The following is a 57,671-nucleotide window of genomic DNA, read 5'->3' as shown; positions in this document are numbered from 1 at the left end:
GCCGCGTAATCGGCACGCGCGGCCGACGAGAAGCGCCCGTTTTGCGCCGCACCCAGCACGACGCCATGCTCGAGCACGGGCGCCAGGTGTTCCGTATGGTTTTCCAGGTACCAGCCGTTGCGCAGGAAACTGTACGGCAGGCCCGATGCGCGGATGGCCGCTTCCGTGACGACGTGCTCGGCAGCCAGGCCCAGCGGCGACGTGTCGGCACGCAAGACGCTGGTGTAGGCCAGCAGGGCCACGCCGGCGCGCTTGGCCGCATCGATGACGTTCTGGTGCTGCTGCGCGCGCTGCCCCACTTCGCTGGACGAGATCAGCAAGATCTTCGTTGCACCCTTGAACGCCGCGTCGAGGCTGGCGCCATCGTTGTAATCGGCCCGGCGCACTTGCACGCCCAGTGCGGCCAGGCTGGCGGCCTTGGCCGGATTGCGCACGGCGGCAATGATGTTCGCTGCGGGTACGGATTTGAGCAGGCTGGCGATGACGTGCTGGCCCAGGTTGCCTGTGGCGCCGGTGATGACGATCATGATTTCTCCTTGGAGGGTGGATGGTAAGATTCTATAATAGGACTATTGCTTACTTATTGTAAGTACGTACCTTTTGGTAAGTATGAATTCAACTCAAATTGAAGGCCGACTATCATGTCCACAGACACTCCCGGCGCCAGCCTGCGCGCCGTCCTCGCCCGCCAGAACCAGGGCGCGCACCTGCTGGCGGCTGCCTGCCCGTCGCGCGCCGTACTCAGCCACCTGACCAGCCGCTGGGCCGTGCTGGTGCTGGTATTGCTGCTGGGCGGCACGCGGCGCTTCAGCGAACTGCGCCGTGAGGTGGGCGGGGTCAGCGAAAAAATGCTGGCGCAAACCCTGGAAGCGCTGGCGGGCGACGGCTTCGTGCTGCGCCAGGCGTATCTGGTGATACCGCCCAAGGTGGAATACAGCCTCACGCCGCTGGGGCGCGAAGCGGCCGAACGCCTGGCCGTGCTGGTCGACTGGATCGAGGATAATTACCCGCGCATCGAACAGGCGCGCGCGGAGCTGGCAACGGCGCCCGAAGCGCAAAACGCCGCCTGAACGGGCGCGGCAACCCTTGCTTTTGGTCATCAAGAATTATCGTTTACTCCTACTTGCCTTGATGTAATACTAGGCCCATGAACCGCGTAAGGGCGCGATACCATGAATCAGTTGATTTCTTCCATCGCCGACCGGGCCAAAGTGCTACTGGTCAGCAATTCGCCGAACGATGTGCGCGAACTGCTGTATGTGCTGGACCGGCATAACCTGGGCACGGGACTGGCGGGCGATGTCGACGAAGGCGTGGAACTGGCGGCCGGCGGCACGGACCTGATACTGCTCGATGCAGCCCTGGCCGGCTCGAATATCGGCGCCACCTGCATGCGCCTGCGCAATGCGGGCGGACGCCACGGCGTGCCCCTGCTGCTGATGTCGGCCACCCCCAGCGCCGAGGAACAGGGCCGCAGCGTGGGCGCCGGCGCGTCCGACTACATCAAGATGCCCTTCAATGCGCGCGACGTGGCGGAAAAAATCCTCATGGAACTGGCCCTGCACAAGGCCGAGACATCCGCGCCGCATGCCGCCGCGCCGCCGCGCCCCCTGCATCCGCAAACGCTGGAAGTCAACTACCACTCCATCCTGGCCGGCTCGCCCGACGCCGTGCTGCTGTTCGATATCGACAACCGCCTGCTGATCGACGCCAACCACCTGGCCGAAGACCTGTTCGGCATGCCGCTGGCGGAACTGCTGCAAGGCGGCATGGAACCCCTGTTTCCCAAGCTCCAGGACGATGGCCGCGCCTCGCCGCAACTGCTGGAAGAAAAGATCCGCGATACCTTGCAAGGCAAGATCGTCGTCTTCCGCGCCAGCTGCTGCCACCGCGACAGCCATCCGATCGCCTGCGAAATCCGCTTGATGCGCTTGTCCGTGCCGGGCCGCCAGCTCGTGCATGCGCGCATCATCGACTTGACCGAGCGCAACCTCGCCGAAGCGATGCGCTCGGGCCAGAGCACCCTGCTGGAAATGGTCGCCAAGGGCGCGCCCCTGACGCCCACCCTGAACCAGCTGCTGCTCCTGATCGAAGGCCAGTCGCGCGGCGTGCTTTGTTCCATCATGCTGCTCGACGATGACGGCATCCACATGCACAGCGCGGCCGGCCCCAGCCTGCCGCCCGAATACATGGCCCTGCTCGAAGGCGTGGCCATCGGCCCCGGCGTGGGTTCCTGCGGCACGGCCATGTTCCTGCGCGAGCCGGTGGTGGTCAGCGACATCATGCGCGATCCGCTGTGGGCGCCCTACCGCGAGCTGGCCGCGCCATTCGGCTTGCGCGCCTGCTGGTCGCGTCCCATCTTCGGCCAGGATGGCGCCGTGCTCGGTTCATTCGCCATGTACTACCACGAAGTGCGCCAGCCCGATGCGCGCGACCTGGAACTGATCGATACGGCCACCGACCTGGCCGGCATCGCCATCGGCCGCATGCGCCACGAACGCGAACTGCAGCGCCACCGGGCCCACCTGGAAGAGCTGGTGGCCGAACGCACGGCGGCCCTGACGCAGGCCAAGGAACACTCGGAACAGACCAACTGCGAACTGGCCGCCGCGCTGGAAAACCTGTCCATCACGCAGGAAGAACTGGTGCGCCGCGACAAGCTGGCCGCGCTGGGTGCGCTGGTGGCCGGCATTGCGCATGAACTCAATACGCCGATCGGCAACGGCCTGGTGGTCGCCACCACGATGGCCGAGCGCACGCGCGAAATCCAGGCCAGCTTCCTCGACGGCCTGCGCCGCTCCGAGCTGGGCGCCTACCTGACCCAGGCCAGCGAGGCGGACGCCATCATGCTGCGCAACCTGCAGCGCGCCGCCGACCTCGTGTCGAGCTTCAAGCAGATCGCCGTCGACCGCGCCAGCTCGCAACGCCGGCACTTCCTGCTGCGCCAGTTCATCGCCGAACTGATGCTGCCCCTGTCCACGCCGCTCAAGGCCGCCGGCCTGAGCCTGACGCAGGACGTGCCGGACGACCTGGCCATGGACAGCTATCCCGGTCCGCTGGGCCAGGTGCTGAGCAACCTGCTGGAAAACTGCCTGCGCCATGCCTTCGAGGGCCGCAGCGGCGGCAGCATCGCCATTGCCGCCCGCGGCAGCGACGACGGGCAGACGATCACCCTGTCCATCGCCGACACGGGCGTGGGCATCGCCGCCGATGCCCTGGCGCATGTCTACGACCCCTTCTTCACGACCAAGCTCGGCTCCGGCGGCTCGGGCCTGGGCCTGCACGTGGCGCACAACATCGTCACGGGCGTGCTGGGCGGCCATATCGATGCCATCAGCAGCACGGGCGCCGACAGCGGCACCACCTTCACCCTGCAGCTGCCCGCCGCGGCGCCGCAATCGCCCGCCCCCTGAGCGGCAAGCGCGCTACAATGCCGGCAGGCTTTTCTTTCGGAGCACCTATGAAATACCTGATCGCCACGGCCCTGCTGGCCGTTTGCGCTTGCGCCTCGGCCGGACCGGCCCCCTGGTACAAATGGCGCAGCAAGGTCGACGGCACCCTGTCGTGCGCCCAATCCACCCTGGGATTTGGCTGGGAACTGGCCTCGGGCCCGTACAAAGATAGCCGTTGCGAAAAACCTGCGCTTGTTAAATAATGGGGCCATGACCACACGGGGCACCGGCTTGAGATCAAGCGATGGCATTGCGGCGTCGAAAGAGTATGGAACGATAAGAACGTATCTATTCAAACCGAGGAGACCACATGTTTACGAATCCCGAACAATTTGCATCGGCCACCAAGGCCTTGTTTGAATTCCAGCTGATGACCTTCAATACCCTCACCTCCAAGGCCGTGCAAGGCGTGGAGCAGGTGCTGGCGCTGAACATGGCCACCGCCAAATCCGGCATCGAGGACAGCCTTGCCGCCGGCAAGGAAATCAGCCAGGCCAAGGACCCGAAGGCCGCCATGGCCGCCGCCGCTGCCCAGCTGCAGCCGGGCGTGGCCGGTGCGAAAGCGTATAAACAGCAACTCGACGACATCATCAAGGAAATCCACACGGAATTCACCACGGCCGCGGAAGCCCATGTGGCGGAAGCGAAAAGCAATCTGAGCGCCCTGATCTACGACGTCACGAAAAACGTGCCGCCAGGTTCGGAAAACGCCGTGGCCATCGTCAAGGCCGCCATCGACAACGCCTTCCTCGGCTACGAGCAAGTCACCAAGGCCACGAAGCAGGCAGTGAAAACGGTGGAAGAGCAGATCGCCAAGGCCAGCGCGCAAGTGGCGCAGGCAGCGGAAAAGGCGACGAGCGGCGCCACCGCCGCGGCTGACAAGGCGGCACCTGCCGCCAAGCCCAAGGCGACTAAAAAGTAAGCAGCCCCAAGAGCAAGTACCGGGGTCGTACCCGCAGGTTACGACCCCAGCCTTTACTTGGGGTCGACAAGTTTGGCCCTCACCCCACCGGCACGATCCGGTACACGCAGCGCCTGCCCCCCTCCAGCAGATATTCGCTGCGCTCCACCGTGCAATCGTCCCCCAGTACCCGCTGAAAGATGGCCAGCTCCGAGCGGCAGAAATTCTGGCATGCCGTGGCTGCTGCACAGATGGGGCAATGGTTTTCCACCAGTAAGACACTGCCATCGTCCCGCGGCTCCGCATGGGCCATGTAGCCCTCGCCGTCGCGCGCCCGCGCCAGGCTGTTCACTCTTTGCGCCAGGTCAAGCTGCGGGTCGACCAGCTGGCTGTAGGCCAGCTCGCTGCTGCGCTCGCGCGCACCGATCAGCTTCTCCAGGCCCGCGTCGCCGAACAGGGTTTTCACTTGCGCTATCAGTTCCAGGGTCAGGTCCGCATGGCGTTCGGGATAGCGCGCGTGGCCCTCCCGCGTCAACGCCCAGCGCCGCGAAGGGCGCCCCACCTTGTCGGCCACGTCCTCGAAAGCCACCAGCCCCCTGTCCTGCGCCGCTTCCAGCTGGCGCCGCGCGCCCATGGAAGTGATATCGAGCAAAGCCGCCAGTTGCTGCGCCGTCTGCGGCCCCCGCATTTTCAGCAGGAACAGGGTCTGTTCCGACGTGCTCATGCTGGCGCTCACGCCACGGCCTTCGCGTCGACGGCGCCATCGAGCTGGCGGCGCCAGGCCGCCATGCGCCAGGCGGCCCAGGCGGCGGACATGGCGCCCGCGACGAGGATCAGCCGCGTGTCGATCAGGGTCAGCACGGAGCCGCTCAAGGCGACGACGATGTTGGCGATGCAAAACGTGGTGGCCAGCAAGCCCATCACGGCGCCCTGCCCGTGCGCGCTGAAGCGCTCCGCGCACCAGCCCTGGATCACCGTGTTGTACAGGGCATTCGGAATGCCGAACAGCACGATGGCGGCGATGCCCACCCAGATATTGCCCAGCGCCAGTATCCCCACGGCCAGCGCCACGCCGCACGCATACCAGCTGGCCCGCAACAGCGGCGCATGGCGGCTGGGACCGCCCGCCAGCAGCGAAGTGAGCGTCATCGTGCCGCACAGGCCCACATTCACCCAGGCAATCTCCTGTGCATGGTAATTGGCCGTCTCGACCAGCCACAGCGGATAGAACTCGTAGAAGCTGGCCACGCCGCACGTGAGCGCCAGCTGCACGATGAACAGGGTGCGCAGCTCCTCATGGCGCAGCAGATTCAGCGAATGGCGGTCGCGCGCCACCTGCCACCACGACGTCGTCAGCAGGGACGGCGTTTCGCGCGGCAAGCCCACGGCCACCAGCACGGCCACCAGCATCAGGGCGGCAGCGGCAATCCAGAACGGCACCGTCACGCCCCACTGCAGGGTGGCGCCCGCCAGGATGGGGCCCACCAGCCAGCCCAGGTAAAACGCGCCATTCAGCCAGGACATGGCGCGCAGGCGCAACGATCCCGTCAGCTGGTCGGCCAGCATGGCGCGCGCCACGGCGCCATTTCCTTCCAGCAAACCCGTGATGAAACGGGCGACGATGAACAGCGGATAGGACTGGATCACCAGCGCCCAGGCCGTGATCGCATGGCCGATGGCGGCGCCCACGGCCGTGCGCATCAGCAAGGGGCGGCGGCCGTAGCGGTCCGACAAGGGGCCCAGCACGGCCGAACCGATCAGCAAGCCCAGCGGGTTGATGGTCAGCGCCAGGCCGAACAGCAATTTCGACGGCAGGCCCAGGAAATTGTTGAAGGCATTCGGCGCCTCGGCCGCAAACAGGGGCGGCAGGATCGGGTATGGCAGGGAGGCGCCGATGGTCGACAGCAGCGCCAGCAGGCAGGCGGCGGAAATCAGGATGATATTTTTCATGCGGGCTCGATGTATAGGGTCTGGCCAGAATACGTGGCCAGGCCACATAAGTAAACTAAAATGCTTATTAATTATGGCTGGCGTTGCCACGGTGAAGCGTGCGCGCCGTCGCCTCGGCTATCATGGTCCCACGAATCACGGCGAACAGGACAAACATGACACTGTCAGAAATTGAACACCAACACGGCTACACCTATCCCGCGCTGTACCGGCAGCTGGAGCGCGACGGCATGCTCGACGTGGGCGAATACGGACCCGACTGGTACAAACGGGTGTTTCCCACATTAAAGGATCATCCCACCTTGCTGCTGCACGCAGACGATTTCGAATTGCTCAATATCAAATCCGTGGCCGAAGAAGCGGCAAGCTTGCTCGACGAGGACGATTACCGGCGCATCGCCCCCCCGTTTCCAGTTCATCCCGTTCGCGCAAACGGGCGCAGGCGATCACTACTGTTTTTTCGCGTCCGGCCAGCACGATGGCGAGATGCCCGTCGTGCTGCTGTGGCACGACCAGGATGAAGCCCGATACCTGGCGAAAAACCTGCAGGACTTCATCTTTCACATGCTGTTGAACAGCATGGCGGACCAGGATACCTACAATGAGGTCAGCGACGGGGAATTCCGCGAACAGCTGGAAAAGACCATGCTCACGCATGCGCGCTACCTGACGCCGGAACAGGCGCAGGTCCTGCAGACGCTGCTGTCGCGCGACATCATCGACTACGAAGTGGCGCTGCCGAAGGGACGCAGGGAAGCGCACCGGGGATTGCTGACCGATACGGAACTGGCCAGCCTGCGCGACGAACTGATTCCCTACGACAAGTTCGACCACTGTTTTGCCTACAGCACGGCCAGCTGAGCATAAAATCGCTGGGCAAGCGGCGGATGAAGGTTTAAACTGTATATAAACACAGTAAAACCGATCACCTTGCATCTTGCCCCATTTCCCCCATGCTGAGAGTCCTGGAAAATCCCCTGTACTATCTGGACAATTTCCAGGATGTGCTGAGCTGGATAGCCGCCCGTTACGCCGACCTGCTGAGCGTTGAAGAAACGCAGTTCATCGCCGACTTCGGCGCCCTGCCGCTGCCGTCGCGCGCCCTGTTCGTGCGCCTCGTCATGCGCAAGGGCTGCCTGTTTCGCGCCAGCAAGCTCAATTACCAGGAAATCGGCGACACGCGCGCGGCCGCCCTGCCCTTGCAGGCCCTAAAATGGGTGGAGGCCGATCCCGCCATCTCGCTCGATGAACTGTTCGAACAACTGCTGAAAGCGGAAATCGCCCAGGCCTTTCAGCTCGCCGCGCCCCTGAAGGCGGCGCGCAAGGCCGCGCAGCTGGACGCCTTGCGCGAGCGGCATGGGGACAACAAGCCGTTTTCCGCCTGGCATCCGGCTTGCGGAGACGTGCTGTACCGCATCGGCCTGCAGCCCCTGTGCGACCGATTGCGCCTGATTTATTTTGGCAACTATCACCAGGACTGGTCGGAATTCGTGCTGTCCGACCTGGGCGTGTATCAATACGAAAAAGTGGAATTCTCGCCGCAGTCGCGGGGCTTTCGCACGCGCCAGGATATCGAACACTATGAAGTGCTGCACCAGTGCCGCGAACGCTACAACGACAGCGCGCCCGCGGACGAAGTGCTGCAGGCACTGGCGGCGCTGCCCTTGTCGCAGGACAATACCTGGCTGGCCAGCCGGCGCGACAAGCTGCGTTTCCAGATCGCCCAGCACTTGGAAAAGAGCCAGGACTGGCCCGCCGCCTACCGCGCCTACGCCGATTGCCGCTACCCGGGCGCGCGGGGCCGCGCCATCCGCGTGCTGGAAAAAGACGAGCAGCCGCAAGCGGCCTACGAACGCCTGACGATCGCGCTGGCCGCGCCGGAAAGCGAGGCGGAACAGCAATTGCTGCTGCGCATGGCGCCCCGTTTGCGGCGCAAGCTGGGCCACGCAAAACAGGTGGCCAGCGTGCCCGCCGCCGTCGACCGCATCGACCTGCTGCTGCCGTATCCAGACGCCGCGTGCTACGTGGAAGGGGTGGTACAGCAACACCTGACGCAGGACGACGCGCCCGTGTACTACGTGGAAAACACCCTGATCAACTCGCTGTTCGGCCTGCTGTGCTGGCCCGCCATCTTCAAGGCCATGCCGGGCGCCTTCTTCCACCCGTTTCACCGTGGCCCGGCCGACTTGCACAGCGCCGATTTTTATCAGCGCCGCAGCACGGACTTTGCCGCCTGCCTGGCGCAGCTGGACGACGGCAGCTACCACGCCGCCATCCGCGCCACCTTGGCCGCCAAGCACGGCATCGTCTCGCCCTTCGTCAGCTGGGACGTGCTGGACGGCGGCTTGCTGGACCTGGCGCTGGCCTGCATCCCCGCCTTTCATCTGCAGAAGGCGTTCGAGCGCATCTTGCTCGATATCAAAAGCAACCGCAGCGGCTTGCCCGATTTAATCCAGTTCTGGCCGGAAGAACGGCGCTACCGCATGATCGAAGTCAAGGGTCCGGGCGACCGCCTGCAGGATAATCAGCTGCGCTGGATCGCCTACTGCGCCGAGCACGCCATGCCCGTCAGCGTGTGCTACCTGCAATGGCAGGCGGCCGCATGAGCAACAGCACGTACACGATCGCCGTGCGCGCCCTGTGCGAATTCACGGCCAAGGTGGGCGACCTGGACTTGCGCTTTACCCCCTCGCCCACGGCGCAGGAAGGCATGGCGGGCCACGCCACCGTCACCAGCCGGCGCGACGACGATTACCAGCGCGAAATCAGCCTGTCCGGTGACTTCGGGCCTTTGCACGTGCGGGGACGCGCCGATGGCTACGACCCGGCGCGGCGCCAGCTGGAAGAGATCAAGACGTACCGGGGCGAGCTCGACGCCATGCCCGCCAACCACCGCCAGCTGCACTGGGCGCAGGCGCGCATCTATGGCCACTTGCTGTGCCAGCAGCTGAACCTGCCCGTGCTGCGCGTGGCGCTCGTGTATTTCGACATAGGGAGCCAGCAGGAAACGCTCATGCATGAGGAATGCACGGCCGAGGCCCTGCGCCGGTTCTTCGAACAGCATTGCGCGCTGTTCCTCGACTGGGCCGAGCAGGAGCTGGCGCACCGGGCCGGCCGCGACGCGCAGCTGGCCGGCATGGCGTTTCCCCATGCGGACTTCCGCCCGGGCCAGCGCCAGCTGGCCGAAGCCATGTACAAGGCCAGCAGCCGCGGCTGCGGCTTGCTGGCGCAGGCGCCGACCGGCATCGGCAAGACGGTGGGCAGCCTGTTTCCCATGTTGAAAGCGACGGCCGCGCATGGCCTCGATAAGCTGTTTTTCCTGGCCGCCAAGGTGCCGGGACGGCAGATGGCGCTCGACGCCTGCGCCATCCTCAAGGAGAGCGCGCCCCTGCTGCCCCTGCGCGTGCTGGAACTGAGCGCCAAGAGCAGCGCCTGCCAACATCCGGACAAAGCCTGTCACGGCGAATCGTGTCCGCTGGCCAAGGGCTTTTACGACCGCCTGCCGCTGGCGCGCGAGGTGGCGCTGGCCAGCGGCTTGATCCTGGACAAGGAAGCCGTGCGCGCCATCGCCTTGCAGCAGGGTATTTGCCCGTATTACCTGGGCATGGAACTGGCACGCTGGAGCGATGTCGTCATCGGCGACTACAATTATTATTTCGACCTCAGCGCCATGCTGTACGGCATGACCCTGGCCCACGACTGGAAAGTTAACGTGCTGGTGGACGAAGCGCACAATATGGTGTCGCGCGCGCGCAGCATGTATAGCGCCGAACTGGCGCAGACCGACCTGAAAATGCTGCGCAAGTTCGCGCCCGAAGGATTGAAAAAGCCGCTGGACCGCCTCGCGCGCCAGTGGACGGCGCTGTTAAAAGAACAGGATGGCGACTACCACGTGCATGCGGACCTGCCCGACAAATTCTTTGGCGCGCTGCAAGGCGTGGCCACGGCCATCGGCGACCACATGGCCGAACACGCTGCCGCGCTGGACGAGGACTTGCAGCGCTTTTATTTCGACGTGCTGCTGATCAACCGCCTGGCGGAAAGCTTTGGCGCACATTCGCTGTTCGACGTCAGCAAGACGAATACGGGAGTCAATGCCGGCTCCACCGTCTGCATCCGCAACATCGTCCCCGCCCCTTTCCTCAAGGAGCGCTTCGCGGCCAGCCACAGCACGGCCCTGTTTTCCGCCACTCTCAGTCCGTGGAATTACTACAGCGACACCCTGGGCATGCCGGCCGACACGGCCTGGGTCGACGTGGAATCGCCCTTCCAGGCACAGCAGCTGTCCGTGCGCGTGGCCGACAGCATTTCCACGCGCTACCAGCACCGCGCCGCCTCGCTGCTGCCCATCGCCCAGCTGATGGCGAAGCAATACGCGGAAACGCCGGGCAACTACCTGGCCTTTTTCAGCAGTTTCGACTACATGGAAAAGACGGCCCACTTGTTTGCCCAGCACTATCCGGACGTACCCATCTGGCAGCAGCCGCGCCGCATGGACGATAGTGCCCGCGCGCACTTCCTGGGGCGCTTCGGCCTGGACACGCGCGGCATCGGCTTTGCCGTGCTCGGCGGCGCATTTGGCGAAGGCATCGACTTGCCGGGCGCGCGCCTGATCGGCGCCTTCATCGCCACCCTGGGCTTGCCGCAGATCAATCCTGTCAACGAGCAGATCCGCCAACGCATGGGCGAGCTCTTCGGCGCCGGCTACGACTACACATATCTGTATCCGGGCATGCAAAAAGTGGTGCAGGCGGCCGGCCGGGTCATCCGCACGCAGTCGGACAAGGGCGTCGTCTACCTGATCGACGACCGCTTTTCCCGGCCGGAAATCCGCCAGCTGTTGCCCACGTGGTGGGATGTGCAGCTGGCTGGCGAATAGTCTCTTCAGGTGTTGCCAGCACGCTTGCGCGACACGCCGGGCTTCCGCCGTCCTGGGGGCTTGGCTGGCGCAGCAAGCGCGCTGTCACGAGAATCGGCATCAACTTCCTTGCTGCGCAGAAAATTCTGCAGTTCGATGCGCACGCCATTTTGCGCAACGACCGACAGCTCCAATGTCATGCCCAGCGATTGCAGAAACCGGCGCAAGGTCGAGACATAGGTATCAGTACGCTTTTCCAGTTGGGAAACGGCATGCTGTTGAATCCCGAGTTCCCTGGCAACCTCCGCCTGGGTCTTGCCGACAGCCTTGCGAAAATCCGTCAGCGTGGCGGCGTGCGCAATCATTTCCAGCATTTTTTTCTCGGACAGGGCGGCAATTTTTGCCTGCCGCTCAGTCGGCAAGCTGTGAATAACGTCCTGCAGATTTCTTCCCATGGCAAACTCCTGCTCCTAAAATCATCGATTGCCTTTGTCCGGCTTTGCTTTCGCCGCAGCCAGATTCTTGAGGTGTTGCTCGTAACGGGCATTTGCCTTGAATAACAAATCCCTGTAAAACCTGTCCTCATCGACACCTTGCTTGGCTGCCGCAACCAGGATCACCGCCTCTCGCCTTGTATCGAAGGCAAAGACCGCACGCCACACCTCTGCCCCGTTGTTGGCCTTGAAACGCAGCTCTTTCATGTTCGGGTGTTTGGGATTCTTCAACGTCCCCACATGAGGACGCCCGGCAGCCGGGCCCAGCTTTGAAAGCGCATCGGCACTCGCCAGCAATTCATCCTGGACGTCTATCGGCAAAGCATCGAATTCCACATCGAAGGCATCGTGAAACGTGACCGCCCATGTCCTCGGCGCACTCAATTATCACCTCCAGATGATATCACGCCTAGATGATTAAATATCTACGCCACAAAAAATGCTAGCCCACCAATAATCTGAGTTTTTGATACCCCGCCTTGCTCACGGGTATGCGCGTGTCATCGCGCAAGATGGCCACGTGGCTGTCCCTGGTGGCTGCCTCGATGCGGCGGATGCCGTCGATGTTGAGCAGATACGACCTGTGCACGCGCAGGAACTTGGCGGGATCGAGCTGGGCTTCCAGTTCCGCCAAGGTCTGGCTTTTCAAGTAGGACTTGCCCTCGGAACGGATGCTGATGTAATCGTCCTGCGCCTCGATGTAGTCGATGCGCGCGCAGGCGATCACGTGGACCTTGGCGCCGTCGCGTATCAGCACGCGGTCCAGGGGCGCGGCGCGCGTGGCCGCTTCGCGCGCCACCGTTTGCACGGCAGCCTGGGCGGCTGGCGTGCTGCGCTGCGCGCGCGCATGGGCCAGCGCCTGGTCGAAACGCTGTTCGCTGAACGGCTTCAGCAGATAGTCCAGGGCATGGCATTCGAACGCCTTCAAGGCGTACTGGTCGTAGGCCGTGACAAAGATCAAACGCGTCTTCGCGCCGATCAGCTCGGCCACCTCGAAACCGTCCAGGCGCGGCATCTGGATGTCGAGAAACACCAGTTCCGGTTCCAGTTCCGCGATGGCCTTGACGGCATCGAAGCCGTTGGCGCACTCGGCCACGATGTCGATATCGTCATGGCGCGCCAGGTATTCGCGCAACACGCTGCGCGCCAGCAATTCATCGTCGACGATGGCCACCCGCATTCTTGTCTGCATCATGCTTCCTCCGTGTCGCCGGTCTGCGCCGGCATCGATAAGGTCACTTCAAACGCCGCGCCGCGGCGCGCCCAGTGCACGCCCGCTTCGTGGCCGTAGGCGCTGGCCAGGCGCTGGCGCACATTCTCCAGCCCCACGCCATTGCCGCGGGCCGGTCCTTGATCCGCATCAACGGGGTTGCGCACGGCAATCTGCAGCAGGCTGCCCGCGCGCCGCACGTCGATGGCGATCAGGCCGCCCTCCGTCAAGCCGCAGATACCATACTTGACGGCATTTTCCACCAGCGGCTGTATCAGCATGGGCGGCAGCAGGCAGGCCAGCGCGGCATCATCAATGGCTTCCGCCACTTGCAGGCGGGCGCCGAAACGCACTTGTTCGATGGCCAGGAAATGGCGGATCAGCACCAGTTCCTGTTCCACGGTGATGTGCTTGTGCGCTTCCAGGCTCAGGCTCTGGCGAAAGAAACTGGCCAGCTGCACCGTCATCTGGCGCGCGCCTGCCGCATCGATAGACGTCAGGGCGCTGATGGAGTTCAGGCTGTTGAACAGGAAATGCGGATCGATCTGCGTGCGCAGCATGCGCAGCTGCGCTTCCTGCGCCATCAGCTGCGCTTCCAGGCCCCGCTGCTCGGCCATCCTGGCGCGCACGAATTCCAGCAACAGATAATGCACGGCGGCAGCCAGGCAATACAGCAGCACGCCCAGGCCGAAAAACAGGGCCAGCAGCGATTGCGTCAGGTTCACGCCCAGCCAGGGCACTTCCAGCAGCAGGCTGACGCTGTTCAGAAATTGCAGCAGGGTCGCCCACAGCAAGCCCGCGAACAGGGCCGCCACGCCCATCACGCCGGCAATGGCCAGCGGATGGCGCGCGTGCAAGGGATAGGCGCGGCACAGGTAAAACGCGGAAAAGCCCGAACCGATGGCATACACGAGCGTGGCGGGCACCACCAGCAGGACGGCGTTGAGCCTGGGCGCATGGGCCACCCTGGCCAGCACGAACGCCAGCGCCAGGCCCAGCGCCAGGCACACCACCATCACGGCCACGGCGCCGCGCCGCTTCGACAAGGGTCCGGACATGCGCGCCTAGTTGCGGATTTCCAGGCCGCCCATGATGGCGTAGCCCGTCACGTACAAACGCTTGTCCTGGTTCGGCGGCACGATGGTCTTTTCCTCGAAGCCGCCGAGGATGGGCGTGCCCTGCAGCACCACGCTCCAGTCGGGCGGAATCTTGATGGTGACGCCGCCGCACAGGGCGAATACATTGAGCACGGCCTCGCCCTGGATCGACGCCTGGCGCAAGTCGATTTCGCAGCCGGCCATGATGACATTGATATCGCCGCCCTTGAAGCGCTGCGACGACACGCGCCGCACATAGCCGCCCAGGATGGCCGTCACTTCGATGATGCTGTCATCGTCCGCCTGCCCGCCGGCGCCAGGCGCTGCCGTCGCGGCGTCCTTGTCCAGCGACACGGCGCCATTCCTGGGCTGGCCGAACGAATCAGGCGCCGGCGTGCCGTCCTGCTGCGCGGCAAAGCGCCGGCGCCGCTGGCGCTGTTGCGCGCCGGGCAAGGATTTCGACACCACGGCCACGCCCAGGCCGATGATCAGCAAGGGCCACAGCAAGTCCCAGTTCAGGTAGAAGATGCCCATGTGCTTGAGGCTCCAGACCACGCCCAGCAGCACCAGCATGCCGCCCAGTAAATAACCGTTCGCGCTGCGGCTTTGCGACAGTTTCAGCAAGCCAAACACGATCAGCGCCGTGGGCCAGAAGCGGAAGGTATAGCGCACATTGATGAAACCGAGGTTATCGAGCAGGAACAGCAGCCCCAGGCCGATGACGATAACACCCAGCACGATCTGCGATGGCGAATGCAGCGGCGGCTTATTTTTCATGCTCGGACTCCCGGTAGGCAATAAAATGTTTGTTCAACAGCGGTTCCAGCACGAGGCCCGCGCCCCAGGCAATCAGCAAGGCGGGCCAGCTGTTGTAGAAACTCAAACTCCACAGTTCTTCATACGATACATACCACCAGGCGGCGAAAAAGATCAGCCACAGGCCGCTCAGTACCTGCTTGGCGGACATGGGCGTGAGCAGCTTGTTGAGGCCGAAGACGACCAGTATCAGCGGCCAATAATGCCATAGTGCATAGTAATCGTGCAGATAGATCACATCGAGCCGGTCCAGCAGGATGATGGCGCCGATGGCGATGAGCAGCACGCCCCACAGCAGCTGGGTACGGCGGCAATAGGCTGGTTCAGGTTTCACGATCGCCCCTTGAAGTTGGTTGATCGTAAAGATACGCGGATTTCGGACGGGGGAAAACACCGCTTCGGCGAATGGCGGACAGGCAGCGGTGAATGGCGCAGCGGAAGAAACGGGAGGCAAAAAAAAGACCGGCTAGCGCCGGCCTTGAAGGGGTTCGTAGCACAACACCACGACCTGGAGTTGCAGTGTACAGCCGCGTGGCGCACCTGCGCCCGCAGCGGAAATCTGGTGCCGATCCTTGAGGCGACCGGCTGACCTGCTGGAAGATCGAACATGCCGCCAACTTCACGGCAGTGCGTCTCAACCAAGCAAAGCCATCATACTCCCGATCGCCAGAAAGCACCGTTCGCTTGCGCACACAGATGCGCTTGTACTGAGCTGCATCAAACGGCGGTGGCGTGCGGCGGCTGCAGCATGTCATTGGCGATCCATGCCAGCACGGACGGTCCCTGCGGCTGCCAGCCCAGCAGCGTGCGTGCCCGCGCGCCGCGCACGCGGCTGTTGGAGCCGAGGCCGTAGGAGGCCATCTCATAGCCCCATTCGGCAATGGCTTCCGGCAACGGCCAGTCCTGCGCGGGCCCCAGGTCCAGTGCCTGGGCGATGGCGGCCGTCATGTCGCGGAACGCCGCTTCGCCCGACTCGACAAAGTAAAACGTGCCAGCGGGCGACTTTTCCAGCGCCAGCAAATACAGGCTGACGACATCGTCGATATGCACGTTGGACCAGATGTTGCGGCCCGGCCCCACGTGGCGCACGATGCCGCTCTTGCGCGCCTGTTTCAGCAGGCGCGGCAGCTGCACGCTGTCACGCGGCAAGGCGCCGTGGCCGTAGATCAAGGTGTTGCACAGCACGCTGGCGCGCACGCCCTTGGCTGCGCTGGCCAGCACCAGGTCGTCGATGGCGACCCGGGCCGCCTTGTCGGCCGTGGGTGGCGGCAGCTTGTCTTCGTAATAAATCTGCTGCGTACCCTCGCCGCCCGAGGCGTCGCCCACGATGGACGAGCCGCTCGTGTGCAGGAACGGTTTATTTGTACCGGCCAGCGCCTCGATGATGGCTTCCACGGCGCCCCGGTGGTCGCTGCTGGCCACATTGATGACGGCATCGGCCGCCTTCGCCTGCTCGATCAGCAATGCGCGGTCGTTCAGCTCGCCCTGCACGCCCTGCACACCGATTCGGGCCAGCTCGGCCACCTGCTCCGGTTTGCGCACGAGGCCCGTGACCTGATGGCCGGCGCGCACGAGGCCCGCCGCGATGGAACTGCCGATGAAACCCGCCGCCCCCGTCAAAAACACGTTCATATCTTGCTCCCTGTCTGGTTAGATTGCTGTGAATCACACCAGGCCAGTATGCCCGCTTTCGTCTTTCGCAAAAAGCAGGTATTCAGCAAATGATCTATGACTTGGACGCAACAATCTTCTGTTTGAGCTGCAGGGCAGCGATATAGCGGCTCTGGCAGGCAGGGTCTTCCGGCGTCAGCAGGGTCAGCCTGTCGCGCGCGCGCGTGGCGGCCACATAAAAGCGGTTTTCCTCTTCCAGCGGGTCGGTCTTGCTGCGCGGGAATTCGTCGACCGCCAGGTAGGGCAGGATCACGTGGTGGTATTCGAGGCCCTTGATCTGGTCGATGCAGGCGATCAGCAGTTTGGCCTTGCCGGTCGAAACCGTCACGGCTTCTTCCATCTCGCCCAGCCAGCCGGCAAAGCCGCCCAGCGCCACGCCCGCTTCGCGGCACACGGCAATGAAGCCGTGCAGGGAACGGGCCACCACCCTCGCCTGGGCCGGGTCCACATAGATGCGGCGCGCCGTCTGTTCCAGCTGCATCAGGCCAAAGATGTGCTGCAGCGCGTCGCCGGCCAGCGCATCGGGAGGCAGCGCGCGCAGGTAGTCGACGGCGGCCAGGGTCAGCGCCGCCTTGTCCTGGTTGTGCGACTTGGCCAGCTGGTTGGTCAGGAAGCCTTCCAGCAAGTCCGGATAATTGGCCACGTCGGCCTTGGCTTGCTGCAGCTCCGTGCGCGTAAACGGGATTTCCGCGAACGCTACCAGGGCTTCGAGGATCTCGCCCCGGCGCGGGCCGCTCTTGATCGCGTGCAAGTCCTTGCGGGCGATGGCGACCATGCCGCGCAGCATCAGCACTTCCAGGCTCAGCAGATAACTGTTCATGTCCACCAGGCCATACGCGATGCCGCTCTGGAACAGTGCCGTTTCCACGCGGATCGCCTGGTCGCGGTCGCGCAGCAAAATGGCCGTCGTGCCCGCATGCGCGTGTTCGAGCGCCGCGATCAGCTGGGCGCTGCACGCCTGCGGCTGCGCATGCTCGTACTGCAGCACTTCGATGTGCGTGGCGCGCGACAGGGCCGACACGCTGGCCTTGTTCTTCAGCACGCCCACGGCGTGCGCCAGTTGCGGGCCATAGCGGTACGACGCCGTCAGCGGCAAGCGCTGCAAGGCGGGGAACTCCTGCTCGAAGCGCTGGCGCAGGAAGCGGTGGTCGGCGCCCGACCACGTGTAGATGACCTGGTCCTTGTCGCCCGCGCCGCAGAAAAACGCGTTGCCGCGGCGTATCAGCATGGTCAGCAGCCGGAACGACGCTTCGTTCAAATCGTGCAATTCATCGGCCACGATGATCTGGAAGGCCGGCAATTGCTGGCGCAGCGGCTCGTCGCCGTCGAGCATGCGCACCAGGTCGTAGGTGGCGTCGAACGGGGCGCGGAACTGGATATCGCCCGTGTCGGCGCCGCGCAAGCCTTCGTATTCGCGCAGCCACAGATAGTGCGTGCGCGACATGCCCAGCAGCTCCAGCTGGTCTTCCAGGGAATTGCTCTCGAAGTCGGGATTCTGGAAATCCAGGCGCGCCTTGGTACGCAATTGCAACTTCAGGAATTCGGCAATCGCCCCGTTCGTCGTATTGATTTCCAGCGGATAACGGTGGGCGTATTTCTCGGATACCACTTCCAGCGCTTCCCAGGCAATCGGGCGCAGCTCTTCATCGCTGCGCATGAACGCCACCTGCATGTTTTCCAGCTGCGACAGCACCTTGGCGGCAAAAGCGTCGAAGGTATCGATGCTCAGGCGCTTGACGACGCCCAGCGGCACGCCCACTTCCAGCAGGCGCTGGCGCAGGGCCACGCGCGCCGCTTCCGTGAAGACCAGCGCCAGCATGCGTTCGGGCGCGCGGCCCCGGTGCAGCGCCTCGGCCAGGCGCAGGGCCAAGGTCGTCGTCTTGGCCGCGCCCGCATTGGCGTCGATCAGCACGACTTTCTTTTGCGCCGTCTGGATGGCCACTTGCTCCGGCGTGGGCGTGATGCGTTTGGGAATGAACTGCGGGGCGTTATCTGTACTCAAAAGAATTCCTGAAATGGTTACTACGCTTTGCGTGCTTACCAGGCGCAGGTGCGCAGGCCGGCAAAGATGTCGCCCCGCTCGGGCGCGTGGAAGGCCCGCATGCGGACCGAATGCAGGCGTGGCGGCGTGGCGAAGGCGGCGCCGCGCAGCACCTGGTGCTGCATGAAATACGGCGCGGAATACTCGCGCCAGGCATCGGGCGCAAAACCCGGATACGGTTCGAACGGCGTCGCCGTCCATTCCCATACCTGGCCCCAGTGAAAGCGCGGATGGGCGGACAGCGCAGCATACTCCCATTCCGCCTCCGTCGCCAGGCGGCGCCCCGCCCAGGCGCAGTACGCCTGCGCTTCATACAGGTTGATGTGGCGCACGGCTTCATTCGGCGGCAAGGTCGTGCGCTGGCCGAACCGCATGGTGCGCCACTGCGTCGCCTCGCGCAGCCAGTACCGGGGCGACGAGCGCTCCTGCTGCATCAGCCAGGCACTGCCGGCCACGCTCCAGAACTGGCGGTTCTGGTAGCCGCCGTCGGCGACAAAGTCGGCAAACTGGGCGTTGGATACGGCGCAGGCATCGATGGAAAACGGCGGCACGTAGCACGCGTGGGGCGGCGATTCATTGTCGAAGGCAAACCCGGCACCGCGGGGCGAGCCCAGTTCGATGGTGCCGCCGGGGAAAGCAATCTCCCCCGCCCCTGGCGGCAAGGCCGGGCTGACCGTCAGCGATGCGGGCGCTTCCAGGCCCAGCCATTGCAAACCGGCCAGCATTTCCTCGCCACACAAGTCTTCCTGCGCCAAGGCCAGCCGGTACGGGGCCAGGGCGCTGTCGACATTGGCTTCGCGCGACAGTTTATCCAGTACCCTGTCGAGCACTTCGTGGCAGTACGTTTTCACGGCGCCCGGGCTGGGCAGGTCCAGCTTCCAGCGCGCGCGGTGCTCCACCATGTTGGCGTCAAACAAATCGTCGCCGCGCGTCAGCAGGGAATTGTAGATGGCGTCGGCCGGATGGCTCGATGCGGCTTCGCGCAGAATGTACCACTCGGCAAACCAGGCGATATGCGCGAGTTGCCATAAGGGCGGATTGAGGCGCGGATGGTGGGGCAGGCCCGCCACCACGTCCAGGCCGGCAGTGGCATAACAGTCGAACAGGGACAGGGTGTCCTGGCGCGCAGCCTGCAGCGACTGGGCCAGTTGCTGCGCGCCGGCGTGGCGAAAAGAGGCGTTGATTAAAGTCATGGCCAGATTGTAACGACTTATGCCAACCTTGCACCAGTCGCACCAGGATACCGGGAGGACCATCCTCCCTTCGGCCTACTTGACCAGCAACTCGCCCTGCAGCGGCGTGACGACGGACTTGGGCATGCTGACGATGAAACTGCTGCCCTTGTCGGCCACGGACTGGATGGCCAGCGTTCCCCCGTGGCGCAGCAGCACGTGCTTGACGATGGCCAGGCCCAGGCCCGTGCCCTGGGTTTCGCGCGAACGGCTCTTGTCGACGCGGTAGAAACGTTCCGTCAGGCGCGCGATATGCTCGGGGCTGATGCCGATGCCCGTATCCTGCGCAATGAATTGCGGACCGGCCGCGCCATCCTGCCAGCGCAGGGTGATGGTGCCGCCGGCCGGCGTGTAGCGCACGGCGTTCGAAGCCAGGTTGCCGAACGCGCTGTACAGCTCGTCGTAGCTGCCCAGCACGTCGGGACCATTGCATTCCATCCTGACGTCATGTTTTCCTGCAGACAAGCCCTTGGCGTCGCGCAAGACCTGCTGCATCAGCTTCCTGACATCCACGGGCTCGGGGCGCAGCGGGTAGTCGACCGATTCCAGGCGCGACAGGGTCAGCATGTCCTCGATCAGGTGCTGCATGCGGTGCCCCTGCTCCGTCATCAGCTTGAGGTGGGCGGCGCGCGTGGCGGCGTCCAGGTCCAGCTCGGCGGATGCGATTTCCAGGAAGCCCACGATGACCGTCAGCGGCGTGCGCAGTTCGTGCGAGGCATTGGCGATGAAGTCGCGGCGCATCATTTCGATGCGTTCCGTCTCCGTCACATCGTGCGTGACGAGAATCTGGCGGCGGTTTTCAAACGGGATGATCTGCACGATCAGCTTGCGGTTGCGGAAGGTGATCGTCAGCGGCTGGTCGTAGCGGCCCAGGATGATGTAATCCATGAACTCGGGGCTGCGGATCAGGTTGGTGACGCGCATGCCCTTGTCGCGCTCGTGCGTGAGGCCCAGGTGTTTCTCGGCGGCAGGATTGCACCATTCGAGGAACAGCACGTCGTCCATGATGACGACGCCGTCGGGCAGCAGATGCATGGCCTGGCGGAAACGCGCCAGCCATTCCGTCAGCTCGGCCTGGTTTTTCTCGTCGTCGCGGCGCATGCGGTACAGGCGCGCGAAGATACTGGTCCAGGCACCCCAGCCATCGGGCAGCTTGGCGCTTTGCGGATTGTCCAGCCAATTGCTCAGCTGGAACAGGTACGACAGCTGCACGAACACCATCATGGCCATCAGCACGAAGGCGATGCCCAGCGCATACGTGGCGCCAAACAGATACCAGACGACGGCCACGCCCAGCAGCGCCAGCACCATGCGCAGGGCGGCCGGTACCCAGAACAGCAATTTCGGATTCATAGAGGCCAGCTTTACTTTTCAGACAACATGTAGCCGACGCTGCGCACGGTCTTGATCAGGCTTTCCGCCTCTTTCAAGGCTTTGCGCAAGCGCAATACGTGGACATCGACCGTGCGTTCCTCGATCACCACATGGTCGCCCCACACCTTGTCGAGCAGCTGGCTGCGCGAAAACACGCGCTCGGGATGGGCCAGCAGGAATTTCAGCAGCTTGTATTCGGCATGGCCGATATCGATCTTCTGTTCATCCATCATCACGGTGCAGCTGACGGGGTCCAGGGCCACGTTGCCAGCGCGCATGGGCGCCTGCGCGTGTTCCGGGCTCTTGCGTCGCAGCAAGGCCTTGGCGCGCGCCAGCAGCTCGCGCGGCGAGAACGGCTTGGTGACGTAATCGTCGGCCCCGCTGTTCAGGCCAGCCAGCTTGTCTTCTTCCATGCTCTTGGCGGTGAGCATGATGACGGGGATGGCCGCGAAATTGCGGTCGGCGCGGATGCGCGACAGCAGGCGCAAGCCCGTCTGGTCCGGCAACATCCAGTCCAGCAGGATCAGATGCGGCGTGCGGTGCTGGATGAATTCCCAGGCATCGGCAACGTTTTGTACAGAACAGCAATTCCAGCCGGATTCGCGCAGCGAATAGGTCACCAGTTCAACGATGGCCGGCTCATCTTCTACAATCAATACCGTGGTTTTATCAGATGCCATAAAGCTTACTCAGGGAGCTCCTCGGAAATGGCGGGAGCAGCCACCTTGGTGTGGCGGATGTCCTTGCCTTCAACCACGTAGATCACGTATTCGGCGATGTTTTTCGCATGGTCGCCGATTCGTTCGATGGCCTTGGCCACCCACAGGGTATCGAGCGCCGCCGAAATCGTGCGCGGGTCTTCCATCATAAAAGTAATCAAGTTGCGCATGATAGACCGAAACTCATGGTCGATGATGGCATCTTGTGCAATTAATTGTAAGGCCTGCTTGCCATCGTTGCGCGCGAACGCGTCCAACGCATCGTGCAGCATGTCGGTGGCCGTGTTGGCAATGCCGCGCACCATTTCGTAATGGTTGACGACGCCGTTGCCCCGCTTGTGCAGATTCTTCGCCACGCGGGCGATCTTCGTCGCCTCGTCGCCTACGCGCTCGAGGTCGGTGATCACCTTGATGGTGGCCATGATGGTGCGCAAGTCGTTGGCGGCCGGCTGGCGGCGCACGATCAGATGGCTGCAGGCATCGTCCAGCGACACTTCCAGCTGGTTGACGACGTCGTCCTCGCGCATCACGCGGTCGGCGCGTTCCGGATTGCCGATGCGGAAGCACGTCATCGCGTCGAGGAACTGGGTTTCAACGATGCCGCCCATCAGGAGCACTTTCGAGCGGATCGCTTCGAGTTCGTTGTCGTACTGCTTGGATGAATGTTCGCCTATCATGCTGTCTCTCCGTATTCAGTTGTCTTGTCTATGGCGGTGCGCGGTGGATCAGCCGAAGCGGCCCGTGATGTAATCCTGCGTTTCCTTGCGGGCCGGATTCATGAAGATCTGGTCCGTTTCGCCGAACTCCACCAGCTCGCCCAGATACATATAGGCCGTGTAGTCGGAGCAGCGCGCCGCCTGCTGCATATTGTGCGTCACGATGGCGATCGTGTAATCCTGTTTCAGTTCGCTGATCAGCTCTTCCACCTTCGAGGTGGAGATCGGGTCCAGCGCCGAGGTCGGCTCATCGAGCAGCAAGACATCGGGCTTCACTGCCACGCCGCGCGCGATGCACAGGCGCTGCTGCTGGCCGCCCGACAGCGACAGGCCGCTCTTGCTCAGCTTATCCTTGACTTCGCCCCACAGCGCAGCCTTCTTCAGGGCCCACTCGACGCGCTCGTCCATCTCGCCCTTCGACAGGTCTTCATACAGGCGCACGCCGAAGGCAATGTTATCGTACACGGACATGGGGAACGGCGTCGGCTTCTGGAACACCATGCCGACCTTGGCGCGCAGCATGTTGACGTCCTGGTCCGCGTCCAGCACGTTGCGGCCCCGGTACAGGATGGAGCCTTCCGCGCGCTGACCCGGATACAGGTCGTACATGCGGTTCAGGGTGCGCAGCAGGGTCGACTTGCCGCAACCGGACGGGCCGATGAAGGCCGTGACCTTTTTCTCGTGGATGTCCAGATTGACGTTATGCAAGCTTTGCGTTTTGCCGTAAAAAAAGTTCAGGCCCGAAATCTCGATGGTTTTTTTCTTTGGTGCCAGGTCTTGTGCTGGATTCATTTGCGTATTCATTTGGGTTCGCTTCGCTCGATATCTGTTTAATTAGGGACTTTTTGGCTGAACACGGTGCGCGACAGGATATTTAAGGCCAGCACGCTGAAGGTGATCAGCAGTGCGCCGCCCCAGGCCAGCGAGCGCCAGTTGTCGTACGGGCTCATCGCAAACGATGCGATGACGGACGGCAAGTTGGCCATCGGCGCATTCATGTTGAAGCTTTGGAACTGATTATTCAGGGCCGTGAACAGCAGCGGTGCCGTTTCGCCGGCGATGCGGGCCAATGCCAGCAGTACGCCGGTGATGACGCCAGCCTTGACGGCGCGCAAGCGCACCAGGGTGGCGACCTTCCAGCGCGGCGCGCCCAGGGCAAACGCGGCTTCCAGCAGGCTGTTCGGTACCAGGCGCAGCATATTGTCCGTCGTGCGCACCACCACCGGCACGGCGATCAGCGACAGGGCGATGGCGCCCGCGTAACCGGAAAAGTGTTTCACGTGCGCCACGTACAGCGCATACACGAACAGGCCGATGACGATCGATGGGGCCGACAGCATGATATCCGTGACGAAACGCGTCACTTGCGCCAGCTTGTTTTCTTCGCCGTATTCGGCCAGGTAGATGCCGGCCAGGATGCCGATCGGGGTGCTGACGACCGTTGCCAGGCCCACCATCAGGGCGCTGCCCACGATGGCATTGATCAGGCCGCCGCCTTCGCTGCCGGGAGCCGGCGTCGTTTGCGTGAACAGGTCGACGGACAGGGCGCCAAAGCCCTTGATCACCAGGGTGAACAGGATCCACACGAGCACGGCCAGGCCCAGGGCCATGGCGGCCACCGACAGGGCGATGCCGACGCGGTGCATCAGCAGGCGCTTGCGGTAGACGGGGTTCATCGCCGGCTTGGCCGGAACGTCGAGAGTGCTTACTTGGCTCATTTCGTGCCTTCCTTGCGGGACATGCCAGCCAGCATCAGCTTGGCGGCGGATAAGACGATAAAGGTGATGACAAACAGGATCAGTGCCAGCGAGAACAGCGAGGATACGTGCAGCGCCGATTGCGCTTCGCCGAATTCGTTCGCCAGCAGGGAAGTGATGCTGTTACCGGCAGCAAACAGCGACCACGACAGCTTGTTCGCGTTACCGATCACAAAGGTGACGGCCATGGTCTCGCCCAGCGCACGGCCCAGGCCCAGCATGACGCCGCCGACGACGCCGGTCTTGGTGTAAGGCAAAACAATCTTGCGCACCACTTCCCAGCGCGTGCAGCCCAGGCCGTATGCGGATTCCTTCAGCACGGCAGGGACGATCTCGAACACGTCGCGCATCACGGAAGCGATGAAGGGGATGATCATGATGGCCAGCACCAGGCCGGCCGTCAGCAGGCCGATACCCATCATGGGGCCGCTGAACAGCTGGCCGATGACGGGGACGTTGCCCAGGGTGGCTTTCAGCAGGGGCTGGACGTGGTCGGCAAACAGGGGCGCGAAGACAAACAGGCCCCAGATGCCGTAGATGATCGATGGCACGCCGGCCAGCAGCTCGACAGCCGTGCCCAGCGGGCGACGCAGCCAGGCCGGGCAGATTTCCGTGAGGAACAGGGCGATGCCGAAGCTGACGGGAAAGGCGATCAGCAGGGCGATGATCGACGTCACCAGGGTGCCGATGATGGGGATCAGGGCGCCGTACTGGTCATTGACGGGGTCCCACTCGGCCGAAACGATGAAGTGCAGGCCGAAGGTCTGGAAGGCCGGTATCGATTCCATGATCAGCGAAATGATGATGCCGACCAGAACGACCAGCACCGACAGGGCGAACAGCATCGTCACCTTGTGGAACAGGAAATCCTGGATGCGCTGCTTGCGCATGGTCGATAGCATTTGCGCGTGACTGATGGAATCGGTCATGGTGCCGCCTGGCATGGGGATCGTGGAGGAGGTAGATTGTGCGCTCATATTGTGCCAGATGTGGGTGGTACTGCCGGTGTTGCTGTTTTAATACGCCTATCAAAACCTGCTGCGCGTCGGGATTTATGGCCTGCGATGCTCACTGTACCTTCGTACAGTTGCGCTTCTCGACCGCAACTCCCTTCCGCTCGCTACGGTTTTGTCAGGCGTCGTTGCTTTTATTCTTTTAGCTACTTTTATTCTTTTAGCCAGGACCGTCTGCAAGGGCTTGCGGGCGGTCCTGGCTAACTCCCTGCCCCGCCGTGCTGCTGGCGGGGACAAGGATAGGTACTTATCTGGTCAAGCTATCGAATTAGTAGATGGCTTTGCCCGATGCGTCTTTCAGGTTGGCTTTCCACGATTCCTGCACCAGTTTCACGACCGATGCCGGCATTGGCACGTAGTCCAGTTCGACGGCAGCAGGGCCGCCGTTTTTGTAGGCCCAGTCGAAGAATTTCAGGACTTCTTTAGCCTTGCCTGCGTCAGCCTGGACTTTGTGCATCAGGATGAACGACACGCCCGTGATAGGCCAGCTGTTCTTGCCAGCCTGGTCGGTCAGGACCACGCCGAAGCCTGGGGTTTGCGTCCAAGGTGCCGAAGCGGCTGCTGCCTTGAAGTTTTCGTCGTCAGGCTGCAGGAAGTTGCCGTCCTTGTTTTGCAGCTGGGTGTGCGACATATTGTTTTTCTTGGCGTAAGCCCACTCGACGTAGCCGATCGAACCCTTGATACGCTGCACGTTGGCGGCGACGCCTTCGTTACCCTTGCCGCCCACGCCCACGGCCCATTTCACAGCCGAGCCAGCACCGATCTTCGATTTGAATTCCGGGTTGGTTTTCGACAGGAAGTCGGTGAACAGGAAGGACGTGCCCGAACCGTCGGCGCGGTGCACCACGGTGATTTCCGTGTCCGGCAGCTTGACGCCGGTGTTCAGGGCGGCGATTTCCGGCGCGCTCCATTTGGTGATCTTGCCCAGGTAGATGTCGGCAACGACCTTGCCCGTCATCTTCAGCTGGCCTGGCTTGACGCCGTCGAGGTTGACGATGGTGACGACGCCGCCCATGATGGCAGGGAACTGCATCAGGCCCGCTTCTTCCAGCTCTTCTGCCTTCAAAGGCATGTCCGAAGCGCCGAATTCAACAGTCTTGGCCTTGATTTGCTTGATGCCGGCGCCGGAACCGACGGACTGGTAGTTCAGGCCGTTGCCCGTGTTGGCTTTGTAAGTCTCAGCCCATTTGGCGTAGATCGGGTACGGGAAGGTTGCACCAGCACCTGTCATATCTGCCGCCATGACGGAAGCGGAAGAAAATGCCATCGCTGCCGAAGCACCCACGACGATAAATTTGAACATTTGCTTCATTTGCATATCAAGTCCTCAGGGTTGTTAGGGCTCAAAGTCCCGGTTGAATGCTGCGCAGTCTAGCAAGCGAATATGACAGCTTTATGACATGCGCCAAATTTCATGAAATATTTGCCTACGCCCCGAGAAATGCCATTTTTGACGCGAAAAATGACAGCGTGGGCGACGCTTTATGACAGCTTGTGTCACGCTTACGTCATATTTCATGATTACACTCACAGCGCGTCATACATGATGAAATACGGCTAGAATTAACTATCTGCAAAGACAAAAGAATATGAAACCTGAACTGCACATGGAAGTGACCAAATCGGGCATCCTGCTTGACCGCGAACTGTCGCAACTGACTTTCAACCGGCGCGTGATGGCCCAGGCGGAAGATCCGAACATTCCGCTGCTCGAGCGCCTGCGCTACCTGTGCATCGTCAGCAGTAACATGGATGAGTTCTTCGAGGTGCGCGTGGCCAGCCTGCTGGCGGCCGGCAGCATCGGCGGTTCGCTGGCGGGCCACCCTGCCCTGGCGGCCAATCTGGAGCGCATCGGCAAGGAATGCCATGCGCTGGTGGAACGCCAGTACGAGATATTAAATAGCGAAGTCTTGCCGGCCCTGCGCGAAGCGGGCGTGCATTTGCTGCGCGACAGCGACCGCAACGAGGCGCAGCGCGCGTGGGTCAAGGAATATTTCGACCGCGAAGTGCGCCCCCTGCTCACCCCCATCGGCCTGGACCCGGCCCACCCGTTCCCGCAAGTGGTCAACAAGAGTCTCAATTTCATCGTCTCGCTGAGCGGCAAGGATGCGTTCGGCCGCGGCACGGCGATCGCCATCGTCAAGGCGCCCCGTGTCTTGCCACGCGTCATCAAGCTGCCGGACGAGATATCGGGCGACGGCGTGTCCTTCTGTTTATTGTCCTCCGTCATCCATGCACACATCTCGGACCTGTTCGCCGGGCGCGAAGTAATTGCCTATTCGCAATTCCGAGTCACGCGCGACAGCGACCTGTGGGTCGATGAAGACGAAGTCAAGAACCTGCGCCAGGCCCTGAAGGGCGAGCTGGTAGGGCGCCAGTTCGGCACCTCCGTGCGCCTGGAAGTGGCGCGTAATTGCCCGCCAGAACTGTCGCAGTTCCTGCTCGACCAGTTCAACCTCGATCAAAGCCGTTTGTACCGCGTCAACGGCCCCGTGAACCTGGTGCGCCTGTCGGAAATGATCGACCACGTCAAGCAGCCCGAACTGCGCTTTACGCCCTTCTTCCCCGGCCTTGCGCACAAAGCCATCGGCAACGACATCTTTGCCGCGCTGAACAAGCACGACATCCTGCTGCACCACCCCTACCAGTCGTTCCAGACGGTCATCGACTTCATCCGCAGCGCCGCCTACGATCCGTCCGTCGTGGCCATCAAGCAGACGATCTACCGCACGGGCATGAACTCGGACCTGATGGAGTCGCTGATCACGGCGGCAAAGATGGGCAAGGAAGTGACCGTCATCGTGGAATTGATGGCGCGCTTCGACGAAGAAGCCAATATCAACTGGGCCGACAAGCTGGAGCAGGCGGGCGCGCAAGTCGTGTATGGCGTGGTGGGCCTGAAAACCCACGCCAAGGTGGCGCTCGTCATCCGCCGCGAAGACGGCGCGCTGCGCTTCTACGCTCACTTAGGCACCGGCAACTATCACCCCACGACCACCAAACTGTACACGGACTTCGGCTTGCTGACGGCCAACCAGGACCTGGCCGTGGAAGTGAACGAAGTCTTCATCCACCTGACCAGCCTGACCAAGCCGCACAACCTGAACCACCTGTGGCTGGCGCCGTTCGGCCTGCAAAGCGAGATCATCAAGGCCATCCGCAACGAGGCGAAGATCGCCCGCTCCGGCCGGCGCGGGCGCATCATCGTGAAAGTCAACGCGCTGGTGGACGAATCCGTGATCCGCGCCCTGTATGCGGCCTCGACCGATGGCGTGAAGATCGACCTGATCGTGCGCGGCGCCTGCACCCTGAAGCCGGGCGTGCCTGGCCTGTCGGAAAACATCAAGGTGCGCTCCGTGATCGGCCGTTTCCTCGAACACAGCCGCATTTACTATTTCCGCAACGACCTGGCGCACGATGTCTACCTGGCCAGCGCCGACTGGATGAGCCGCAACCTGTTCCGCCGCGTGGAAGTGGCCTTCCCCGTGCTGGACCGGGCGCTGAAGCGGCGCGTGATCGCCGAGGGCCTGAATCCGTATTTGAAGGATAATACGAATGCATGGGAACTGGAGCCGACGGGCCACTATGCGCGCCGCAAGCCGCGCGGCAAGCAAACGCCGTTCAGTGCCCAGCAATACTTGATGCACGCACTGGGCACGCCGGGCGCGGAGGTCGGCGAATAGGCGGCTATCGACTTTCTACACAGAGGAGCACAGCATGGATCTCATCTTGTGGCGACACGCAGAAGCGGAACCGGGCGTCCCCGACCTCGAACGCGCCCTGACCGTCAAAGGTCAGAAACAGGCGCGCCGCATGGGGGAATGGCTAGGCTCGCAACTGCCGGAAAACTGCCGTATCCTCGTCAGCCCCGCCCTGCGCACCCTGCAAACGGCAGAAGCGCTGGGCCGCAAGTTCAAGCTGATGCCGGAACTGGCGCCCGGCGCCGAGGCGGAAGACATCCTGAAAGCGGCCAACTGGCCCGGCGGCAAGGAAACCGTGCTCATCGTCGGCCACCAGCCCACCCTGGGCCAGGCGGCCGCCCTGCTGCTGACGGGCGAAGAACAGGAATGGGAAATGCGCAAGGCCAGCGCGTGGTGGTTCTCGCAGCGCGAACCAGGCGACCCCATCAGCGTTTATCTGAAAGCCGTGATGGCGCATGACCTGGTCGTCAAATGAGGGTGGTGAAGTAAGGGAAATGCGCAACGATGGACAGCTTGGGCAGTGCGACCCGGTCAGCGTGCATTTGAACGCCGTGATGGTGCGCGACCTGGTCGTCGAATGAGGGGGCAAGCAGGAAAATGCGCAAAAAGTGCGCTGGGACAAATTCTGGTGGAAATTACAACTCGGCGGCCTTGCAAAGCGCTGCCGATCTGCTAGAGTTTAATTGCATCAACTACGTGTTGGAGCGCTGCTCTGGCACATTGAGCAACCCAGCGGACAGCCGTCCAACGGCGGCTGAAAGACCATGTTAACCTTCCTCGTTTTTCTCTTCATCGCCATCTTCGCCGCCATCATCGGCTTCGTCGCCTTTGAACTGATCGAAGAAATGCGCGGCAGTCACCACAAGCTGTTGGACCGCTACCACGAGTAGTGTTCACCTCGGCAATATCGAATGGCGCCAGCGACGGCTTACAGGCCCGTCCCTCGCGCCATCCTTGTTTTTACACTCCCGCCTTACACTCCCGTCTTGAACTTCGTATAGATACGCGTCATCAGCCGGCGGATATCGGCCGTGGTCGCTTCCGGCGCAGCCATGCGCTGCTTGTCGGCATCCGACAGGAAGATGGCCTTGTTCTCGCCGATATCCTTGCGCACATATTTGATGCTGGCCGGATTCGGATTCGCGTAGAACACCTTGTTGCTCAGGCTGGCATGCACTTGCGGGCGCAGGATGTAGTTGATGAACAGGTGCGCATTGGTCGGATGGGGCGCGTCGGCGGGGATGGCCATGGTATCGAACATCAGGGCGGCCGTCTTCGGCACCAGCACCTGGATCACATTGCCGTTTTTCGCATCGATGGCGCGCTGGCGCGCGATATTGATGTCGCCCGACCAGCCCAGCGCTACGCAGACGGAACCGTTGGCCATGTCATTGATGTAGCCTGACGAGCTGAACAGGGTCACGTAGGGGCGGATCGCTTGCAGCACCTTGCCCGCTTCCTGGTAGTCGCCTGCGGTTTTCGAGTACGCGGGCTTGCCCAGGTATTGCAGGGCGGCCGGCAGCACTTCCGACGGCGAATCGAGGAAGGACACGCCGCACGATTTCAGCTTCGCCGCATATTTCGGGTCGAAGACCAGGTCCCAGGCATTGTCGGGCATGGGCATGCCGCCCAGCGCGGCCTTGACCTTGTTGACGTTGATGCCCACCGTCGTGTAGCCCCACAGCCAGTCGACCAGGTAATCGTTGTTCGGGTCGATCTTCGACAGCTTGGCCTGCAGGCTGGGGTCCAGGTTGCCCAGGTTGGTCAGCTTGCTCTTGTCGAGTTTGCGCAGCAAGCCCGCATCGATCTGCAGGCGCGCCCACTGGGCCGTCGGCACGACGATGTCGTAGCCGGACTTGCCCGCCACCAGTTTCGCATTGAGGATTTCGTTGTTATCGAAAACGTCATAGCGCACCTTGATGCCCGTTTCCTTTTCAAAATTCTTGATCGTATCGTCGCCGATATAGTCGGACCAGTTATAGATGTTCAAGACCTTCTCTTCCTGGGCATGAGCAGGCAATGCCAGCACGGCCGCCGCCAAGGTCAATCCCACTCCAATGCGCCGCCCTGCTTGCCATGTGTTTGCCATCGTACCGCCTCCGGAATTAGTCAGAAAATAGTACCGATCATAACAAGAAGGGCGGCATCAGGTCCAGCCTGATACCGCCCCGCTTTAGATTATGCAGATGTTAGCTTGCGCCAACACCCCACAGCGTAGAACTGGGGTCAGACCCGGCGGGTCTGACCCCGGCTTTTGTTCGCCTTTAGGGTAAATTACACCTTGTCCAGCCCCACCTGCGCGCCCGTAAATACCAGGTTGCCGTTCTGGGCGTCGATGCGGATCTCGTCTTTCGGGCCAAAGCGGCCTTCCAGGATCAGCTTGGACAGCGGATTTTCGATCTGCTGCTGGATCGCCCGCTTCAGCGGACGGGCGCCATACACCGGGTCGTAGCCCGCTTCGGCGATCTGCTGCAGGGCCGCGTCGGTCAGGCTCAGCTGCATGTCCATGCGCGCCAGGCGTTCTTCGAGGATCTTCAGCTGGATCTTCGCGATTGCGCCGATGTTTTTCTCGTCGAGGCCGTGGAACACCACGATTTCATCGATACGGTTGACGAACTCGGGACGGAAGTGCGAGCGCACCTCGGCCATCACGGCCAGCTTCACGACCCCGGGATCATCGCTTTCCATGGCCTGGATCTTGTGCGAACCCAGGTTCGAGGTCATGATGATGACGGTATTCTTGAAGTCCACCGTGCGGCCCTGGCCGTCCGTCATGCGGCCATCGTCGAGCACTTGCAGCAGCACGTTGAAGACGTCGGCATGCGCCTTTTCCACTTCGTCGAGCAGGATCACGCTGTACGGTTTGCGGCGCACGGCTTCCGTCAGGTAGCCGCCTTCGTCGTAGCCCACATAGCCGGGCGGCGCGCCGATCAGGCGGGCCACGGAATGCTTCTCCATGAACTCGCTCATGTCGATGCGGATCATCGATTCTTCCGTATCGAACAGGAAGGTCGCCAGCGCCTTGCTCAGCTCGGTCTTGCCCACGCCCGTCGGTCCCAGGAACATGAAGGAACCATAGGGACGGTTCGGGTCGGAGAGGCCGGCGCGCGAGCGGCGGATGGCGTCAGCCACGGCCGTGATCGCTTCATCCTGGCCCACGACGCGCTCATGCAGCTTCTCTTCGATGTGCAGCAGCTTGTCGCGTTCGCCCTGCATCATGCGCGACACGGGAATACCCGTCGCGCGCGACACCACTTCGGCGATTTCCTCGGCGCCCACTTCCGTGCGCAGCAACTTCGGCTGGTCGGGATCGAGTTTCGGCATGCCGCTGTCAGCCTGCTTGAGCTGGGCTTCCAGCTGCGGTAGTTTGCCATACTGCAATTCCGACACTTTCTGCCAGTTGCTCTCGCGCGTGGCCTGCTCCATCTGCAGCTTGACTTGCTCGATCTCTTCCTTGATGTGCGTGCTGCCTTGCACCACGGCTTTTTCCGCCTTCAGGATTTCCTCGAAGTCATTGTATTCGCGCTGCAACTTGACGATTTCTTCCTCGATCAAGGCCAGGCGGCGCAGTGACGCCTCGTCCTTTTCCTTCTTGACGGCTTCGCGCTCGATCTTCAGCTGGATCAGACGGCGTTCCAGCTTGTCCATCACTTCCGGCTTGGAATCGATCTCGATCTTGATCTTCGCCGCCGCTTCATCGATCAGGTCGATGGCCTTGTCGGGCAGGAAGCGGTCCGTGATGTAGCGGTGCGACAATTCCGCCGCGGCAATGATGGCCGCGTCCGTGATTTCCACCTTGTGGTGCAGCGCATACTTGTCCTGCAAGCCGCGCAGGATGGCGATCGTCGCTTCCACGGTCGGTTCGTCGACGAGCACTTTCTGGAAGCGGCGTTCCAGCGCGGCATCCTTTTCGATGTACTTGCGGTACTCGTCCAGGGTGGTGGCACCCACGCAATGGAGTTCGCCGCGCGCCAGCGCCGGTTTCAGCATATTGCCCGCATCCATCGCGCCTTCGGCCTTGCCCGCGCCCACCATCGTGTGCATCTCGTCGATGAAGACGATGGTTTGCCCTTCATCCATGGCCAGTTCCTTCAGCACGGATTTCAGGCGTTCCTCGAATTCGCCGCGGAATTTCGCCCCCGCCAGCAAGGCCGCCATGTCCAGCGACAGTACGCGCTTGCCCTTCAGGGACTCGGGTACTTCGCCATTGACGATGCGCTGCGCCAGGCCTTCGACGATGGCCGTCTTGCCCACGCCCGGTTCGCCGATCAGCACGGGATTGTTCTTGCTGCGGCGCTGCAGAATCTGGATGGTGCGGCGGATTTCATCGTCGCGGCCGATCACAGGGTCGAGCTTGCCCTTGCGCGCCCGTTCCGTCAGGTCCAGGGTGTATTTTTTCAGGGCTTCGCGCTGGCCTTCGGCCTCCTGCGAATCGACCTTGTTGCCGCCGCGCACAGCCTCGATGGCCGCTTCCAGGGCCTTGCGGGTCAGGCCGTTTTCGCGCGCCAGCTTGCCGCAGTCGGACTTGTCGTCCGTCATGGCCAGCAAGACCATTTCGCTGGACACGAACTGGTCGCCCGCCTTCTGCGATTCCTTGTCGGCCAGGTTCAGCAGGGCCACGAATTCGCGGCTGACCTGCACGTCGCCGCCCGTGCCCGACACCTTCGGCAAGCGTTCGATGGAGGCGCCCAGGGCCTTGGACAGGCCGCCCACATTGACGCCGGCCCGCTGCAACAGCGAGCGGGCGCCGCCGTCGTCCTGGTTCAACAGGGCCGTCAGCAGGTGGACTGGTTCGATATAGGGATTGTCGTTGCCCACGGCCAAGCTTTGCGCATCGGCCAGGGCTTCCTGTAATTTGGTAGTGAGTTTGTCTTGTCGCATGAAAAGCGCTCCCGGTTAATTAGTTGTTAACCAAATTGGGGTGAGGCAGTACTTTTCAAGCATACACAAAGCAGGAAACCGCTGCATTTGGGCAAATGCTAGCGTGCGCGGCAGATACGATTCAAATGCTGCTTGCTTTTGTCGCCCATTTGTCCAGGGCCGTCTCGTCGCTGTCGCGCGCATCGACCCAGCGCGCCCCTTCGGGCGTGTCTTCCTTCTTCCAGAACGGCGCTTCCGTCTTCAGGTAGTCGATGATGAACTCGCAGGCGGCAAACGCCTCGCCCCGGTGGGCGGACGAGACGGCCACCAGCACGATCTGCTCCTGCGGCAGCAAGGGACCCACGCGGTGGATCACCAGCGCGCCCGACAGGGGCCAGCGGCCCCGTGCCTGCTCCACGATGGCTTCGATGGACTTTTCCGTCATGCCCGGATAATGCTCGAGCTCCATGGCCGCCACGTCCAGCCCCTCGTTCATGTCGCGCACCGTGCCGACGAAGCCGACGACGGCGCCTACCTTGGGGTTGCCTGCACGCAATTGTGCGATTTCTTGACTGAGGTCAAAATCGGCGTGCTGGACGCGGACGGAAGTGCTCATTTGACGTTGCCTCCGATGCGGCGCAGCAGGGTTTCGATGCGGCTGGCCGTGCGCGCGTCGGTGGCGGCGGCAATCGCGCACAGCTGCATCAGCTGCGACACTTGCGTGAGCGGCTTCTGGCCCGATTTCAGCGACGATTGCAGCACTTCCACCTGCATTTTCAGGCGGTCGCGGGCAAATTCGGCGCCGCTGTCGACGCCGGCGACGATTTCCAGGCGCAAGACTTCATCGAGCAAGCGGGCTTGGCCGGCCTGCAACTGCTGCACGTAGGCGGCCGCGCCCTCGCCCAGCGCCGCCTGGGCGGCGGCAAAGCGCTGCTGCAGGCTGCGTTCGTATTGGGCGTCCAGCGGCGGCAAGGCGCTCCAGCGTTCGGACCAGATGGCCCCATCCGTGCCGGCATCGCCCTCGATCAGGGCCGTTTCCAGCGCCTGCGTCAGGCGCAGCTTGTCGCGCAGGGCGTTGACCTGGGCCGCGCCCGCGCGCTCGGCGATGGCATCCGCCTGCGCTTGCAGGCCGGCGGCCGCCGCCTGGTAGCGCTGCTCGATATTCGCTTCGCTGGCGCGCGGCACGGGACCCGTGGCATTCCAGGCGGCGCGCGTGTCGCGCAGCAAGTGATGGATAAAGGCCGTGCGGGCCTTGTCGTCGCCCTCGGGCACGACGGCCGTTTCCAGGCTGGCGCACAGCGCCACGCGCGCGTGCAGGTGTTCGCGCCGCTCGTGGTCGGCCGCGTGGGCCGTTTCCTTGCGCTTGGCGAAGATATCGTCGCAGGCGGCGCGGAAACGCTGCCACAGCGCCTGTTCCGCGCGGCGCTCGAGCGGCAGGGCCTTCGCCAATTCCTGCCATTTATCCTGCAAGGCTTTCAGCATGTCGACCGTGTTGCGCTCGGACGGCTTGAGCAAGCCCACTTCGACGATCAATTGTTCGCGCCGCGCCGTCTCGATCTGGCGCTGCGTTTCCAGCGGCTTCGACAAGGCGTCGAGGGCGGCGCCAAATTCCGTATCCAGGCGTTTCTTTTCCTTGCGGTCGATGGTGCCCAGGCGCGTCCACGCCTGGCGCAAACGCTGCGAGGCGGAGGCGATGTGTTTCCAGTCGGTACTCTCTTCGGCTGCCAGGGCGGCCGTTTCCGCGATCAGTTCCTGGGCCTTGGCCGCATTGCCGTGACGCTCTTCGGCCAGCTGCTTGAAATGCTGGGCCGCCGGCGCATACGCGAGGCTGCAGGCGGCGTCGAAACGCTCCCACAGGGACTTGGGCGCGGGGCCGGACAAGGTGTCGAGCGACTTCCAGCGCTCGCGCAAACTGCCCACTTTCTTGGCCAGCTCGGCCATCGGTAATTGTTGCGCCGGCAACTCTTCGCCGGCCTTGACCAATTCCTCGCGCGAGACGTTGCCGCCCCAGCGCGCCCAGTCGGCCAGTTGCTTGAATTGCGCGCGCACGTGGGCCAGGCGGTCGGACTGGGCCGGCGTCAGACGGCCGTGCTTGCTATCGCGCAAGGTCTTGTCGTGTTCGGACGCCACGTGCAGCAAGCCGTCCTGCAAGGCCGCTTCCATGGAGTCCAGCGTCTTGACGAACTGTTCCGCCTCCTCCTTCGACACGGGTGCGTGTTCCTGGCGCGGCTTGCGCGGCGCAGGCGCATGCTCTACCGCTTCGCCAGGTACGGCGGCCACAGGCGCTGCCTGCACGGGCGCCGGTGCGCTGGCCAGCAGGGCCGCAAATTGCTGCTGCAGGCTGTCGGACAGCGGCGACTCGGGCAGGCGCGGCAGCGCTTGCCACGCGCGTTTCAGGGTGTCAGCGTCGAGCGTGACGGCATCCTGCGCCTGCCAGTCGACCAGCGCGGCCTGGCGCGCGTCGAACACGGCCTGGTGCTGCTGCAGCGCCTGCAAGGCGGACTGCGCCTGCTCGCGCGCCTGCGCAAAGTCGCTTTCCAGGTGTTTAGGCAACGATGCCCGCTCGGGCGATTGCGCATGCTGCGCATGGTCCGCGTCCAGGCGGGCCAGCGCCTGCGCCAGTTCCCCGGCGCCCTGGCCGCTGGCCGCCAGCGCGCGCACGGCGGCGACGGCGTCGATCACGGCGCGCTGCAGCAGCACCTGCGCTTCCAGGCGGGCAGCCAGCGCGGCGCGCGCGGCGGCAAAGGCCGTGGCCAGTTCCGGCGTGGCCTTGATGACCTGCCATTGGCGATCCAGCTCGGCGACCTGGTTGGGGCTCAGTTTGTCATCGTTCAACAGGCGCCCGGCCGTGTCGATGCTGGCCTGGGCACGCTGGGTTTCCGCCGCCTGGTGGCGGATCAGGTCGATACGGCCCTGCATCAGCTTGGCGACGCGGCGATCCGTGTTGCGCATGGCCTGGCGGACTTTTTCCAGCAGGGGCAAGGCATGGACGTGTTCAGCCGCGATCAGGCGGGCATCGGCAAATTCGCTGGAAACGATAAAATCGGCGGCGGCGGCTTCGTCGCCCGCCACGGCATGGGCACGCGCTACCTGTTCGGCGCGGCGCGATGCGCTCTGCGCCGAGGCGGCGGCCTGTTCTGCCACGACAGGGTCTGGTGCGGAAGGCTTGCTGGCAGAACGCTTGAAAAGAAATTCGAACATGACGGGTTTCGCGTGGATCAAAACCACCATCATAACAAAGCCCGGGGTATTGCATCGGACAGGTATGTACAAGTTACCAAATGACTAATACGACATTTCTCCCATGAAGACGCCAGCGCAAAACCAGGGCGCACGCCCCGGCGCAAACGGGCGAACGGGGTGTGCGCTCGCTCCCGTTCAAGCCTGCGCGCGCAGGGGCTGCGCCGCGGCAGGCACGGCGGTCTCGCCGGCGGCAGCGGCGCTGCCCGTGGTGTCAGCGGCGCCGCCAGGCGTGCCCGGCGCCGGAAGGACAAAGGGCAGCACCTGCGCCTTGCCGCGGCGCGCTTCCTGCGCGCGCGCATCGTGGGCGAGGAACTGGTAGGCGATGGCAAACCACGCTTCGCCCACGATGACCTTGCGCGCCAGCGCGAACAGTTCGCGTTCTTCTTTTTCCAGGCGCTGCAGCAAGGCCCCGCAAAAGGCGTCGATGGCCGCGCACAGCTGCTCGGCCTGCAGCTCGGAGCTGTCGATGGCGGCACCCGCGCGCTGCTGCACGACATTGATGCTTTCCAGCGCCGCATGGTTCAAGCCGTTCAACTCGTCCAGCAAGCCGTCGGCATGCGGCGTGGCCTGGCGGATGGCGGGGATCAGATACATCTCCACCTTGCGCCAGTAGCCCCCCTGGTACAGCCGGGTCAGCCAGTCGCCCGCATACTGCAGCTGCGCCAGGCTCAGGCTGCTCTGCTGGCGCAGTTGCACATGCATGTATTTTTGAAATGCCAACAAACTCAGGCGGATGCTTGCCTGCTCCACCGACAGGGAAACCAATATATATGTTGCAGTAAGCATGCACTCACTCCCGAAAATACGCTTGATATGTCATCCTGGAAGTGAAAGTGTAAAGACTACCGACAGGGATGGGCTTGATCCTGCACAAACCCGCGGCATGCCCCGGCGTTTTTCAGGACGCGCGCAACCCGATGTGCAGGTTGACCACGCCCGGCTCCTCCGACGGCGTGACCTCGCCGCCAAAGCTTTTCACCAGCCGCTGCATGCCCTTGTTGCGCGCCATCGCCTCGCCCACCAGCGCTTCCGTGCCCCGGCTGCGGAAATAATCGACCAGCTTTTCAAACAGGATGTGGCCCAGTCCCTTGCCTTTCAGGGCCGAGCGCACGGCGATGGCGAAATCGGCGTGGATATTGTCCGGGTCCGCCACGGCGCGCACCACGCCCAGGGTTTCCGGCTTGCCGTCCGGGCCCGTGTGCGTGGCGATGAAGGCCATGGCGCGGTCGTAATCGATCTGCGTCAGGCGCGCCAGCTGCGACACGGGCAGTTCGCGCATGGACGTGAAAAAACGCAGGCGCACGTCGTCCGGGTCCAGCGCGTGGAACAGGTCCATGTGCTGCGGCGCATCCTCGGGGCGGATGGGGCGCAGCAGGATGGATTGCCCCATCCACGTCACCTGCTCTTCCAGCTCCTGCGGATACGGCCGGATGGCCAGGCGGTCGCTCTTCTGGCCCGGCTGCAGGCGGATGCGCGCGTCGAGGGCGATCACGCCATCGGCGTCGGCCACCAGCGGATTGATATCGAGTTCGGCCAGCTCGCCGATATCGGCCACCAGCTCGGCTACCTGGATCAGGGTGTAGCAGATGGCGTCGATGTCGGCCGGCGGCTGGTTGCGGTAGCCGGCCAGCAGTTTCGATACGCGCGTGCGCGCCAGCATGTCGCGCGCCAGCACCATGTTCAGCGGCGGCAGGCCGATGGCGTGATCGGCCGTCACTTCCACGGCGATGCCGCCCTGCCCCACCAGGATGACGGGGCCAAACGCGGCATCCGTCGTCACGCCGACGATCAGTTCATGCGAATGCGGCCGGCGCGCCATCTGCTGCACCGTGAAGCCGTCGATCAGGGCGTCGGGGCGCATGCGACGCACGCGCTTGAGCATGGCCGCGGCGGCCGTGCGCAGGATGTCGGGCGTATCCAGGTCCAGCGCCACGCCGCCCACGTCGGACTTGTGGGCGATGTCGGGCGAATGGATTTTCAGCGCCACCGGGTAGCCGATGTCCGCCGCCACGGCCAGCGCCTCTTCCACGTCGGCCGCCATGCGCGTGGTGGCCACGGGGATGCCGTAGGCGGCCAGGATTTCCTTCGAGCGGCATTCGCCCAGCACCGTCTGGCCGGCGGCCAGCGCGGCGGCGACGATTTCGCGCACGCGCGCGCGGCGCGGCGTGGCCGACATGGGCAGCTGCGCCGGCACCTGCATCAGGGTTTCCTGGTTGCGCCGGTATTGCACGATCTGCATGAAGCCATGCACGGCCTTTTCCGGCGTGTCGTAGGTGGGAATGCCGGCCCGGTTGAACACCTGGCGCGCGGGCGCCACGGTGGTGCCGCCCAGAAGGCACGACAGTACCGTGCGCGACGTGGCCTTGATCAGCGGCGTGACGGCTTCGGCGATGTCGATCGACGAGACCATGGCCGTGGGCGCGTGCAGCAGCAGCAAGGCGTCCGCCTGCGGCTCGTCGAGCAGCGGCACGATGGCGTCGGCATAGCGCTGCACGGGCGCGTCGCCGGGCAGGCCGACGGGGTTGTCGTGCGACCAGCCGCGCGGCAAGGCTTTTTCCAGCGCAATCACGGTATCGGGAGACAGCTCGGCCAGCTTGCCGCCGCTGCCCACCAGCGCATCGGTGGCCATCACGCCCAGGCCGCCGCCGTTGCACAGGATCGCCAGGCGCTCGCCCCGCTGCGAGCGGATGTGCGTGAGGGTTTCCACGGCATCGAACAGTTCCTCGGCCGAGTACACGCGCAGCATGCCGGCGCGGCGGATGGCCGCATCGTACACGGCGTCGGAACCGGCCAGCGCGCCCGTATGCCAGGCCGCCACGGCCGCGCCTTCGGCGGCGCGCCCCGCTTTCAGCACGATGACGGGCTTGCTGCGCGCGGCCGCCCGCGCCGCCGACATGAATTTGCGCGCCGCCTGGATGTCTTCCATGTACAGCAGGATGGCGGCCGTGTCGACGTCGCCCGCCAGGTAGTCGAGCAGGTCGCCGAAATCGATGTCGTAGCTGGCGCCCAGCGAAATGAACTTGGAAAAGCCCACGCCATGCGCATTGGCCCAGTCGAGCACGCCCGACACGAGCGCGCCCGACTGCGACACGAAGGCGATCTTGCCGCTGGTCGCCCCCACGTGGGCGAAGCTGGCGTTCAAGCCCAGTTTCGGCACCAGCAAGCCCATGCTGTTGGGGCCCAGGATGCGCAGCAGGTGCGGCTTGGCCGCCTTCAGCATGGCCAGCCGCAGCGACTGCTCGCGCACGGGGTCCAGGCCGGACGTCATGACGATGACGGCGCGCGTGCCCAACGCGCCCAGTTCGCGGATCAGGGCCGTGATGGTGGCGGGCGGCGTGCAGATGATGGCCAGGTCCGGCGCTTTCGGCAAGTGCGCCAGCTTGCGGTAGCATTTCAGGCCCATCAGTTCGTCGTATTTGGGATTGACGGGCCAAAGATCACCTTTATACTGCGCCCCCTGGTCCCCGCCGCCCAGCAGATTAGAGAGGGCGATGGCGCCCAGCTTGCGTTCGCGCGCCGTGGCGCCGATCAGGGCCACCGAGGCCGGCTTGAACAGCTTGTCGAGATTACGGATACTCATGTTCTGGCCTCATGGATTGCCGGAGCGGGATTGCCGGAGCGACTAGGCGCCAGTGTATAGGATGCGTTGCCAAAAAAATTTGACCTTGTCGTGCGTTTCACGAAAAATCCGCGCGCCCCTACCAGCGCGAACGGTGGCTTTCCGTCACCCCCGCCAGTTGCGCCACGATGCGCTTGGGAGAGTCCGCGCTGGCGCGCACCCAGCCGCTAAAAGTGCCGATGGGCTGGATGTAGCGGCTGGCCGCGATCCACAGGTTCTTGTCTTCGCGCCGCGCGCCCTCGGGCTTGAAATGCAGGTCGAGCAGATCGTCATCCGTCCACACATGCCACGGCGCCAGCGGGTTGTCGGGATTGAAGTCGAAATGCGCGCGGCCCAGCGCATACAGCTGGCCGTCGAGCCACAGCGCGTTTTCATGCGCGCCGAAATAGCCGGCCTGCAGGTTGAAACCCAGGTCCAGGCTGTGCGCCGACGCCCAGCGCCATTCCGTCTCGCGCGCCAGCAAGCCGTTCGAATAGTCGAAGCTGGCCACGCCGTCGTCCAAGCTGTAGCCCATGGCGCCGCAGCGCACGGTGCCCCACAGGGGCAGGCCGCCCGACTTTTGCGTGGCGTGCGCGCTGCCGCCCTCGCCCACGGGCCCCACGGCCAGCAGGGTGGGCGCCACGGGCGGGCCGAATTCCGCATCGATGCCGAAATGGCCGCAGTCGAGCCGCAGGCGGTAGCGCTGCTGCGGCTGGGCTTCGATGGCGATCACTTGCGAGAGGAAGCGGAAACGGCTGCTGCCCCCCGCATGCGGCGCCACCGTGGCGCACAGCCCGGGCACGCCATCCTGCGAAAAGGCGGCCACGATCTTGCCCTTATGGCGGTCGAAGGCATACGCAAACGCCGTGCTGGTCCAGCCCAGGTCGACGATGGCCACGCCGCAGAACAGGGTGGGCGTGGACAGCGCCACGTAATGCCAGCGCTTGTGGTGAAACAATCGCCAGACGCCGCCGCGCGCGTGCGGCGGCGCCAGCGCGCTCCAGTCGAAGGCGTCCAGCTGCCCCGTGTAGCGGCCGAAATGAGGGACGCCGTCGGCGTCGAGCAGGCGGGAAGGAGCCGGCGGCAGCATCATGCGGCCCGCCTTGCGGCAGCGCCGCCGTCATGCAGCGCCTCGGCCAGCTGCCGGCCGAACGGCGCCGGCTGCGCCTGCACGATATCGATCTGCGGACAGCCATGCCAGAGCGCCAGGCGCTGCACGGCGCCGGCCACGTCCTGCACCAGGCGCGAGCTGAGGCGCACGCCGTCTTCCAGCGCCAGCGACTTGATCTCGAAGCGCCCCTGCGCGCGGTGCGCCTTGGCGTCCAGCCGTCCCACCAGCGCGCCGCGGCGCAAGATCGGCAAGGTGAAATAGCCATAGCGGCGCTTCTCGGCCGGCGTATAGCATTCGAGCCGGTAGTCAAAGCCGAACAATTCGAGCGCGCGGCGCCGGTCCCAGACGACGGGGTCGAACGGCGACAAGATCGTCGTCAGGGTGGGCGCCAGCTTGCCGGCGGCCGCACTGCGCGCCAGTGCTTCATGCTCGGCATGCACGTACACGGCGTCATCCCAGCCGGCCACCGTGCAGCGCAGCAGCGCGCCCTCGTCCACCAGCATTTGCAGATCGTGCGCCAGGCTGGCGCGCGATTGCTTCGTGCGGAAGTAATCGCTGATCCAGCCGGCCCGCGCCAGGCCCAGCGCCTTCACGCTGGCCAGCAGCAGCTGGCGCCGCACCTGCGCTTCCGGCGGCAGCAAGCCATCGTGCCAGCCGGGCAGCACGCGCTCGGCCAGGTCGTAATAGCGCTGGAAATTGTGGCGTCTGGCGATCATCAGCACGCCCGAGGTAAACAGCACTTCCAGCGAACGCTTTTCCGGCTTCCAGCTCCACCAGCCGCCCGCCTGGCCATCCGTGCGCTCGAAGTCGGCCGAACGGGCGGCGCCGTTGGCGCGGATGTGCTCGAGCACGGCCGCCACGGCTTCGCCCTGTTCGGCCATCCATTTGGTCGAGTATTTCCAGCCCATGGCGGCCGGGTCGAGCATGCGGTGGCGGTACAGGCCATAGTCTTCGATGGGCACGAAGCAGGCTTCATGCGCCCAGTATTCGAACAGCGCGCCCTCGGCCAGCAATTGCTCCAGCCACGGCTGCGGATAGTCGCCCAGCCGGCTCCACAGCACCAGGTAGGGGCTGCGCGCCACCACGTGGATGGTGTCGATCTGCAGCACGCCCATCTGGCGCACGGCGGCCAGCACGTCGGCCTTCACGGCCTTCCTGCGGCGCGCCTGCAGCAAGCCCTGCGCGGCCAGGTGCAGCGCGCGCGCGGCAGCCAGGGACAGGGAGGGAAGTATCGGTGCGGCGGGCGGGGTCGGCAAGGTCGGTTCTTCCTCAAAAAAGGGGCGCGCTGCGTCGGCAGGCATTTCAGGAAGATACCGCATTCCCGCCCCGCGCCCGGCATTTTTTCCTGAATTTTTTTCATGCAGTCGCATCTTTTTTTTCATGTTCCGCACCGCCATAGTGCAAAAACCGGCTGCCGCATGACCAGTTGATGACAACTGCATGCGGCCTCTTGACATGCCCCATGCGCTTCTATAAGTTAGGGAAAATATTGCCGTTCGGCAATTAAATCACCTCCCAGCCCGCATCCCGTCACACCGCCGCTGCCGCCGTCCGGCCGCAAGGTGTGCAGCGATGGCGCCGCCCATGCAGCCGGGAGGCGGAGACGCCGGGCCTGGCCAGTTTGACCAATCTGACATTAATCAATAAAAACAAGGAAGAGAACATGCATATATCCCCGCTTCGGCACCGGCCGCAACGGCCCCGCCTCGCGCGCTTTTCAAGACAGGGCCTGCCGCTGGCCCTGGCCATGCTGCTGGCCGCATGCGGTGGCGGCGGCGGTGGAGAGGCCGCCAGCGCGCCGCCCATGGCCCAGCGCCTGCTGGCGCAAACCGCGTCGGAAACGGCGCTCACGCCCATCGCCGCCACGGCCAGTTCGGCGGAACGGGGCGACCTGTCGGCCAGCGCCGCCATCGACCGCAACGACGGCACGCGCTGGGGCAGCGCGTTTACGGACAACGAATACCTGACGCTCGATTTCGGCGCCCCGCAAACCATCACGCGCGTGCGCATCGCCTGGGAAAACGCGCACGCCAGCGCCTACCTGCTGCAGGTGTCGGACGACAATGCGCACTGGACCACCGTCCAGCGCGTCGACGACAGCAAGGGCGGCATCGAGGACATCGCGGGCTTTAGCGCGCAGGGACGCTACCTGCGCATGCAGGGCGTGAAACGCGCGGGCCAGTACGGCTATTCGATCTTTGAAATCCAGGCCTTCTCGGGCACGCCCGTGCTGCCGCCCGACACGCCGCCCGTCACCGAAGCGCCCGTGACGGGCGACCCGAACCAGCCCGGCGTGGAGATCCGCCCCGTGGCGGCCACCTCCTCGCCAGTGGAAAACAACGGCATGTCGGCCGCCATGGCGATCGACGGCAAGACGACTACCCGCTGGGCCAGCAAGTTCGAGGACGGCGCCTGGATCCAGTTCGACTTCGGCGCGAAGACGCCCGTCGGCTACATGAAGCTGCAGTGGGAAAACGCGTACGGCAAGCAGTACGCGCTGCAAGTGTCCGACGACGGCCAGCAATGGTCGCAGATCCGCTACGTGACGAATGGCCGCGGCGGCACCGAGGAATTCTTCAACCTGGGCGTGCATGCGCGCTACATCCGCCTGCAGGGCGTGGCGCGCGCCACGCAGTACGGCTACTCGCTGCTGGAAGTGAGCTTCAAGTCGCCGGGCAGCGACAACAGCCTGCCGTCCAGCGCCACCTCGGCGCTGAAATTCCCCGCCGATGGCACGGCAATGACGCCGCTGCCGGCCGCCGCGCAGCCGCTGGAAAGCCTGCAGTTCACCCTGGCCGACGGCACGCTGGTGACGCGTTTCGGCGCGCGGGGCCTGGCGCGCCATGGCCGCGAACGGGGCGAGGAATGGAACGAGATCGGCTACGGCCCGAATGAAACGGTCGATCCCGTCACGGGCCTGCCGCAGGACAAGGGACCGGGCAACTACCTGACGTTCGTGCCGCAGTATTTCAAGAACCGCACCTGGGGCGTGGAAATCATCGACAACAGCAAGGTGCGCGGCGTCACCAAGCCTACCCTGATCGTCAACCAGTACACCACCGTCGACTTCCTCTCCGGCGGCGTGGCCTTCTTCCGCGGCTTCGACCGTCCCGGCGTGACGGGCTATGGCTGGATGTCGCCGGGCGAACTGGTGGACCGCAATGTCCCCGTCTGCAAGCCCATGGCCTACCCCGCGAACGACAGGCTGACGAACGCCAACGGCATCAACGGCGCCTGTACCCTCCTGATCAAGGAATATCCGGGCCATGGCGGCCTCGATGCGGCCGGCATGCCGAACGGCACGGACGTCAAGGCGCGCGCGCTGACGGCGGGCGACATCATCGAAGTGTCGCCATCGATGTTCTCCACCACCGCCTCGATGGCGTCGAAAGGCGACGACGGCGGCATCCGCTACTACTCGTATGAATGGACCTACGTGGTGGGCGCGGGCCTGCGTCCATGGTACGGCGTGCAGCCGCGCCTCAATTCCGTGCCGCTGCCGGAAGAGACGCTGTCGGGCGGCCTCGGTTCCGTGTCGTATAACTACTCGGACAACGCCCTGTTCATGTTCCAGCAGCCGCACAACCATATCGGCATGCAGAACATGCAGCGCTTCGTCGAAGGCCGCCGCCTGGTGCACACGAATTTCACCACCGGCGAGCACAATGAGGGCGGCAACGACCGCTACGCGCCGGCCGTCAAGCTGCAGGGACAGCGCTACGGACAGTCGGCCTGCATCGCCTGCCACGTCAACAATGGCCGCAGCCCCGCGCCCGTGGCCCTGAACCAGCGCCTCGACACCATGGCCGTGCGCGTCGCCAGCCTCAACGCGGCGGGCCAGCAGGTGCCGCACCCGCAGTACGGCACGGCGATCCAGATGAATGCCGTCTCGCCTGCCGGCGCGCCGCAGAACTGGGGCAACAGCGTCAGCGTGGGCGGTTTCACGGCGCGCACCGTGGCACTGGCCGACGGCACGCAAGTCGAACTGCGCAAGCCGACGCTGGCCTTCGAAGGCCCCGTGCCGGCCATCGTCTCGCTGCGCGCGGCACCGCCGATGATCGGCACGGGCTTGCTGGAAGCCGTGCCGGAAGCGGACATCCTGGCGCGCGCCCGCAGCGCGCCGGACGCCGATGGCGTCAAGGGACAGCCCAACTACGTGTATGACCCGGAAACGGGCGCCGTGCGCCTGGGCCGCTTCGGCTGGAAGGCCTCGAAGGCCACCCTGCGCCACCAGGCGGCCGACGCGCTGCTGCTGGACATGGCCGTCACCTCGCCCGTCTACCGCAACCGCGCCTGCATGGCCGGACCCGCAGCCTGCGCGGCGGGCGGCGCGCAGCCCGGCATTTCGGAAGCGGACCTGCAGTCGATCACGCAATACCTGGCCCTGGTGGCCGTGCCGGCCCAGCGCAGCATCGCCAGCGGTTTCCCGAAAGGCGTGGCGCCGATCGAGGAACTCAAGGTCGACCCGCAGCAGGTTGGCGCCGGCGCGACGCTGTTCCAGGGCATGCGCTGCGCTGCCTGCCACACGGTGGAAATGAAGACGGGCGCGGGACACCTGTTCGCGGAATTGCGCAACCAGACCATCCGCCCCTACACCGACCTGCTGCTGCACGACATGGGTCCCGAGCTGGCCGACAAGTTCAGCGAAGGCCAGGCGCAGGGCCAGATGTGGCGCACGGCACCCCTGTGGGGCATCGGCTACACGGAAAAAGTCATGGGCAATGTCGGCCAGGCCGGCTATTTGCACGACGGCCGCGCGCGCAGCCTGACGGAAGCGATCCTGTGGCACGGCGGCGAAGGCACGAAGGCGCGCCAGCGTTTCGAGAACCTGTCGAAGACGGAGCGCGAGGCGCTGCTGGCTTTCCTGAAGTCGCTGTAGGCGCTAGACGCACTGGCGGTGCCGTCATGGAAAGATGACGGTCACCGCCAGTCCCCGGCCCTGCAGGCCGGTCCCCAGCACGATGTGCGCGCCATGCCGTTCGGCGATGCGGCGCACGATCGACAATCCCAGGCCGCTGCCGGGCAGCTGCGTCGCACTTTCCACCTGCACCAGGCGCACGAAGCGCTCGAACACCCGCTCATGCCACTCCGCGGTGATGCCCGGTCCCGTATCGGCCACGCGCAGGTAGCTGCGCCCCTCTTCCACGCCGCAGCTGACGACGACGGCACCCGGCGCCGGCGTGTAGCGCAGCGCATTCTCGACCAGGTTGCGCAGCAGTATCCGCAGGCTGTCGTCATCCAGCGCGCACGGCGCCGGGGCCGCGTTCACCGCCAGCGACAGCCCGTACGGCGCGGCCAGCGCCTGCCACGCTTCTTCCTGCCGCGCCAGCAGCGGCGCCAGGTCGCCCGGCGCCAGCGCCGTCCCGGCCTGCGCCTGCGGGTCGAGCTGCGCCAGCGCCAGCAGCTGGTTGACGAGGCGCGTGGCCCGCTCCACGCTGGCGCTCAGGCCGGCGATGAATTCGTCGCGTTCGGCCGCGCTGCGGGCCCGCTGCAGCACTTGCAGATTGGTCTTGATGGCGGCCAGCGGCGTGCGCAGTTCATGCGCCGCATCGGCCGTGAAGCGCTGCTCGTTGTCGCGGCTGTGCCGCACGCGGCCGAACAGGCGGTTAATTTCCAGCAGCAGCGGATGCAGTTCGGTGGGTGCGCCGCGCACCTGCACGTCGGCCAGCTCGTCGGGCGTACGCGCCGACACTTCGTCGGCCGATGCCTGCAGCACGCGAAACACGCGGTGGATGCTCCACCAGATGGCGACGGTGGCCAGCGCCACCAGCAGCAGGCCGAACAGCGCGATGCGGTAAAAGAAGCCGCGGCTGATGTCGTCGCGGTGGCTGGTCGGCTCGGCCACCAGCAGCTGCAGGCTGCGCTGCTGGTCCCACAGCGAATACAGGCGCCAGCGCTGGCCGGCGATCGTGGTCCACGACAGGCCGTCGGGCGCGCTGCGCGACAGGGCGATGTCGGAGGCCGCATCGTTGCGGTACAGCACGCGCTGCTGCGCGTCGCGCACCTTGAACAGCAAATAATGGTGGGGGTTCGGATGGCCGCGCAGGGGCAGGTCGATGGGCCCCGTCAAGCCATGTTCGCGCACATCCTTTTCCACCAGCGACAGCAGCAAATGGCCCGTCTCGATCAGCGACTGGTCGAACAGTTCCTGGCTTTCGCGGCGCGCTTCCACGTACACGATGGCGGCGCTGCCCACCCACAGGGCCAGGGTCAGGCCCAGCAGCACGGCCAACAAGGTGCGCCGCAGCGACCAGGTTTTCAGGACGGGCCCGCTCATGCGCCTGCCGGCGCCATGGGGACGGGCGTTTTCGGGTCAACTGGGATGACGGCAATGTGCATGGGGCGAGCCTGGGGAAGAGTTTGCATGATGCCGTGTGCTTGTTAAGAATCTCTTAAGAACTTCTGCGCAAGATCCGGAGCGAAATATTTTATGGGAAGCCAGGCTCGCAATTGTAAATGATTCTTATTTTGCCAATGATTCCCATTACCGTACCAACACCAGCACCAGCCAACTTATAACGAAACAATCAGCAATCAACCCTCAGGAGTTTGCATGTCCAACAGCACCCGCCGCGCGCGCCTGCCGCGTCCCACCACCCTGGCCCTGGCCTTGGCCGCCCTGTCCTGCCTGCCGGCACACGCGCAGACGGCGCCGGCCAGCATGCCGGAAGTGGTGGTTTCCGCCTCCGGCTTCGAGCAGGATATCAAGCAGGCGCCCGCCTCGATCACCGTGCTGACGCGCCAGGAGCTGTCGAAGGAACGCTTCGGCAACCTGACGCAGGCACTGGAAAGCGTGGAAGGTATCGACGTGGGCGCGGCGGGCGACAAGACGGGCGGCATGAACATCAGCATCCGCGGCATGCCCAGTGACTACACCCTGATCCTGATCGATGGCCGCCGCCAGAACGCGGCCGGCAACGTCACGCCGAACGGCTTCGGCGGCACGCAGACGAGCTTCATGCCGCCACTGGCCGCCATCGAACGCATCGAGATCATCCGCGGCCCCATGTCGACCCTGTACGGCTCGGACGCCATGGGCGGCGTGATCAACATCATCACGCGCAAGGTGGGCAAGCAGTGGATGGGTTCCGTCTCGGCCGACTATACCGCGCAGCAAGAATCGGACTTCGGCGACGTCAAGGCGGGCCGCTTCTACCTGAGCGGCCCCATCGCCACCGACCTGCTGGGCCTGTCCCTGCGCGGCAGCAAGCAGCGCCGCGATGCGGCCGACATCCGCATCCCTAACACGGCCGGCGCGCAAGTGCCCGCCAGCATGGGCGCCAATCCCGTGCGCTCGGACGTGGAGAACTTCGGCGCGCGCCTGGCCTTCACGCCCAACCGTTTCCATACCGTCATCCTCGATGCGGACGCGGGCCGCCAGACCTACGACAATTCGCGCGGCCAGCTGGGCACGCAGTCGGTGCAGGGCGGCTACGGCCCCGAGCAGAAATACAAGCGCGACCAGTGGACCCTGTCGCACACGGGCCGCTTCGGCTTCGGCACGCTCGACAGCAGCTACATGGTGAACAGGACGGAAACCCTGGGCCGCACGATTCCGCCGGGCACGCCGGGCGCCGTCGCCGGCAGCGCGCGCACCCTGGAAGTGGAAAGCCAGGTCTTCGATACCAAGCTGGTATTACCTTTGGGCAAGCACATGGCCACCGTCGGCGCGCAGTGGTGGAAAGCGGACATGACGGATGGCGTGGCGCCGAAAAAATTCGAGTTCACGCAAAAAGCCCTGTTCGTGGAAGACGAATGGCAAGTGCTGGACAATGTTGCCCTGACGGTGGGTGCACGCTACGACGATCACAGCATCTTTGGCGGCCAGACCAGCCCCCGCGCCTATGCCGTGTGGAACGCCACCCCGAGCTGGACCATCAAGGGCGGCGTCAGCAAGGGCTACAAGACGCCACGCGTGGAGCAGCTGTCGCCGGGCATCAACGGTTTCGGCGGCCAGGGCACGATACCCCTCGTCGGCAGCCCGAACCTGAAGCCGGAAACGAGCACGACAACGGAAATCGGCGCGTACTTCGACAACCTGGCCGGCTGGACCGCCAGCGGCTCCCTGTTCAACAACGAATTCAAGGACAAGATCACCACGGGCACGGGCTTGCTCAACTGCAGCTATCGTCCATCGCCGAACCGTCCCGGCTGCGTCAGCTTCGGCAACTGGCCCAACGTGGACGCGTTCGGCCAGTCGATCAACGTGGACGAGGCCGTCACGCGCGGCGTCGAGCTGAACACCCGCTTCCCGCTGGGCAAGACCCTGTCGGCCAGCGCCAACTACACGTACACGGAAAGCGAACAGAAGAGCGGCAGCAACGCGGGCATGCCGCTCAGCGACACACCCAAGCACGCCGTCAACGCGCGCCTGAGCTGGGACATTTCTCCCGCGTGGAATGGCTGGCTGCGCGGCGAATACCGCAGCGAGCGCTTCCGCGATCCGGGCACTTCGGCCGCCACGCGCGCCGCCAAGGCCGCGCTGGGCGACTACAAGGGCTACACCATGCTGCACCTGGGCAGCAGCTACCAGCTGAACAAGCGCGTGACCCTGAACGCGGCCGTGTACAACCTGCTCAACAAGGACTTCGTCGACTACCAGCCTTACCGCGCAGGCTCGGGCCCGGCGTTGACCTACGCCAACCGCTATGTCAACAGCCTGGACGGCCGCCGTCTGTGGCTGTCGGCCACCGTCGATTTCTGATGAGCTAATCCAGCCGCATCATCGATGCCAACGGGCTGCCTCAGGGCAGCCCGTTTTCTGTTGTCACGCCACTTTCGGCTTGTCGATGCAATAGCCGATCGCATGCACGGTGCGTATCAGTTCGCGCCCCAGCTTCTTGCGCAGGTGGTGGATATGCACTTGCACGGCATTGCTTTCCACTTCATCGCCCCAGCTGTACAGGTTTTTCTCCAGCTGTTCCCGGCTCAGCACCCGGCCGCCGTGTTCCAGCAGCAATTGCAGGATGCGGAACTCCTTCACCGTCAGGCTCACGGGCACGCCCCCTTGCGTCACCTGCCGGTCCGCGATATCGAGCACCAGCTCGCCGTGCACGAGATTTTCGCGCAGGCGCCCGCTGGCGCGCCGGCAGGCGCTGCGGATGCGCGCGGCCAGCTCGTCGAGGTCGAACGGCTTGACGAGAAAATCGTCGGCGCCTGCGTCGAGGCCCGCGATGCGCTCGCCCACCTGGTCGCGCGCCGTGACGACCAGCACGGCGCCGCTGTAGCCATTGTCGCGCAGCACGCCCAGCGCCTGCATGCCATCCTGCCCCGGCAAGCCCAGGTCCAGCAGGATGCAGCCATAGTCGTGCAGGCGCACGGCCGTGTGCGCGTGTTCGGCGCTCGTGACCCAGTCGACGGCGTAGCCGTCCTGTTCCAGGCCGATCTGCATGGCGCGGCCCAGCTGCGGGTCGTCTTCGGTCAGCAAGATGCGCATGGGGTCAGGCGGGATGGGCCGCTCAGTCCTTTTTCCTGATCAGGCCCGCCAGCGCGGCGAAGGGATTGTGCGTGGCCGGTGCCACGTCGGCCGACAGCAGGCCGGCGCCGCGGTCCGCTTCCAGGTAGCGCGAGTGCTCATTGTCGTGGCAATACAGGCACAGCAGTTCCCAGTTGCTGCCGTCGGGCGGATTGTTGTCGTGGTTATGGTCGCGGTGGTGCACCGTCAGCTGCTGCACGTTGGCGCGCGTGAATTCGCGCATGCAGCGGCCGCACACCCACGGGTACATCTTCAGCGAGCGTTCGCGGTAGCCGCTCTCGCGCTGGTCGGCGGCGCGGCGCGCTTCGGCCACGATCTTGTCCAGTCTTGCCGCGTCGGGCTTTTTACTCTGCATGACAACTTTCGATATGGGAGGAAGAAGCATCCATTTTAAAGAGGATGGGGACGCAATTGTACTTTTTCTGCCACGGCGCCCGCCCGTATGGGGGGCGGCGTGCTTTTTTTAACGTGCGCGACACCACAGCTACTTGATTTAACGCAGAATAAGGCCAGCGACAGACCACGAACAGACGATGGGAGCGGCAGCACCGGGTTCAGCGCAGGACCGCCGATTTCGGCTATCATGCGCGCCACGCCGCCCTCCCCTTTTCCATGACTCTAGCCTGCAAGCGCCCGTGATAGCGATAACAAGACCCCTGCAACGCCTTGCCCGCCGCCTGTACAGCATCAGCCTGGTGCCCCTGTTCGCGCTCCTGCTGCTGCTCGTGATGTGGGGCGCCGTCATCTATCAGGTGGGCCAGGAACAGGCCGGCGCCGTGCGCGACGCCGTCGCCGGCAGCCAGACCCTGGCGCGCACCCTGGCCGACCATACCAGCTACATCCTGCGCCAGACCGACCACGCCACGCAGCTGTTCAAGCTCAAATACGAGGAGTCTGGCGGCGAGCTGCGCCTCAACGAATTCACGCGCCGCCAGGGACTGCTCGACAGCGTGCTGCCGTCGAAGCTGGAATTGCCCATCGCCCTGGTCGACGCGCACGGCAACGTGACCGACAGCGCCAACGCGTACTTCCCGGAAAAGCTGGCGCACCAGGCCTTCTTCCGCGCGCTGGCCGCCAATCCGGCCGACACGGCCCTGGTCGACACGCCCGTGCTCGACGCGGCCAGCAAGCACTGGACCATCCGCCTGGCGCGCCGCCTGAACGATGGCCAGGGCCGCTTCGCCGGCGCCATCATCATCCACGTCGATCCCACGTATTTCGTCGATGACTACGACCGCCTGAACCTCGACGAACACGGCGCGCTGATGCTGGTGGCGCGCGACAGCGGCCTGACGGTGGGGCGCATCGGCGAGCAATTGATCATCAGCGACCGCATCGATTTCCGCATGCCCGGCGCGCCCGAACACGCGCCCGAGGAACTGCTGATCGAGCCGCCCGTCGACGCCACCTCGCGCATCTACAGCTACCGCGAGCTGCCGCGCTACCCGCTGCTGGCCGTGGTGGGCGTGAGCCGTGCCGCTGCCCTGGCCCGCTTCGAACACCGCCGCAAGGTTTACCTGGGCGCGCTGATCGCCGCCAGCCTGCTGATCGCCGGTTTCACGGCGCTGCTGACGCGCCAGAGCGCGCGCCTGCGCCGCAGCATCCGCCAGGCCAAGGAAACGCAAGCCCTGCTGCGCGCCGCGCACCAGGGCAGCCTCGACGCCGTGCTGCTGCTGAAAGCCTGGCGCCCCGCGCCGGGCAAGCCCGTGGAAGACTTCATTTTCGCCGACGTCAACGAACGGGCCGCCGACATGCTGGGCAAGCCACGCTCGGAACTGCTGGGCCAACGCGTGCTGCCGCAAGTGCCGCTGCTGCGCGGCGAGCGCTTCTTCAAGCGCTTCTTGCTGGTGATGGAAACGGGCCAGCCGCTGGAAGATGAATTCGAGCTGACCTTGGCCTCGGGCGGCACGCGCTGGCTGCGCCACCAGGTCGTGCCCATCGCCGACGGCGTGGCCGTCACCTCGCGCGACATCAGCGCGCGCAAGCACGACGAACTGGCGCTGCAGGACAACCGCAGCTTCCTGCAGTCGCTGATCGACCATTTGCCCGTGCTGGTCTACGTGAAAAGCGCGCGGCCGGAAAATTTCGGCCAGATGGAAGTGTGGAACAAGGCGGCCGAGGACATCACCGGCCACCTGGCCGCCGACGTCATCGGCAAGACCGATTGCCAGGCCTTCCCGCCCGACTTCGGCCTGCACGATGCCGACGACGACCGCGCCATCCTGGCCGAACGGGGCGTCATCGACCATACGGAAAAGCCGCTGCGCCTGTCTGACGGCAGCCTGCGCTACCTGCACGCCGTCTCCGTGCCCGTGTTCGACGAGCGCCAGCAGGTCGAGCATATCCTGTGCATCGCCGAGGATATCTCGCAGCGCCGCCAGCAGGAACTGGAGCTGCGCCAGAAACAGGCCGAACTGGCCGCCGTCAACGACGCCTCGCCGCACGGGCTGGTGCGCCTGGACCGCCAGCGCCGCTGCACCTACGTCAACCGCACCTTCGAATCGATCACGGGCCTGCCGCGCGCCGCCGCCCTGGGCGCCGGCTGGACCAGCGCGCTGCACCCGGACGACTATCCGCTGATGCACGTGGCGCTGGAGCAGCTCACGCGCAGCCACGCGCCGTTCCAGTCCACCCTGCGCTGCCTGCAGCGCGACGGCAGGCTGCTCTGGGTCTCAGTGAAGATCGCTCCCATCCTCATCGACGGCCAGATCGAAGGCTACGTGGGCAGCCTGGACGACATCACCACCTTGCGCGAATCGGAAGTGGCGCTGCTGGAAAGCGAAGCGCGCCTGCGCACCATCGCCGACACCCTGCCCGCCATGATCGCCTACATCGACGCCGACCAGGTCTACCGCTTCCTGAACATCGCCTATGAACGCGAGTTCGGCCTGACGGGCCGGCAGGCGCTGGGCAGCAGCGTGCGCGAGACGGTGGGCGAGGCGCGCTACCGCACGGTGGCGCCGTACATCGAGCGCGTGCTGGCCGGCGAAACGCTGAGCTTCGAGGAAGAAGACGAGAAGGAAGGCATCGAGCGCTGCATGGAAGTGATCTACATCCCGCAGATCGGCGAAGACAAGCTGCAGGTGGTGGGCTTTCACGTGATGCGCCAGGATATCACCGTGCAAAAGCGCGAAAAACAGCGCCTGCTGAAGCTGGCCCAGGTCGATGCCCTGACGGGCTTGTCGAACCGCGCGGGCTTCCAGCAAAAACTCAGCGACGCCATGCATGCCAGCCGCCAGCAGCAGCACCTGATGGCCGTCATGTACATGGATATCGACCGCTTCAAGCCCGTCAACGACACGCACGGCCACGGCACGGGCGACGCCCTGCTGCGCGCCTTCGCCCAGCGCCTGACGCAGACCATGCGCGCCACCGACATCATCGCCCGCCTGGGCGGCGACGAATTCACCATCATCATGGAGCAGATCGCCCGGCCCGACGACGCGGCCGTGCTGGCGGAAAAAATCGTCGCCGCCATGCGGCAGCCGTTCGAACTCGACGGCATCAGCGTGCGCATCTCCGCCAGCATCGGCCTGGCCTTCTACCGCGACGAAGACATTTCCCCCGCCGTGCTGCTGCAGCGGGCCGACGTGCTGCTGTACCAGGCGAAACAGGATGGGCGCAATACCTATCGCGCCGGCGCGACCATCGATTGAAGGCTGGGTCTGACCCCGGTCATTCCTGCTATATTGGCGCCTGGCTTCCCTACCCTTGCCCCACCATGCGCCTGCTGCACACTTCCGACTGGCATCTGGGCCAGACCCTGCACAATTACGAGCGGGGCTACGAACACCAGCGCTTCCTCGACTGGCTGCTCGACACGCTCGTGGCCGAACGGGCCGACGTGCTGCTCGTCGCGGGCGACGTGTTCGACAACGCCAACCCATCGGCCGCCTCGCAAAAGCAGCTGTACGTGTTTCTGCAGCAGGCGCGCGCGCGCCTGCCCGCGCTGCAGCTGGTCGTCGTCGCGGGCAACCACGATTCGGCCGGCCGGCTGGAAGCGCCCGGCCCCCTGCTGGCCGCGCACGGCACGCACGTGATCGGCCATTTGCTGCGCGATGCAGCGGGCAATATCGACCTGGAACGCCTGCTGCTGCCGCTGGCCGGCAGCGATGGCCAGGTGCAGGCCTGGTGCCTGGCCGTGCCTTTCCTGCGTCCCGGCGACGTGCCCAAACTGCCGGCCGGCGACACGCAGGACGCCTACCTGGGCGGCATCGCCCTGCTGTACCGCCAGTTGACGGACCTGGCGCTGGCGCGCCGCCAGCCGGGGCAAGCCATCGTCGCCATGGGCCACTGCCACATGGTGGGCGGCGAAATGTCCAACGATTCCGAGCGGCGCATCGTCATCGGCGGCACCGAGATGCTGCCGTCGGGGATTTTTGACGCCGCCATCGCGTATGCGGCGCTGGGCCATCTGCACAAGGCGCAAGCCGTGGGCGGGCAGGAACACGTCCGCTATTGCGGCAGCCCGATTCCCCTGTCTTTCGCCGAAGTCAATTATCGCCACCAGGTACTGTGCCTGGACATCGACGGCGAGCAGCTGCGCCAGGTGCGCACCATCGAAGTGCCGCGCGCCGTATCCCTCTTGCGCGTGCCAGCCGCGCCGGCGCCCATCGGCGAAGTGCTGGCGCAGCTGGCCGCCCTCGACGTGCCCGAAGCGCCACCGGAAGCGCAGCCCTTCCTGGAAGTGCGCGTGCGCCTGGACGCGCCCGAACCGGGCCTGCGCACGCGCATCGAAACGGCGCTGGACGGCAAACCCATGCGCCTGGCGAAGATCGAAACGTCGAGCGCAGCGCGCAGCAGCGCCCCCGACAACATGACGCTCGACCAGCTGGGCCAGCTGCAGCCCGACGACATCTTCCGCCGCCTGTACCTGCAAAAATACGGCAAGGAAGCACCGCCCGAACAACTGTCGGCGCTGGCCGAACTGCTGCTGCCCGGCGCATGACTGCTACAGAATAACCATGAAAATACTGAAAATCAGCGGCAAGAACCTGGCCTCGCTGGCCGGTGAATTTGAAGTCGACTTCCAGCAGGAACCGCTGGCGTCCGCGGGCCTGTTCGCCATCAGCGGCCCCACGGGCGCGGGCAAGAGCACCCTGCTCGATGCCCTGTGCCTGGCCCTGTACGACGCCACGCCGCGCCTGCTGAAGGTGCTGGGCCGCGGCAGCGCCCTGCCCGACGTGGGCAAGGAAACCGTCAACGCCCAGGATACGCGCACCCTGCTGCGCCGCGGCACGCCGGACGGGTACGCGCAAGTCGATTTCGTCGGCAACGACGGTGCCAGCTACCGCGCGCGCTGGAGCGTGCGCCGCTCGCGCACCCGGGCCGAAGGGGCGCTGCAGGCAACCGCCATGAGCTTGCACCAGCTGCCCGCGCTGCAGCCCGTCGGCGGCACCAAGACGGAAGTCAAGGACGAGATCGAAAAGCGCATCGGCCTGTCGTTCGACCAGTTCACGCGCGCCGTGCTGCTGGCGCAGAACGAGTTTTCCACCTTCCTCAAGACGGAAGACAATGAACGGGGCGAATTGCTGGAAACCCTGACGGGCAGCAGCATCTATACCGATATTTCCATGCGCGCCTTCGAACGGGCGAAAAAGGAAAAGCAGGTCCTCGAACGCCTGGGCGAAAAACTGGCCGACCAGCGCCCCTTGTCGCCGGAAGAACGGGCCGAGACCGAGACGCTGTGCGGCGCGGCCGAGGCCACGCTGCAGCACGTCGACCTGCGCAAGGCCGTGCTGGAACTGCAGCAGCGCTGGCACCAGGAGACGCACAAGCTGCAAAGCCAGGCGACGGCCGCGCAGCAGGCGCTCGACAGCGCGGCCGCCGACAGCGCCGCGGCGGCCGGGCGCCACGCGGCGCTGGCGCAATGGGAATTGCTGCAGCCGGCGCGCGCCCTGGCCGACGACGTGGCGCGCCTGGCGAACGACATCGCCGGCACCGGCGCCGCGCTGGAAGCGGCACGCGTGCAGACGGCGCAAGCGGCGGAGACCGAAGCGCAACTGGCCGCCAGCGCGCAGCTTGCGGCGGCAGCCTTGCTGGCGCACGAAACGGCGCAGCGCGATGCGGCGCCCCTGCTGGACCAGGCGAAGGCGCTCGATGCCAGTATCGGCGCCCACGTGCCCGCGCACCGCCAGGCCAGGGACGGGGCACAGGCGGCCGACCAGGCCAACGACACGGCGCGCGGCGCACTGCAGGCATTGCAGCAGCGCCAGCAAGCCATGCAGGCGGAGCAGGAAACAGGGCGCCTGTGGCTGGCATCGCACCAGCACTGGCAGGCGCTGGCCGCGTCGTGGCAATTGTCGGATCAGTTGTTCGCGCAGGCCGGCCAGGCCGCCGCGCAAGCCGATGCGGCCGATGCGGCGGTGGCGCAGGCGGCGCA

Annotated in this window: 47 protein-coding genes (1 of these 47 running past the window's edge); 17 read left to right on the top strand and 30 right to left on the bottom strand. The window is 64.6% G+C overall.

The features are described from left to right. Positions 1 to 527, bottom strand: partial view of an SDR family oxidoreductase gene (locus GCN74_RS21235; protein WP_152258515.1) — the 5' portion only. It extends 325 nt beyond the left edge of the window; the window shows 527 of its 852 coding nt (coding positions 1-527); the start codon lies at positions 525 to 527; its stop codon lies beyond the left edge, outside the window. Between the two features lie 114 nt (positions 528 to 641). Here GCN74_RS21235 and GCN74_RS21230 point away from each other — a divergent pair, with 114 nt between their 5' ends. The 4 genes from GCN74_RS21230 (at position 642) to phaP (ending at position 4,374) form a co-directional block, all read left to right on the top strand. Continuing rightward, positions 642 to 1,070 (top strand): winged helix-turn-helix transcriptional regulator, encoded by a 429-nt coding sequence (locus GCN74_RS21230; protein ID WP_152258514.1) that lies wholly within the window; start codon positions 642 to 644, stop codon positions 1,068 to 1,070. A gap of 102 nt (positions 1,071 to 1,172) precedes the next feature. After that, the gene (locus GCN74_RS21225; RefSeq protein WP_152258513.1) at positions 1,173 to 3,413 is read left to right on the top strand and encodes an ATP-binding protein; all 2,241 of its coding nucleotides are present in this window, start codon (positions 1,173 to 1,175) and stop codon (positions 3,411 to 3,413) included. Positions 3,414 to 3,460: 47 nt separating this feature from the next. Beyond that, positions 3,461 to 3,655 carry a hypothetical protein gene (locus tag GCN74_RS21220; protein ID WP_152258512.1) on the top strand — a complete coding sequence of 65 codons (195 nt, stop codon included), beginning with the start codon at positions 3,461 to 3,463 and terminating at the stop codon, positions 3,653 to 3,655. A gap of 107 nt (positions 3,656 to 3,762) precedes the next feature. Continuing rightward, positions 3,763 to 4,374 (top strand): TIGR01841 family phasin, encoded by a 612-nt coding sequence (phaP, locus tag GCN74_RS21215; protein WP_152258511.1) that lies wholly within the window; start codon positions 3,763 to 3,765, stop codon positions 4,372 to 4,374. A 79-nt stretch (positions 4,375 to 4,453) separates the two neighbouring features. On the opposite strand, the gene GCN74_RS21210 is transcribed toward phaP, so the two are convergent. Together GCN74_RS21210 and GCN74_RS21205 are read right to left on the bottom strand one after the other, a co-directional pair. After that, positions 4,454 to 5,077 carry a helix-turn-helix transcriptional regulator gene (locus GCN74_RS21210; protein ID WP_152258510.1) on the bottom strand — a complete coding sequence of 208 codons (624 nt, stop codon included), beginning with the start codon at positions 5,075 to 5,077 and terminating at the stop codon, positions 4,454 to 4,456. An 8-nt stretch (positions 5,078 to 5,085) separates the two neighbouring features. Then, positions 5,086 to 6,303 (bottom strand): MFS transporter, encoded by a 1,218-nt coding sequence (locus GCN74_RS21205; protein WP_152258509.1) that lies wholly within the window; start codon positions 6,301 to 6,303, stop codon positions 5,086 to 5,088. 155 nt (positions 6,304 to 6,458) lie between these two features. Here GCN74_RS21205 and GCN74_RS29375 point away from each other — a divergent pair, with 155 nt between their 5' ends. The 4 genes from GCN74_RS29375 (at position 6,459) to GCN74_RS21190 (ending at position 11,182) form a co-directional block, all read left to right on the top strand. Continuing rightward, positions 6,459 to 6,824, top strand: coding sequence for a hypothetical protein (locus GCN74_RS29375; RefSeq protein ID WP_226939150.1), 366 nt, complete (start codon positions 6,459 to 6,461; stop codon positions 6,822 to 6,824). Continuing rightward, positions 6,721 to 7,164, top strand: a complete 444-nt coding sequence (locus GCN74_RS21200; protein ID WP_226939151.1) for an SMI1/KNR4 family protein — start codon at positions 6,721 to 6,723, stop codon at positions 7,162 to 7,164. Before GCN74_RS29375 ends, GCN74_RS21200 begins: the two co-directional genes overlap by 104 nt. A 92-nt stretch (positions 7,165 to 7,256) precedes the next feature. Next, positions 7,257 to 8,909: a VRR-NUC domain-containing protein gene (locus GCN74_RS21195; RefSeq protein WP_152258507.1), complete on the top strand. Its 1,653-nt coding sequence runs from the start codon at positions 7,257 to 7,259 to the stop codon at positions 8,907 to 8,909. Next, the gene (locus GCN74_RS21190) at positions 8,906 to 11,182 is read left to right on the top strand and encodes an ATP-dependent DNA helicase (protein WP_152258506.1); all 2,277 of its coding nucleotides are present in this window, start codon (positions 8,906 to 8,908) and stop codon (positions 11,180 to 11,182) included. Before GCN74_RS21195 ends, GCN74_RS21190 begins: the two co-directional genes overlap by 4 nt. Before the next feature lie 5 nt (positions 11,183 to 11,187). Here GCN74_RS21190 and GCN74_RS21185 read toward each other — a convergent pair whose 3' ends face one another. From GCN74_RS21185 to pstS, 16 genes are all read right to left on the bottom strand, one after another. Then, positions 11,188 to 11,616: an XRE family transcriptional regulator gene (locus GCN74_RS21185; protein WP_152258505.1), complete on the bottom strand. Its 429-nt coding sequence runs from the start codon at positions 11,614 to 11,616 to the stop codon at positions 11,188 to 11,190. A 21-nt stretch (positions 11,617 to 11,637) separates the two neighbouring features. After that, positions 11,638 to 12,039: a type II toxin-antitoxin system RelE/ParE family toxin gene (locus GCN74_RS21180; RefSeq protein ID WP_152258504.1), complete on the bottom strand. Its 402-nt coding sequence runs from the start codon at positions 12,037 to 12,039 to the stop codon at positions 11,638 to 11,640. Positions 12,040 to 12,097: 58 nt separating this feature from the next. Continuing rightward, positions 12,098 to 12,835, bottom strand: a complete 738-nt coding sequence (locus GCN74_RS21175; protein ID WP_152258520.1) for a LytR/AlgR family response regulator transcription factor — start codon at positions 12,833 to 12,835, stop codon at positions 12,098 to 12,100. 11 nt (positions 12,836 to 12,846) lie between these two features. Continuing rightward, entirely contained in the window at positions 12,847 to 13,923 is a 1,077-nt protein-coding gene (locus GCN74_RS21170; RefSeq protein WP_152258503.1) for a sensor histidine kinase, read from the bottom strand. Between the two features lie 6 nt (positions 13,924 to 13,929). Beyond that, on the bottom strand, positions 13,930 to 14,739 hold the full coding sequence (locus GCN74_RS21165) for a LiaI-LiaF-like domain-containing protein (RefSeq protein WP_152258502.1): 810 nt from the start codon (positions 14,737 to 14,739) through the stop codon (positions 13,930 to 13,932). Beyond that, positions 14,729 to 15,112, bottom strand: a complete 384-nt coding sequence (locus GCN74_RS21160) for a LiaF transmembrane domain-containing protein (protein WP_226939149.1) — start codon at positions 15,110 to 15,112, stop codon at positions 14,729 to 14,731. The genes GCN74_RS21165 and GCN74_RS21160 overlap by 11 nt, the downstream gene beginning before the upstream one ends. Before the next feature lie 383 nt (positions 15,113 to 15,495). Further along, complete coding sequence (locus GCN74_RS21155) at positions 15,496 to 16,410, bottom strand: NAD-dependent epimerase/dehydratase family protein (RefSeq protein WP_152258500.1); 915 nt, start codon at positions 16,408 to 16,410, stop codon at positions 15,496 to 15,498. Between the two features lie 94 nt (positions 16,411 to 16,504). Next, complete coding sequence (locus GCN74_RS21150; RefSeq protein ID WP_152258499.1) at positions 16,505 to 18,451, bottom strand: UvrD-helicase domain-containing protein; 1,947 nt, start codon at positions 18,449 to 18,451, stop codon at positions 16,505 to 16,507. 35 nt (positions 18,452 to 18,486) lie between these two features. After that, entirely contained in the window at positions 18,487 to 19,683 is a 1,197-nt protein-coding gene (gene senA, locus GCN74_RS21145; RefSeq protein ID WP_226939148.1) for a selenoneine synthase SenA, read from the bottom strand. A gap of 75 nt (positions 19,684 to 19,758) precedes the next feature. Further along, positions 19,759 to 21,075, bottom strand: coding sequence for a phosphate regulon sensor histidine kinase PhoR (phoR, locus tag GCN74_RS21140; RefSeq protein ID WP_152258498.1), 1,317 nt, complete (start codon positions 21,073 to 21,075; stop codon positions 19,759 to 19,761). An 11-nt stretch (positions 21,076 to 21,086) separates the two neighbouring features. Beyond that, positions 21,087 to 21,776 carry a response regulator gene (locus GCN74_RS21135; protein WP_034755074.1) on the bottom strand — a complete coding sequence of 230 codons (690 nt, stop codon included), beginning with the start codon at positions 21,774 to 21,776 and terminating at the stop codon, positions 21,087 to 21,089. A gap of 5 nt (positions 21,777 to 21,781) precedes the next feature. Further along, positions 21,782 to 22,492, bottom strand: coding sequence for a phosphate signaling complex protein PhoU (gene phoU / locus GCN74_RS21130; protein ID WP_034778131.1), 711 nt, complete (start codon positions 22,490 to 22,492; stop codon positions 21,782 to 21,784). Between the two features lie 48 nt (positions 22,493 to 22,540). Then, positions 22,541 to 23,323: a phosphate ABC transporter ATP-binding protein PstB gene (gene pstB / locus GCN74_RS21125; RefSeq protein WP_010396817.1), complete on the bottom strand. Its 783-nt coding sequence runs from the start codon at positions 23,321 to 23,323 to the stop codon at positions 22,541 to 22,543. 38 nt (positions 23,324 to 23,361) lie between these two features. Continuing rightward, entirely contained in the window at positions 23,362 to 24,249 is an 888-nt protein-coding gene (pstA, locus tag GCN74_RS21120) for a phosphate ABC transporter permease PstA (protein WP_077402151.1), read from the bottom strand. Further along, positions 24,246 to 25,217, bottom strand: a complete 972-nt coding sequence (gene pstC, locus GCN74_RS21115) for a phosphate ABC transporter permease subunit PstC (protein WP_152258497.1) — start codon at positions 25,215 to 25,217, stop codon at positions 24,246 to 24,248. Before pstC ends, pstA begins: the two co-directional genes overlap by 4 nt. 352 nt (positions 25,218 to 25,569) lie before the next feature. Further along, on the bottom strand, positions 25,570 to 26,619 hold the full coding sequence (gene pstS / locus GCN74_RS21110) for a phosphate ABC transporter substrate-binding protein PstS (protein ID WP_152258496.1): 1,050 nt from the start codon (positions 26,617 to 26,619) through the stop codon (positions 25,570 to 25,572). 271 nt (positions 26,620 to 26,890) lie between these two features. Here pstS and ppk1 point away from each other — a divergent pair, with 271 nt between their 5' ends. From ppk1 to GCN74_RS29575, 4 genes are all read left to right on the top strand, one after another. Then, positions 26,891 to 28,984, top strand: a complete 2,094-nt coding sequence (gene ppk1, locus GCN74_RS21105; protein ID WP_152258495.1) for a polyphosphate kinase 1 — start codon at positions 26,891 to 26,893, stop codon at positions 28,982 to 28,984. A gap of 34 nt (positions 28,985 to 29,018) precedes the next feature. Next, the gene (gene sixA / locus GCN74_RS21100; protein WP_152258494.1) at positions 29,019 to 29,477 is read left to right on the top strand and encodes a phosphohistidine phosphatase SixA; all 459 of its coding nucleotides are present in this window, start codon (positions 29,019 to 29,021) and stop codon (positions 29,475 to 29,477) included. After that, on the top strand, positions 29,458 to 29,583 hold the full coding sequence (locus GCN74_RS29580; RefSeq protein ID WP_264372903.1) for a hypothetical protein: 126 nt from the start codon (positions 29,458 to 29,460) through the stop codon (positions 29,581 to 29,583). Before sixA ends, GCN74_RS29580 begins: the two co-directional genes overlap by 20 nt. A gap of 183 nt (positions 29,584 to 29,766) precedes the next feature. Next, entirely contained in the window at positions 29,767 to 29,892 is a 126-nt protein-coding gene (locus GCN74_RS29575; RefSeq protein WP_264372559.1) for a hypothetical protein, read from the top strand. Positions 29,893 to 29,975: 83 nt separating this feature from the next. Here GCN74_RS29575 and GCN74_RS21095 read toward each other — a convergent pair whose 3' ends face one another. From GCN74_RS21095 to GCN74_RS21060, 8 genes are all read right to left on the bottom strand, one after another. Then, complete coding sequence (locus GCN74_RS21095; RefSeq protein WP_152258493.1) at positions 29,976 to 31,091, bottom strand: polyamine ABC transporter substrate-binding protein; 1,116 nt, start codon at positions 31,089 to 31,091, stop codon at positions 29,976 to 29,978. A 185-nt stretch (positions 31,092 to 31,276) separates the two neighbouring features. After that, a complete protein-coding gene (clpB, locus tag GCN74_RS21090) occupies positions 31,277 to 33,883 on the bottom strand; it encodes an ATP-dependent chaperone ClpB (RefSeq protein ID WP_152258492.1) in 2,607 nt (868 codons plus the stop codon). Positions 33,884 to 34,004: 121 nt separating this feature from the next. Further along, positions 34,005 to 34,478, bottom strand: a complete 474-nt coding sequence (gene moaE, locus GCN74_RS21085) for a molybdopterin synthase catalytic subunit MoaE (protein WP_152258491.1) — start codon at positions 34,476 to 34,478, stop codon at positions 34,005 to 34,007. Further along, positions 34,475 to 37,063 (bottom strand): DUF349 domain-containing protein, encoded by a 2,589-nt coding sequence (locus tag GCN74_RS21080; RefSeq protein ID WP_152258490.1) that lies wholly within the window; start codon positions 37,061 to 37,063, stop codon positions 34,475 to 34,477. Before GCN74_RS21080 ends, moaE begins: the two co-directional genes overlap by 4 nt. Positions 37,064 to 37,240: 177 nt before the next feature. Further along, positions 37,241 to 37,891, bottom strand: coding sequence for a hypothetical protein (locus GCN74_RS21075; RefSeq protein ID WP_152258489.1), 651 nt, complete (start codon positions 37,889 to 37,891; stop codon positions 37,241 to 37,243). A 112-nt stretch (positions 37,892 to 38,003) separates the two neighbouring features. Next, a complete protein-coding gene (locus GCN74_RS21070) occupies positions 38,004 to 40,685 on the bottom strand; it encodes a bifunctional acetate--CoA ligase family protein/GNAT family N-acetyltransferase (protein ID WP_193317191.1) in 2,682 nt (893 codons plus the stop codon). A 118-nt stretch (positions 40,686 to 40,803) separates the two neighbouring features. Next, a complete protein-coding gene (locus tag GCN74_RS21065) occupies positions 40,804 to 41,796 on the bottom strand; it encodes a DUF2804 domain-containing protein (RefSeq protein WP_152258488.1) in 993 nt (330 codons plus the stop codon). Continuing rightward, positions 41,793 to 43,070, bottom strand: coding sequence for a winged helix-turn-helix domain-containing protein (locus GCN74_RS21060; protein ID WP_226939147.1), 1,278 nt, complete (start codon positions 43,068 to 43,070; stop codon positions 41,793 to 41,795). The genes GCN74_RS21065 and GCN74_RS21060 overlap by 4 nt, the downstream gene beginning before the upstream one ends. 407 nt (positions 43,071 to 43,477) lie before the next feature. Here GCN74_RS21060 and GCN74_RS21055 point away from each other — a divergent pair, with 407 nt between their 5' ends. Continuing rightward, entirely contained in the window at positions 43,478 to 46,693 is a 3,216-nt protein-coding gene (locus GCN74_RS21055) for a di-heme oxidoredictase family protein (RefSeq protein ID WP_152258486.1), read from the top strand. Between the two features lie 24 nt (positions 46,694 to 46,717). Here the strand turns inward: GCN74_RS21055 and GCN74_RS21050 are convergent, their stop codons facing one another. Further along, entirely contained in the window at positions 46,718 to 48,091 is a 1,374-nt protein-coding gene (locus GCN74_RS21050) for an ATP-binding protein (RefSeq protein WP_152258485.1), read from the bottom strand. Positions 48,092 to 48,367: 276 nt separating this feature from the next. Here GCN74_RS21050 and GCN74_RS21045 point away from each other — a divergent pair, with 276 nt between their 5' ends. After that, positions 48,368 to 50,518, top strand: a complete 2,151-nt coding sequence (locus tag GCN74_RS21045; protein WP_152258484.1) for a TonB-dependent receptor domain-containing protein — start codon at positions 48,368 to 48,370, stop codon at positions 50,516 to 50,518. A 63-nt stretch (positions 50,519 to 50,581) separates the two neighbouring features. Here the strand turns inward: GCN74_RS21045 and GCN74_RS21040 are convergent, their stop codons facing one another. After that, complete coding sequence (locus tag GCN74_RS21040) at positions 50,582 to 51,250, bottom strand: response regulator (RefSeq protein ID WP_152258483.1); 669 nt, start codon at positions 51,248 to 51,250, stop codon at positions 50,582 to 50,584. A gap of 22 nt (positions 51,251 to 51,272) precedes the next feature. Further along, the gene (locus tag GCN74_RS21035) at positions 51,273 to 51,644 is read right to left on the bottom strand and encodes a YajD family HNH nuclease (RefSeq protein WP_152258482.1); all 372 of its coding nucleotides are present in this window, start codon (positions 51,642 to 51,644) and stop codon (positions 51,273 to 51,275) included. Between the two features lie 280 nt (positions 51,645 to 51,924). Between GCN74_RS21035 and GCN74_RS21030 the strand changes: the two genes are divergently transcribed. The 3 genes from GCN74_RS21030 to GCN74_RS21020 form a co-directional block, all read left to right on the top strand. Continuing rightward, positions 51,925 to 54,945, top strand: a complete 3,021-nt coding sequence (locus GCN74_RS21030) for a PAS domain-containing protein (RefSeq protein ID WP_226939146.1) — start codon at positions 51,925 to 51,927, stop codon at positions 54,943 to 54,945. Positions 54,946 to 55,010: 65 nt separating this feature from the next. Next, positions 55,011 to 56,237, top strand: a complete 1,227-nt coding sequence (locus GCN74_RS21025) for an exonuclease SbcCD subunit D C-terminal domain-containing protein (protein ID WP_152258481.1) — start codon at positions 55,011 to 55,013, stop codon at positions 56,235 to 56,237. Positions 56,238 to 56,253: 16 nt separating this feature from the next. Then, on the top strand, positions 56,254 to 57,671 hold a 1,418-nt coding region (locus tag GCN74_RS21020), incomplete at its 3' end, for an AAA family ATPase (RefSeq protein ID WP_152258480.1).

Origin of the sequence: Janthinobacterium sp. FT14W, assembly GCF_009208755.1 — a bacterium.
In the GTDB taxonomy this organism is placed as follows: domain Bacteria; phylum Pseudomonadota; class Gammaproteobacteria; order Burkholderiales; family Burkholderiaceae_D; genus Janthinobacterium; species Janthinobacterium violaceinigrum.
The sequence above is the reverse complement of the archived record's forward strand: the minus strand, read 5'-3'. Positions and strand labels throughout refer to the sequence as shown.

Excerpts from the sequence above, each read along its gene's own strand:
- GCN74_RS21230 (WP_152258514.1), top strand. The coding sequence starts at position 642 with ATGTCCACAGACACTCCCGGCGCCAGCCTGCGCGCCGTCCTCGCCCGC.
- GCN74_RS21225 (WP_152258513.1), top strand. The coding sequence starts at position 1,173 with ATGAATCAGTTGATTTCTTCCATCGCCGACCGGGCCAAAGTGCTACTG.
- GCN74_RS21220 (WP_152258512.1), top strand. The coding sequence starts at position 3,461 with ATGAAATACCTGATCGCCACGGCCCTGCTGGCCGTTTGCGCTTGCGCC.
- phaP (WP_152258511.1), top strand. The coding sequence starts at position 3,763 with ATGTTTACGAATCCCGAACAATTTGCATCGGCCACCAAGGCCTTGTTT.
- GCN74_RS21210 (WP_152258510.1), bottom strand. The coding sequence starts at position 5,077 with ATGAGCACGTCGGAACAGACCCTGTTCCTGCTGAAAATGCGGGGGCCG.
- GCN74_RS21205 (WP_152258509.1), bottom strand. The coding sequence starts at position 6,303 with ATGAAAAATATCATCCTGATTTCCGCCGCCTGCCTGCTGGCGCTGCTG.
- GCN74_RS29375 (WP_226939150.1), top strand. The coding sequence starts at position 6,459 with ATGACACTGTCAGAAATTGAACACCAACACGGCTACACCTATCCCGCG.
- GCN74_RS21195 (WP_152258507.1), top strand. The coding sequence starts at position 7,257 with ATGCTGAGAGTCCTGGAAAATCCCCTGTACTATCTGGACAATTTCCAG.
- GCN74_RS21190 (WP_152258506.1), top strand. The coding sequence starts at position 8,906 with ATGAGCAACAGCACGTACACGATCGCCGTGCGCGCCCTGTGCGAATTC.
- GCN74_RS21185 (WP_152258505.1), bottom strand. The coding sequence starts at position 11,616 with ATGGGAAGAAATCTGCAGGACGTTATTCACAGCTTGCCGACTGAGCGG.
- GCN74_RS21175 (WP_152258520.1), bottom strand. The coding sequence starts at position 12,835 with ATGCGGGTGGCCATCGTCGACGATGAATTGCTGGCGCGCAGCGTGTTG.
- GCN74_RS21170 (WP_152258503.1), bottom strand. The coding sequence starts at position 13,923 with ATGTCCGGACCCTTGTCGAAGCGGCGCGGCGCCGTGGCCGTGATGGTG.
- GCN74_RS21165 (WP_152258502.1), bottom strand. The coding sequence starts at position 14,739 with ATGAAAAATAAGCCGCCGCTGCATTCGCCATCGCAGATCGTGCTGGGT.
- GCN74_RS21155 (WP_152258500.1), bottom strand. The coding sequence starts at position 16,410 with ATGAACGTGTTTTTGACGGGGGCGGCGGGTTTCATCGGCAGTTCCATC.
- senA (WP_226939148.1), bottom strand. The coding sequence starts at position 19,683 with ATGACTTTAATCAACGCCTCTTTTCGCCACGCCGGCGCGCAGCAACTG.
- phoR (WP_152258498.1), bottom strand. The coding sequence starts at position 21,075 with ATGAATCCGAAATTGCTGTTCTGGGTACCGGCCGCCCTGCGCATGGTG.
- GCN74_RS21135 (WP_034755074.1), bottom strand. The coding sequence starts at position 21,776 with ATGGCATCTGATAAAACCACGGTATTGATTGTAGAAGATGAGCCGGCC.
- phoU (WP_034778131.1), bottom strand. The coding sequence starts at position 22,492 with ATGATAGGCGAACATTCATCCAAGCAGTACGACAACGAACTCGAAGCG.
- pstB (WP_010396817.1), bottom strand. The coding sequence starts at position 23,323 with ATGAATCCAGCACAAGACCTGGCACCAAAGAAAAAAACCATCGAGATT.
- pstA (WP_077402151.1), bottom strand. The coding sequence starts at position 24,249 with ATGAGCCAAGTAAGCACTCTCGACGTTCCGGCCAAGCCGGCGATGAAC.
- pstC (WP_152258497.1), bottom strand. The coding sequence starts at position 25,217 with ATGACCGATTCCATCAGTCACGCGCAAATGCTATCGACCATGCGCAAG.
- pstS (WP_152258496.1), bottom strand. The coding sequence starts at position 26,619 with ATGCAAATGAAGCAAATGTTCAAATTTATCGTCGTGGGTGCTTCGGCA.
- ppk1 (WP_152258495.1), top strand. The coding sequence starts at position 26,891 with ATGAAACCTGAACTGCACATGGAAGTGACCAAATCGGGCATCCTGCTT.
- sixA (WP_152258494.1), top strand. The coding sequence starts at position 29,019 with ATGGATCTCATCTTGTGGCGACACGCAGAAGCGGAACCGGGCGTCCCC.
- GCN74_RS29580 (WP_264372903.1), top strand. The coding sequence starts at position 29,458 with ATGACCTGGTCGTCAAATGAGGGTGGTGAAGTAAGGGAAATGCGCAAC.
- GCN74_RS29575 (WP_264372559.1), top strand. The coding sequence starts at position 29,767 with ATGTTAACCTTCCTCGTTTTTCTCTTCATCGCCATCTTCGCCGCCATC.
- GCN74_RS21095 (WP_152258493.1), bottom strand. The coding sequence starts at position 31,091 with ATGGCAAACACATGGCAAGCAGGGCGGCGCATTGGAGTGGGATTGACC.
- clpB (WP_152258492.1), bottom strand. The coding sequence starts at position 33,883 with ATGCGACAAGACAAACTCACTACCAAATTACAGGAAGCCCTGGCCGAT.
- moaE (WP_152258491.1), bottom strand. The coding sequence starts at position 34,478 with ATGAGCACTTCCGTCCGCGTCCAGCACGCCGATTTTGACCTCAGTCAA.
- GCN74_RS21080 (WP_152258490.1), bottom strand. The coding sequence starts at position 37,063 with ATGTTCGAATTTCTTTTCAAGCGTTCTGCCAGCAAGCCTTCCGCACCA.
- GCN74_RS21075 (WP_152258489.1), bottom strand. The coding sequence starts at position 37,891 with ATGCTTACTGCAACATATATATTGGTTTCCCTGTCGGTGGAGCAGGCA.
- GCN74_RS21070 (WP_193317191.1), bottom strand. The coding sequence starts at position 40,685 with ATGAGTATCCGTAATCTCGACAAGCTGTTCAAGCCGGCCTCGGTGGCC.
- GCN74_RS21065 (WP_152258488.1), bottom strand. The coding sequence starts at position 41,796 with ATGATGCTGCCGCCGGCTCCTTCCCGCCTGCTCGACGCCGACGGCGTC.
- GCN74_RS21055 (WP_152258486.1), top strand. The coding sequence starts at position 43,478 with ATGCATATATCCCCGCTTCGGCACCGGCCGCAACGGCCCCGCCTCGCG.
- GCN74_RS21050 (WP_152258485.1), bottom strand. The coding sequence starts at position 48,091 with ATGAGCGGGCCCGTCCTGAAAACCTGGTCGCTGCGGCGCACCTTGTTG.
- GCN74_RS21045 (WP_152258484.1), top strand. The coding sequence starts at position 48,368 with ATGTCCAACAGCACCCGCCGCGCGCGCCTGCCGCGTCCCACCACCCTG.
- GCN74_RS21040 (WP_152258483.1), bottom strand. The coding sequence starts at position 51,250 with ATGCGCATCTTGCTGACCGAAGACGACCCGCAGCTGGGCCGCGCCATG.
- GCN74_RS21035 (WP_152258482.1), bottom strand. The coding sequence starts at position 51,644 with ATGCAGAGTAAAAAGCCCGACGCGGCAAGACTGGACAAGATCGTGGCC.
- GCN74_RS21025 (WP_152258481.1), top strand. The coding sequence starts at position 55,011 with ATGCGCCTGCTGCACACTTCCGACTGGCATCTGGGCCAGACCCTGCAC.